A 45,326-nucleotide genomic window follows, 5' to 3' on the forward strand; every position below is an offset into this window, starting at 1 on the left:
CTCCTTCCTGTCGGTTTCTGCTGCGTCGAGATCGACCCGCACGGGCCGCGCGATGATGTCCTCCTTGGGACCGAAGGCGGTCATCCGGCCGTTCTGGACCACCGCGACCAGGTCCACCGCCGCCAGGGCGCTGGGACGATGGGCGATCACCACCACGATGCCGCCCCGCGCCTTGACCGCGTTGATCGCCGCCGTCAGCGCCGCCTCGCCCTCGCCATCCAGGTTCGAGTTCGGCTCGTCCAGCACCACCACGAAGGGATCGCCGTAAAGCGCGCGGGCAAGGCCGATGCGCTGCCGCTGGCCGCCGGACAGCGCGATCCCCATCGGCCCCAGCGCGGTGTGATAGCCGTCGGGCAGGCGCACGATCATCTCGTGCACGCCCGCCGCCTTGGCGGCATCGACGATGCCGCGCGGATCGGGATCGGGTTCCAGGCGCGAGATGTTTTCCTGGATATCGCCCTCCAGCAGCGCGACATCCTGCGGCAGATAGCCGATATGGCGGCCAAGGGTTTCGTCGTCCCATTGCCCCAGCTCGGCATCGTCCAGCCGGATGCTGCCGCGCAGGGCGGGCCAGATGCCGGTCAGGGCACGCGCCAGGGTGGTCTTGCCGCCGCCGCTGGGGCCGATGACGCCAAGCGCCTGGCCCGGCGACAGGGTGAAGCCGACCTCGCTCAGCAGCACCCGGCCGCTGTCGGGGGCGGCGATGGTCAGGTTCTCGACCTTCAGCGACTGGCGGGGGGGCGGCAGGGGCATCGGTGCCTCGGCCTCGGCCAGCGCCACGACGGTTTCCTTCAGCCGCCGGAAGGCCGCGCGGGCGGCAACCACGCCCTTCCAGTTGGCGATGGCCATGTCGATCGGCGCCAGCGCGCGGGCCGAGGCGACCGAGGCGGCAATGATCGCGCCGGGCGACAGCTCGCCGATTATGGTCAGGAAGGCGCCGAGGCCCAGCACCGCGGATTGCAGGATCATCCTGAACACGCGCGAGATCGCCCCGAAGGTGCCGCCGACATCGTTGGCGCGGGTCTGCAGGGCCAGATGCTCGTCATTGGCGCGCGTGAAGCGCATGACGGCGCGGGCGCCGAAGCCCATCGCCTTGACGATCTCGGCGTTGCGGGCGTTGGAATCGGCGATGGCGTTGCGGGCGATCATCGCCTTCTGCGATGCCTCGTTCAGGCGCCGGGTCATCAGCTCGGTGACGATGGTCAGCGCCGCCAGCACGAAGGCGCCGCCCAGCGTCAGCGCCCCCAGCCAGGGATGCAGGACATAGACGAAGGCCACGAACAGCGGAACCCAAGGCAGGTCGAACAGCGCCACCGGCCCCTGGCTGCCCAGGAAGCCGCGCACCGTATCGACGTCGCGGCCCCGCTCCAGCGCCTCCGAGGTGGAAAAGCCAAAGCGCGGCATGTCGATCGCCACCTGATGGGCCAGCGGCGCCAGCCGGCGGTCCAGCCGCGCGCCGATCCGCACCAGGATCTGCGAGCGGATGATGTCGAACAGCCCCTGCGAGAAATACAGCCCGATGGCCAGGATCGAGATCGCCAGCAGCGTCGGCACGCTGCCGCTGGTCAGCGCCCGGTCATAGATCTGCAGCATGTAGAAGGCGCCGGTCAGCGCCAGGACGCTGATGATGCCCGATATGCCGAACAGAAAGACGAGGATGGCGCGATATCCCCGGATCAGGTTTGCAGCGCCCTTGCGTCTCGCCGCCTTCGTCACATCCCTGCCACGCATCGGAACCCACCTCGCTACCTTGTCGGGAAAGGAACCCGCCGGCCGCCCTGGGACCGGCCGGCGGGCCACGGCGTCACAGATTGAAGTCGTTCGCCGTCAGGATATGCGCGCCCTTGAGGCTGATGCGGAAATCGGCCCCGTCATCGCCGGTCGTGTTCCCCATGACGACCGTATAGTCGCCATCCTCCCTTGTCTCGTGAACGACCATCAGCTGGCCGCGTCCGGTGAAGGCCTCTCCGGTCACCAGGGTGAAGGACTGCTTGCCGTCCGCCCCGGCATCGGCATCGATGGCGGAAAGGTCGATGCGATCACCCGGCGCGAAGTCGACGATCGTGTCGCCATCGGCATCCTGCGCCGACAGGAAGCGGAAGACGTCCTTGCCGCCGCCGCCATCCATCACGTTGACCGCGGCGCTGGCGGTGATGACGTCATTGCCCGATCCGGTGACGATGTTCTCGATGCTCCAGATCGTGTCGCTGCCGGTCTGTTCGCTCGACACGCTGCCCCGGCCCATGAAGCCGGTGCCCAGATCGGCGGTGATGTTGGCGGTTATCTGGGACATGTCCAGCGTGTCGGCATCCTCGTCGCCGTAATAGACGTCGTCGCCGTCGCCCTTGGTGGCCACGATCAGATCCCCGCCCTTGCCGCCGAAGACAGTGTCGTTGCCGGTGCCGCCGGTGATCATGTCACCGTCGTCGCCGCCGAAGATCCGGTCGTGCCCCGCATCGCCATAGAGCATGTCCGCCCCGGCACCGCCGAAGACGTCATCGGCGTCGCTGCCGCCGAGGATCACGTCGCGCCCGCCGCCGCCGCTGAGGAAGTCGCCGCCCTCGCCCCCGCGGATGATGTCGGCGCCCTCGCCGCCCTGCAGCACGTCCGCCTTGCCCGTGCCGATCAGGGTTAGGTCAGCTACCAAGCCGGCCCCATCCGGGGGCGCGACGTCGTCCGGGCCGTCGCCCAAAGGGCTGGTATCGTCCGGCTCGGTTTCCGCCGGCGGCGCGGCCGGGCCGGTGAAGGTGACGGAACCCTCCCCGGCCGTCAGCGTGGTGGTGCCGTCGGGATTATGGGTGATCGTATGGCCCGCATCGCTTCCGGGCATCTCGATCACGTCCTGCTCGCGCAGCTGCCCGATGATCGTGTCCTGCCCGCCGTTCGAGCGGAACAGAACCCGGTGGGCCGAGTTCAGCCCCGAGATGTCGAGCACGTCGTCGCCGGCCCCGCCTTCCAGCGTGATGGTGCTGTAGGAAAGGCTGGTGCCGGTAAAGTCGCCATGCGCCGCGAAGGTGTCGCCGCCGCCCATGCCCGAGATTACGACCTCCTCGACATCCTTCATGATCGCGACCACCGCGGCGTAATTGGTGCCGTTGCGGGTGATGATGATCTCGGTATCCTCGGGCACGTTGCCGTTCAGCACCTGGTTGTTGTTGGCCGCGGCGGCGGCCCGCCATTCGGCAAGCGTCCAGATGTGATAGGCTTCGGCGGTCGCGTCGCCGGTGACATGCACGGTATCGGTGCCGGCGCCGCCGTCGATCGTGTCGCGCCCGTCGCCGACGTTCCACTGGACCAGGTCGTCGCCATCGCCGCCGCGGATGACGTCGGCGCCCACCCCGCCGATCAGCGTGTCGTTGCCCAGGCCGCCGTCAAGCGTGTCGTTGCCGATGCCGCCGTCAAGCGCGTCGTTGCCGGCCCCGCCATCCAGCAGATCGACGCCGGCCTCGCCGATCAGCTCGTCGTCGCCATCGCCGCCGGACAGGGCATCGTAGCCGCCGCCGTTCAGCAGGTCGTCGCCCGGGTCGCCCTCCAGCGTATCGGCCCCGGCGGCGCCGTTCAGCGTGTCGTTGCCGCCGCCGCCCAGCAACAGGTCGTTGCCGCCTTCGCCGTTCAGAAGATCGTCGCCGTCCAGGCCGCTGATCGTGTCATTGCCGCCCCTGCCTTCGATGATGTCGGCGCCAACGGTGCCCGACATTGTCTCTGCCGTGCCGTTGCCGACCAGATGGACGCCGACCGGCGAGGTCACGGAAGAGATCACCTCCTCGGCCTTGCCGAAGCCGTCGGTATAGCGCGCCACCACCCGCAGCTGGGTGTTCACATGGGCCAGGCCCGGCGTGAAGGAACTGCCGGTCGCCCCGGCGATATCCGTCCACAGGCCGCCGATGAAGCTTTGCCACTGCACGCTCATCGTCGCCATGTCGATCCCGTCGGCATCGCTGATCCCGCTCAGGTCCACGGCCAGCGCCTGGCCCTGCGTGGGCGTGGTGTCGCTGATCAGCGGCTGGCCCACCGGCTCGGCGTTGAACAGGTCCGAGACATTGACGGTGACGTCGCCGAACTGCAGCACCTCGATGTTGTAGAGCGTGTCGATCCCGTCCGAGACCCGGTTCTGGTTGGTGATCGGGTCGATCACGCCAGCGGTCTCGTCGAGATGCTCGATGCGGATGCTGCCATCGGCGTTGCGCGTCACCGCGTAGTTCTCGAACAGATCCCAATAGACCGCGGTGTCCGTGCCGCTGTCGTCCCACAGGATTTCGCGGGTGATCTGCAACTGGCCGGGGTCATAGACCCGCTCCAGCATCAGCAGGTCCAGCGTCCGGCCGCCATGCAGCACGTTGCCGGCCAGGTCGGTGACGACCGCGGACATGCCTTCGGCCGTGGCGATCTCGGTCCCGCCCGCGTCAAGGATGCTGATGCGAAGGTTCAGCCAGGCGTCGCCGTCGATGACGTCATTGCCGCCCCGGCCCTCGATCAGATCGCCGCCGCCGCCGCCCAGCAGGATGTTGCCGCCGGTGAAGATCATCTTCTCGGCGCCCGAGCCGTCGGCCCAGTATTCGCCCAGCCGCATCATGTCGGGGGTGATGATCCGGTCCAGCCCGGCGATGCGGTCGATCCCGGCCTGGTCCAGCTCGTTATGGATGAAATTGCCCTCGGGCGTCGGATCGAAGGCCAGCTCCTGGTCGCCCTCCTCGTCGCTGCGGTCGTCGCCGCGCAGGATGTCGTCATGGATCCAGCCCGACAGCGCCTCGACCTGGCTGAAGCGGTCGCGCAGCACCTCCAGGGGCAGGCTGTCGAAGACCGGGAAGTTCATGTCGGCCACGCCCGGAACCTGCTGGCCCTTGAAGGCCACCCAGTCATGGCCCCACATGCCGATGAACTTCTGGATCCCCTCGCCGGCGATCATGATGTCGTCGCCGGAATCGGCGTCGTAATCGGTGTCGCCGCTGCCGCCGTTCAGCACGTCATGGCCGATGATCGACGAGTTGAAGAAGATGTCGCCGTTGTCGCCGGCGATATAGTCGAACAGGCCGTGGCCCTCGACCCAGTCGTCGCCCTCGTTGCCGAACAGCATGTCCGGGCCGTTGCCGCCCATGAGGAAGTCGTCGCCAGTGCCGCCCCGGATCTCGGAGCCGTCCGGGCCGGTCATCAGGAAATCCCGGCCCGAGCCGCCGAAGATCAGCGCCATGCCCGAGCCGCCGTGGATGACGTCGTTGCCGGCATCGCCATGCAGCATGTCGGTCTCGCCTATGTCGGTGCCGGCATTGGTGATGATGTCGTTGCCGTCGCCGCCATGGACGATGTCGACCCCATATCCGGCCTCGATCCGGTCGTCGCCGCCGAAGCCCCGGATCGCATCGTCGCCGCCGCCGGCGATGATGGTGTCGTTGCCCTCGGTCCCGGCGATGACGGTGTGGTCGGCGCCATTGTAGCGGATGAAGTTCGCGCCGCGCTCGACCAGGCTGGAGATCGCCTCCAGCGTCGGGTTGTCATGCACCGGATCCGCGTGCCCGAACTGCGCCTGCTTGGCGGCATCGACATAGAGGACGTGATCGGGGATCGAGAAGATGTCGCCCGGCAGCGCGAAGCCCGTCGCCCCCAGGTCGGTGTTGCGCATGACGATCGAGGCCAGCGAGTTGTTTTCCAGCTCGGTCAGCAGGTTCAGGCCCTGCGCGCGCGACAGGTAATAGAAGCGGTCGGCATGCTGCAGGTTCTCCATCTGCAATTCGAAGATGAAGGCGAAGGTCGAGCCCAGCATGCCCCCGAAGGGCATCTTCTTCTCGGCCAGCCCGCCGACCCACAGGTCGACATCGTCAAGCCCGCCCCTGCGCGCCGCGAACTCGCCGCTTGCGCTCAGGAAGGCCAGCCGGTCGGCGGGGGCCGAGATCACGCGGGCGCCGCCGTCCTCGAAGACCGTCTGGTCGGTGCCGAAGACGATGGCCATGGCGGCGGCACGCTTGCCCGCCACGGTTTCCTCGCCCCTGATCAGGTCATGGGTGCCATAGGCGGCGATGAAGTTGACGATGGATTCGGGGTTCTTCAGGTTCACCGCGAAATCGACCCAGCTGTCATAGGGCTTCAGCTGGCTGTCGCCGCCGGCCATGTCCATGAACTGCTGGCGCGCCTCGTTCAGCGTCGGCATGCCGGTGTCGCGGCCGCGCGCGATGTTGATCGCGGCAAGGTCCAGCGGGATGCCGACCAGTTGGTTGCGCAGCACGTTGGTGACGAATTCGTCGATCTCGTTGCCGACCTGCCCGGTCATGCCGCGCACGATGGCGCCCGCCGCCTGGTGATGGTCCACGGTGTCGGAGCCGAAGGCCAGCGGGTTGAGGAAGGCGTCGAAGAGCGTCAGGTGGTCGGTCGAGCCGTCCGCATGGATCTGGTCCACGGTCTCGTTCAGCATCGAATGGCCGAAGCGATAGACCACATGGGCGAATTCGGCAAAGATCGCCGGATTGATCTCGACATCCGGCTGCACCATGAAGATGTCTACGTCGGGCTGCGCCTTGCGGGCGAATTCTTCGAAGACCAGGTGCTGATATTCCATCTCGGTGGTGAAGCGCGCGGTCTGGAACAGCCGCTCGCCGTCCCAGTTGCCGTCGGCGTCGCGCCATTCGGCGATGAAATCCGCGTCGCCGGTGTCCAGGATCACCTGCTTGATGTGATCGACCAGCCGGTTGTGCTCGGCGTGGAACACCGAATGCACCGCCGTCAGGCCGATATTCTCGTTCCCGCGCCCGTCGCCGGTGATGTAATGCGCATCCAGCATCTCGTCGTCATAGGAATCGCGGTTGCCGCGTGCGTCGAAGCCGCCGGAATAGCCCGGCGCGTCGTCGCCATCGGGCTGCAACACGCCGTCCACCGCCACCGGCACCGCGTTATGGGCGATGTCGTCCAGGAAGGCATTGCCCGTTCGCGCGGCCGAGACGGTCTCGCCCGGATCGATCACGTTGCCGCCGAACAGCACGGTGCCGGGGGGCAGCTGGATGGCGGAGGGATCGACCGGATCGGCCAGGTTGCCCTCGACCCAGATCGGCATGCCGTCCACGTCGAAGGCGGCAAGGATCTGCGGCAGCCCATTCGGGCCGCGGATGAATTCGCCGTAGGGGTCGGTCAGCAGGACCGGAACCGCGCCCACGTCCAGGTCGGTCAGGTCGATGCCCAGCAACTCGCGCGCCTGATCCTTGACGTCGCGCCATGTGGCCATGCCCCGCGCCCCTTCCAGCAGCTTGCCGGTCGAGACCGGCCCGTCCGGCCCTTCGGCATATTCGCGCAGAAAGACCTGATGCGAGGGATGCGAGGTATAGGTCTGGTTCTGGTCCACCCACGGCGTGGTCACATTGGCCGCGCCGTCGCCGATGGTGGCGCGGGACATGGCCATGAAATTGGTATGCGGCGAATCCGGGTCATACAGCGGGTCGTCCGGCTGCAGCGGGATATAGACCGTACCGTGCCCGCCCTTCTGCACCAGGTCCAGGCCGTGGTCGAAGAACTGCCCGAACAGCGTGAACCAGGCATTGTAGGATGCCGACAGCCCTTCGTCCGGGGCCTGGTTGGGCAGCCTGATGGTCGGGCCGTCCATCTCGATCCCGTGCTGGTCCAGCAAGTCGGCCAGCTGGGCCTGTGCGATGGCATGGGCCGCGCTGCCCGGCACCGTGCCCTTGACCAGCGAATGGGCCGTCATGACACCTTGCACCGCCGCGGTCATGTCCGCGCCCTCGACCCCGGCATGGCGCAGCGCGGCGGCGATGGCCGCCGGATTGTCCAGCGTCTGGTCCACGATCAGGTTGGAAATCAGCCGCGGGTCGGCATCGACCACGGTTCCGGGCTGAAAGCCGGGGCTGGTCGGACTGCCGGGCGCATAGTCGTTGTTGGTCAGCCATACCGGGTTTTCCGGCGTGCCGAACATCATCTGGTCGTCGCTTTCGTCGCGCCAGGTGGGATCGGTCAGCCGCAGGAATTCCTCGTGCGAGGCGCCCCATCTTTCGCGGCCGGGAACAAGGTTGTTGTCGCTGCCATCGACCGTGCGCAGCCCATAGGGCAACAGCGGGCTGCTTACCAGCTCGGTCAGCGGCGTGCCGGCGGCATGGGCCTCGGCGATCTTGATCTGCTCGAGAATGAATTCGAGATCGTGCCTGATCAGCGTTACCATGATGTAATCCCCCTGTGTCGAACGCTTTCCGCCGCGGTGGCGGAAAAGCCCCGCCCGCGCCGCTATGCGGGACGCCTGCCGATATGCCTGGAATCATGCCCGTCTGGGCGCGGGGCATGAACTTGACAAAGTCCGGTCTTTTCATGCGGCCCAGGTCCGAAGGATAAGGCGTCGAAGGTCCAGGTGCGGATCGGACCAATGTCCGAAGGCTGATTGACCGAAAGTCTGAAAACCGGCCTTGGGACAATTCAACGGCCGTTCATTTCCATTATCGCATTCATATTGAAATCATCGGGAATCCGTATGGGAAAGACCGCGTCAAGATGCAAAAACATGCCCTTAACGACAGTTTCTGGGCCCGGACCGTTCTGCTATCGTCAAAACATATCGGTTCAGTTGAATGTCGACGGAGGTTTCCGCCCATGCCCAGGGTCGAGTTGGCGATTTTCGATGATCACCCCATCTTTCTTGAAGGCCTGGCAGGAATATTCGCCGACTCGGATGAATTCGCCGTGGTGGAAAAGGGCGTCTCGGCCAGCGATGCAATCAACCTGACGCTGAAGAACAGGCCCGATGTCATCCTTCTGGACCTGGACATGCCGGGGAACATCCTGCAGGCGATCCAGAAGATCCGCGAGGAAGCTCCCGATGTGCGGGTGCTGATCTTCACCGCCTCGATGGCGGTCGAACATGCCGTCCAGGTGCTGGAAGCGGGGGCGCATGGCTATGTCATCAAGGGCAGCACGGCGGCCGAACTGGCCGAGGCGATCCGCGCCGTGATGCGAGGCGAGACCTTTGTGACGCATACCTTCGCGGCCAAGGTCATCGCGGCATTGCAGAACGCTTCGCTTCGCAAGCGCACGCTGCAGGCGATCCGGCTGAACATGCGCGAGGAACAGATCGTGCGGCTGCTGTTGCGGGGCAGGACCAACAAGGAAATCGGCCAGCAGCTGCAGATCAGCGAAAAGACCGTCAAGCATTACATGTCGATCCTGATGCAGAAGCTGCATGCACGCAACCGGCTGGAGGTGGTGTTGGCCGCACAAAAGCTGCAGGCAGAGGTGGCGCCGGGATCGAACCTCTACCTCCAGTAGTTTCCTATCCGGCTTCGACCGGCAGGCGAGCGGTGATCGTCGTGCCTCGTCCCGGTTCCGAGGTCGCATCAAGATTGCCGCCCAGGGTCTGCAATCGCCGCGACAGTCCAGGCAGCCCCAGTCCGGGCATTCCGTTTCCGCCCTGCGGCGCTTTCGCCGCCTCGGGTTGCAGCCCCGGACCGGCATCGCGGATGACAAGCTTGATCTCGCCGTTCCGCGTCTCGGCCCAGACCTGCTGGCCCCTGCCGCCGGCATGGCGAAAGGCGTTGTTCAGCGATTCCTGCACGATGCGATACAGGCAGATCTTTGCGGGCTCGGACAGGTGGTCGGGCAATTCCCCCAGCCTTTGCGAGACTGTCGTGCCGGTCTGGCTTTCATGCCGCGCAATCGCCAGCGACAGGGTTTCGGACACCGTCAGCCCGTCCAGTTCGGGGATGCTCAGCCCATAGGCCAGGTTCCGCAATTCCTGCATCGTGCGCGTGGCCAGCTCTGCGGTCTTTTGCCGCTCGCGCGCGGCGGCGGCGTCCTCGGCGCGGCCCGAGGGCAGGCCGCTGAGACGCAGCACGATCAGCCCCAGCAGTTGCAGCGGGCCATCATGCAGATCCGCGCCGATGCGGGTCAGCAGGGTCTCGTTCACCTTGATCGCCTCCAGCTTGGCCGTTTCGGCGGTTTGCCGCAGGTCCGCGTTCTGGCGGGCCAGTTGCTGCGACATGTCCAGCCGATGGCGCAACTCGTCCTGTTGCGCCCGCACGATGCGGCGCGCCCGGCTCGCGGTCAGGATCAGCAGCGTCAGCATCAGCGCGGTCGTCAGCCCGACCACCCCCCAGATCCGCGACGCGACGCGGTTCATCTGGGCCTGAAGCTCGGCGGCATTCTGATAGAACTCGCCGACGGCGGTGACGAGGCCGCTTTCGCGGTCGCGCAGGGGCATATAGATCTCCAGCAAGGGCTGGCCCAGCCGCTCTTGCCGCCGAGTTCCGTGATCGGTCAGGTTCTCCATCAGCTCGGCCACGACCTGACCGCCAAAGGCGGCATCCAGCTGGGCGGATGACATCTGCCGCCCCGTCAGCCGCTTGTCGGTGCTGTAGGCCACGGTGCCGTCCTGCCACCAGATCACCGCCGCCTCGATGGCGGTTTCATGGGTATGGCGCATCAGCAGTTCGTCCAGCTGCAATTCGATCCGGGACGGCAGCATTCCATTTCGTTCGACATCGCGCAGCAGCGGTTCGATGATGATGTTCATGTAGACGGCGCTGGCATCGGCCGCGCTTTCCACTTCGACATTGCGAATATAGGCGTTTACCCAATATCCTAACGTGGCCATCGACATGCAGATCACCAGAGCGATCGCGATCACGACTTGCGAATGCAGCCCCATCTGCCGTCCGAAACTCTGAAGGATATGAGAGAACTCGGATTTGGGCATGGCGGATCCGCGGGGCAAGAAAAGCTTTCGTCATCTTGCAACAACCCGCAAAGCCCGCGCAATCCTTGCTGTGCCATGAAGTCCCGCACAGCGGGCGGTAGGCTCCGCGCATCCTCCGCAGCAACCTGGCCGCGTTTCCTCTTCGGGGAAGGCGTTGCAGTTCTCCCCGCGAGACAAGGGGTAAGCACCGGCCAGACTGACCCAGCGGGAGCTGATCGGGGAGGAACTCAAGCCGGTCTGGATTAGATGATATAACAGGTGCCTGTTAGATAACCGGCGAAGGAGCGCGAGATGACGACCGATCAGAGCGATATGCGAAAGGATCAAGGTGAAACAATCGCCATCCTCAAACAAATCAAGCTTTGGCTACAGATATTGGCTGGGCTGCTCGTCCTGCTGATTTTGCAGGTCACGGTTTCTTGACGGCATCGCCTGATCGGCGGCGCGACGATGACGAGGGGCGACTTGATAAACGATCAGCCCCAGCTCAGGCAGGGGGTGGCAGCCGGCCGACTACGAGGTTTCCGAACCTCGCAGTCGATTGACCGATCCGCAGATGTCCAGGCCTGGAATCGCGGTCCAGATACCGTCCCTCGCGCTATCCAGACGAATGCAGCATTCGGTAAGTCCGTCCGCAACCACGGATCGGTGCCCGGTTTCGACAAGGGCACGCCGGGCTTCATCCATGTGCTGGACGCCAATGACCTGCACCCGATCCGAAAAATCCAGGTGCTGCGCCGCTAATTCGCGCTGGCGCTCGACCGCAGCGCGGGGCGGCTTTACGCCGGCAATCCGCTGGACGGCTCGCTGACCGGGATCGACGCGCGGGGCGGGCGAGTTCTTGCACCGGATCGAGGGCGGGCTCTGGACCGCCGGCGCCGCCTATGGCGCGGCTGCCGGGCGCTTCTACGCCAGCGGCGGCGGCATCGAGGAGATCGCGGCGATCGACGCGGCTGGCGCGCTTCCAACCGGCGACACCGCCGAGGAAGGCGCCGAGACCTCGCAGCATTTTCTCGTCAACCTGACGATCGACGCCGAGGGCCAGCGCCTGTTCGCGGCCGATGCCCTATGCGGTCAAGCAGCGCATTCCCTTGCCGACGCATCCGAACAGGCTGGAGGTCAGCGAGGAAGGCCGGACCCCGTTTTTGACCGTCAAGACCCCGCGTGACAAGGACCATCCCGACTATCGCGAGGGCGCGCTGGATTCGCGGCCGCGCATCGACCTGGAGCGGTTGGGTAATCACGAAAAATAGCCAGCGATCCCGTTTTGAGTCCGAGCTTAGAGGTGTTTTTTGGCTTTCCACCGGAAAGTGCGTCTCTCCGAACTGATCCTATGCCCCAGGATGTTCCAGAATTACAAAAGCTGCATTCAGACGAATATGGGGAAATGGGAGGAATGGTTCTCGGGATCCGTGACGATTGCTTCAACCATGAGCCTGGTTGATACGGAGAAAATGGACGCGGAGCAGTTCTGCTCGGACCTCGCTGCCGGGGCCGGATGCTATTTTGACTGGGCATATGTCTTTATCGGCCCTGAGGCTCATGATATGATCATTCCGTTTTCCTGTATATGATCCTGTCCCGGCGGTATGGAGCCGCCGCTCTCGGGATCCGATGCCCGTCCTATAGGGATGCTGCCATGACGGAGTATCCGCCGTGTCGACTATCTGGCACCAGGGGTTCCGGGGTTTCCGAAGCTCGACTAAAGTGCCGAAACAGCCGAAAGCGACTGTCGTGATCCGCTGTCGCGCGGTTTCATGATGTATCCTTCCTTCACGGTCAATCGGCGCGCAAAGCTGGCTACTCCTGCTCGGCATCGGAAATGCCGCCAGATGACCGGTGTTGAGGGGGCATCATGCGGCCATCGCCTGCTTTGCCGGCCAGGTTCTCAGCCATGGCAATGACGGTTGCAGCCTGCCTCGCACAGGGCGCGCGACAGATGGATGCCGCGGGCCTTTGTATTTCCGTCCGATATGCCGCGCTCGTCCGACTGGTTGCGTGAGGGCGTCAGGCCCCCAAGGCCCAACCCGCTTCGAATATGCCAGGCCGGGTGGAGTTATCGAATGTTGACCGCGTCGTTGAGCTTGTGGAACTGGATCCCCGGACTAATGGGCGGCACGGGATCGTCGCCATCGTCATCGAGGATCTGGGCGGCTCTTGCGCGACCGGCTGCCGTGGCCGGCCTCGTTGGACGCGGCGGCACTTCGGGCGCATGGTCTCCTTCGTATTCGCCTGCGCGTTCAGGGGTGCGGAAAGGCCCAGATTACCAGCCGCATGGAGCGGACCGGCGGCCGGTATGAAGGCCTTGCCCTTGGTGAAGCTTTCCAGCCTCCACATCCAGCATGAAGCAGATTTGAAACGGGACCATCAGATCGCGCAGGCCGGTTTCGCAATCGGCATTGCTCGATCTCATGCCCGCAACATGCCGATAAGCTCCGTGGTCGATGCTGCGGAGTATTTCTTGAGCAGGCTTCCGCGATGGATATCCACCGTCTTGGGGCTGATGCCCAAGGCGATCGCGATCTGCTTGCTGGTGAGCTTGTCGACCAGCAGGGCGGCGACATCCCGCTCGCGCTGGGTCAGCGAGATTGCGGTCTTCTTCGCATCGCGATCCTCGGTGATCTCGGAAAACAGCCAGGCGGTCATTTCATGCGGCACCGCGGGATTGAAGGCATGGCCCCGAACACGCACCCAGAAATGGCTGCCGTCGAGGCGGCGCATGATCCGGTTGTCGTCCTGGGGCACGCCGCCGATCAGAGAGGGTTCCATGCGGCGGCCGGCGGCCTCGAATTCGTCCAGGTCGGGGTAGAGGACCGAGAAGGGTTGCAGGACGACATCCCTGCGCCGCGCCCGGAAAAGGCTCAGTGCGGCGCCGTTGCAATCCATGATGATTCGGTCTTGGGCAATAATGGCAGCAACCGGCAGACCCAGGAAAATTGCTTTGTAATCAAGGCGTTTTCTTGGTTTCATCCGCCATCCCATCACCGATTACCTAGGTAAAATATACCTATAGACCTAGGGGTCTGACTGCAACATCCTTGCAGGCACGAAAAGACGTCCGATGGGGCGCAGGAAAATCACGGGGAGTTCTGGATGAAGACCGCAGCAATCATCGGCGCGGGGCTTATCGGGCAAGGCTGGGCGATCGTCTTTGCCCGTGCCGGTTGGAACGTGAACCTTTACGATCCGAATTCGCAGGCCGCCGAAAAGGGCCTGGCCATGATCGGTTCGCTGTTGGGGATGTTGAAGCAGGAAGGACTGCTGCCGGACGACACCTCTGCTGCAAACCGCATCCGCATTGCCCCGACGCTGCCGGACGCGCTGGCGGGGGCCGAATATATCCAGGAATCGGCGCCCGAGAACCTGGAGGCGAAGCGGGCGCTATTTGCCGAGATGGACGCGCTTGCCGCGCCGGATGCGCTGCTGTGCAGCTCGACCTCGACCATCCCGGCCAGCGCGTTTACCGGGCATCTGGCCGGGCGGGCGCGCTGCATGGTGGCCCATCCGGTCAATCCGACCTATCTGATTCCGCTGGTCGAGCTTTCCGGTGCGCCCTGGACCGCTGCGGACCATATCGAACGCGCAAAGGACATTCTGCTGGACGTCGGCCAGCGTCCGATCGTCGTCAGGAAAGAGATCGAAGGCTTCGTCATGAACCGCCTGCAAGGCGCGGTGCTGCACGAAGCGTTCCGGCTGTTCAGCGAAGGCATCGCCTCGGGCGAGGATATCGACGCCACGATCAAGCACGGGCTGGGCCTGCGTTGGGCCTTCATCGGACCGTTCGAGACCATCGACCTGAACTCGCCCCAGGGGATCGAGGAATATTGCGAACGCTATGCCGGGGTCTACGAATCCATCGGCGCCTCGCTGGGCAAATGCGTGGACTGGAACAAGGCGCTGCGCCAGGGCCTTGCCGATGAGCGCAAGCGCGAACTGCCGCGCGACCAGCTGGAAGCCAAGCGCCTGTGGCGCGACCAGAAGCTGATGCAGATGGTGCGCCAGCTTTACCATGCCGGCTGACCGGCCGGGACGTATCAGGAGAATATCATGGCCAATCCCGTCATCATCACCTGTGCCGTCACAGGTGGCACGGATCACGCGCACAAGAATCCGGCCGTTCCGGTCACGCCCGCACAGATCGCGGCGTCTGCCGTCGAGGCCGCCGATGCCGGCGCGGCCATCGTCCATGTCCATGTCCGCGACCCGGAAACGACGCTCGCCTCGACCGATTTCGCGCTTTACGCCGAGACGGTGGACCTGATCCGGCAGGCCAGGCCCGGCCTGATCATCAATCTCAGTTCCGGCTATGGCGCCATGGTGACGGCGGACCAGATCCGCGACGGCAGATCCGCGGCCGAGGCGCTGCTGACCCCCGAGGCGCGGGTCGAGCATATCGTCCGGCTCAGGCCGGAAATCTGCAGCCTCGACATCGCCGCGATGAATTTCGGCGAGCAGATGTTCCTGAACTCGATCCCCGACCTGCGCGTCATGGCCGGGCTGATCGAGGGGGCAGGGGTCAAGCCCGAGCTGGAAGCCTTCGACATGGGGCATCTCAGCATCATCCGGCATTTCCTGAAGAAGGGGGTGCTGTCCTCGCCGCCCTTGGTGCAGATCGGCCTGGGCGTCATGGGCGGCGCGGATGCGGATGCGCATAGCATGTCCGCTCTGGTGCGGCTGCTGCCCGAGGATGCCGCCTGGGCGATCTTCGGCATCGGGCGCCACCAGTTCCCGGTGGCGACGCAGGCGATGCTGATGGGCGGCCATGTCCGGCTGGGGCTGGAGGACAATCTTTACCTCGAGGACGGCGTGCTGGCCCCGTCGAACGCCGCGCTGGTCGAAAGGATGGTCGCGATCATGGGCCTGCTGGGCCGCAGGCCCGCCACCACCTACGAGGCGCGCGCCACCCTTGGCCTGCGGCGCGCCGGCTGATGGAGGGCGAGGCCGCGCCCCGCCTGCTGGCCCGCATGTCGATTCCGGTCCGCTGGGGCGACATGGATGCGGCGGGTCACGTGAACAACACGGTCTATTTCCGTTTTGCAGAAGAAATCCGCCTGACATGGTTTCAGCGGATGGGCTTCGGCGCCGGGCTGGGCCATGGCGAAGGGCCGGTCATCGTCAACGCCTCGATGACCTTCCTGCGCCAGCTGCATCATCCGGCCAGCGTCATCGTCACCATGACCGCGTCCAATCCGGGACGCAGCAGCTTCGACACCGATTACGAACTGACGGACGCCGGCGATCCCGGCACCGTCTATGCGCGCGGCTCGGCCCGTTGCGTCTGGATCGACTATGCCACGGCGAAATCGGCACCGATGCCCGACCGCCTGCGCAGGGCGATCCTTGATCCCAGCCCGATCACGGCGGGTCTCTGAGCCCGAAACCAGAAGAAGCGTGATCAGGCCCAACCAGCCCACGGGGAGGCTACATGTCTGCAACACCACCACCCTTCGACCGTAAACAGCTGAAGTCCCTTCGCGTCGCGGCCATAGGCAACGTGCTGGAGTGGTTCGACTGGACGCTTTACGGCATGTTCTCGGTCTACCTGTCGGTGAACCTGTTCGACAAGGAGGATCCGACCTCGGCCCTGCTCAGCACCTTGCTGGCCTTTGCCGGCGGGTTCATCGCCCGGCCCATCGGCGGCTGGGTGTTCGGCCGCTTCGGCGACAGCTATGGCCGCAAGAACGCGCTGGTCGCGACGATGTGCCTCGTCGCGCTCGGCAGTCTCGGCATCGCCGTCCTGCCGACCTTCGAGAGCGTCGGTGCATGGGCCTCGGTCATGCTGTTCATGCTGAGGCTGCTCCAGGGCCTGGCCCATGGCGGCGAGACCGGCGTGTCCTTCACCTATGTCGCGGAAATCGCGCCGGCCAAAAGCCGGGCCTTCTGGTCCAGCGCGGTCTATATCAGCGTGCTGGTGGGCGTGATCGCCGCCACCGGGGTCGCTGCGCTTCTGACCTCGATCCTGTCGGCCGAGGCGATGAACGCCTGGGGCTGGCGCGTCGGCTTCGCCCTGGGCGGGGGTCTGGGGATCTATGCGCTGATCCTGCGCCGCGGCGCCTCGGAAAGCCATGCCTTCGAGCAACAAGCGCTGGAGGATGAGAAGTCGGCCACGCGCCCCAGGCTGACGCAACGCCAGATCTGGATCATTGCCCGCAACATCGTGATGATCTCGGCCGTGGTCAACGCGGCCTACTACACCTGGGTCACCTTCGCCGCCTCGAACGCCATCAGCCAGGGCATGGACCCCGCCGGCGCCTATCGCGCCACGCTGTTCGCGCAGATCATCTGCCTGGCATGGCTGCCTGTTTCCGGCTGGTTGGCCGACAAGATGGGGCGGCGCGCGATGGTCATGGCCTTCGGCTTCGGCGTGGTCATCATCTCCTTCCCGGTCTCGTGGATGGTGACGGATGCGCCCTGGACGCTGTTCGTTGCCCAGCTGATCTGCCTGTTCGTCTGGGGCCTGCTGGCCGGCATGTATCCGGCACTGGTCTCGGAGCAGGTTCCGACCCATGCCCGCGCCACTTCGGTCGGCTGGATCACCTCGACCGCGGCGGCGATCTTCGGCGGCACGGCGCCCTATCTCTACGCCTGGCTGAACGCCCATGACAGCGGCTGGATCTATGACGTCTACCTTGTCGCGCTTGGCCTGGTTTCCGCTTTGGGCGGCTATCTCATCAAGGAAACCGCCGGCAAGCCGATCGAGGAAATCAGCGTTGCGGATGAAAGGGACAACCTCCAACCCACAGCGGCGGGCGCGGTTCGATAGCCCCGTGCCATGGAGCGCCGGCACCGATTGGCGCTCCCCTCCCAACAATGCAAGCAAGACCCAAGGATCCGACATGACCGCACTGCACGACGATATCATTGTCTTCGACGGGCTGAACGTCTCGAACTTCGACCGTTCCGTCTACGAGGCGATGCGCGAGGGGGGCGTGACCGCCGCCAATTGCACCTGCTGCGTCTGGGAAAACTTCAGCGACACGATGCGCAATGTCGCCAAGCTGCGCAAGGACATCGCCGATCATTCCGACCTGATCATGCAAGTGACCGCGGTCGATCATATCCATGAGGCAAAGGCCGCCGGAAAGACCGGCATCGTGCTGGGCTGGCAGAACACCTCGGGGATCGAGGACCGGCTGGACCGGCTGGAGCTGTTTCACGGCCTCGGCCTGCGGATCGTGCAGCTGACCTACAACACGCAAAACTACGTCGGCTCGGGCTGCTATGAAGGCCGGGACGGCGGGCTGTCGGATTTCGGCCACGACCTGCTGGCCGAGATGAACCGGCTGGGCGTCCTGTGCGACCTGTCCCATGTGGGGCCCAAGACCTCGGAGGACGCCATCCGGGCATCAAGCCAGCGCGTCGCCTATTCGCATTGCCTTCCCGCCGGGCTGAAGGCGCATCCGCGCAACAAGACGGACGAGCAGCTTCGCTTCATCGCCGAGCATGACGGCTTCGTCGGGGTGACGATGTTCCCGCCCTTCCTGAAGAACGGCCCGGCCTCGGACCTGGCGGATTATCTCGAGGCCATCGAATACATCATCAACCTGGTCGGCGAGGATGCGGTCGGGATCGGCACCGATTTCACCCAAGGCTATGACCAGCGCTTCTTCGAATGGATCTCGCGCGACAAGGGAGTGGGGCGCCTGCTGACCGATCTGGGCGAGATCATCAATCCCGACGGGATGCGCGAGATCAAGGATTTCCCGAACCTGACCGCGGCGATGGAAAGGCGCGGCTGGACGAGGTCGCGGATCGAAAAGGTCATGGGCGGGAACTGGGTGCGGTTGCTGGGCGACGTCTGGGCCGATTGAGGGACAGGGAGGTGTCGAAATGACGGACCGCAAGCCGGGCTCGCCAGCATCGGCGCGGGAACTTCGGGGCGGCAGATCGCAAGGCTGATGGTCGTCCGAGACGAGGATATCGCCATATTCGACACCGATCCGGCCGTCGCGCGGGAGGCGGCCGAAACCGCCACCCGGCGGCGCTGCCGTTGCTCGTCGCGCTGGTCGGTTGCTGCATGGGCGGCGGACAGACCGGGCTGAACGTCTCTGCGCCGACTGGCTATCCGACGGCCATTCGTGCAACGGCGGCAAGCTGGATGCTGGGCATGGGTCGCCTGGGCAGCGTTCCCGGTTCTTCCATCGGCGGCGTGCCGATGAGCTTCACGACGATCTTCCGCGTTCCTGCCATTCCGGCAGATCTGGCCGCCCTTGCCATCACGATCAACGGCCGCGACGCGGATCGAGCCCATGTGCAGGCGATCGGAGGCTGAGGCCGGGACGTTCCTGGCGAAGGATCGGCGGCGCGTATCCTCGGGCGCCAGCATCACGCCCTGGGAAACGATCCCCCAAAAGAACGGCGCAATCCACCGGGCCGGCCGTCCGCCCGCGAACGACGACCGCGGTCGATAGAGCAAGGATCGAGCCATCGGTTCATCGGGCCTGATCACCTCGATGTTCTGCTACGGGAACCGGGATGCAGGACACCGCGGCAAGGGTTTGCAGCGCGACCTGCCGGTCAAGCGAGCCGACCGGGCGGCCGCGCGCGTCCAGCACGCAAAGCGGGCCGCCCTGCGCCACGATTTTCGGGGCGATCTCGGCGATGGTGGCATCGGCGCTGACCTGCTCGCCCGCGGCCGCTTCGTGCGCGGGCGTCATCAGCGACGCCACCCGGATCACGCGCGCGGGCGGCACCTTGGCGACGAAGCGGCGGACGTAATCGGTCGCCGGACGCGTGACCAGCTCCTCGGGCGTGCCGATCTGGACGATGCGGCCGCTTTCCATGATCGCCACCCGGTCGGCCAGCCGGATCGCCTCGTCCAGGTCGTGGGTGACGAAGATCGTGGTGCGGGTGTGTTCGCGCTGCAGCCGCTGCACCTCGGCCTGCAGGTCGGCGCGGATCAGCGGGTCCAGCGCCGAGAAGGGCTCGTCCAGGAACCAGAATTCCGGGTCGGTGGCCAGCGAGCGGGCGATGCCCACGCGCTGCTGCTGGCCGCCCGACAGTTCCGCCGGGAAGCGGTGCTCGCGCCCGGTCAGGCCCACGACCTCGGCCAGTTCGCGGGCGCGCGCCTCGGCCCGGTCGCGGTCCATGCCCTGCATCTCCAGCGGGAAGGCGATATTGCCCAGCACGGTGCGGTTGGGCAGCAGGGCGAAGTGCTGGAACACCATCCCCATGCGCTTGCGGCGCAACGCGGCCAGCGGCTTTTCCCCCAGGGACAGGATGTCCTGGCCGTCGAACAGGATGCGTCCCTCGCTGGGTTCGATCAGTCGGGTCAGGCAGCGCAGCAGCGTGGACTTGCCCGAGCCCGACAGGCCCATGATGACGAAGACCTCGCCCCGGCCGATCTGGAACCCGGCGTCGCGGACGGCGCCGACCAGGCGGTCGCGGGCCATGGCCTCGGGGGTGCGAGCCTCGGGCGGCCGATTGCGGAAGGCGCTTGCATCGGTGCCGAAGACCTTCCAGACGCCCTCGGCCGAGATGGCGACGGGGCGGGAAGCGGGGGTGTCAGGCATGGGCCTCTCCCTGGTGTCGGGCGGCACGGGCCGCGCCGGATTTCAGAAGCGCGTCGGCGATCAGCGCGATGCAGGCGACGCAAAGCCCGGCGGTGATGCCCGGCCCCGGCTGGCCCTGGGACAGGGCGGTGAACACGACCTGCCCCAGCTCGCGCGTGCCGACCAGCGCGGCGATGACCAGCATCGACAGCGCCATCATCACCGTCTGGTTGACGCCCAGCAGCAGCGTGGGCAGGGCCGCGGGCAGGCGCACATGGCGGAAGGTCTGCCATTTGCTGCATCCGCACATGGCGGCGGCCTCGACCCGTTCCGAGGGCACATGCGCCATCGCGTCCATGCCGTAGCGGATGGCGGGCGCGACCGCATAGCTGGTGATGGCGATCAGCGCCGAGAAATCGCCGTTGCGGAACAGCATGACGGCGGGCAGCAGATAGACCAGCGTCGGCAGGGTCTGCAGCGTGTCCAGCGCCAGTTGCACACCCTGGTGCCAGCGCTTGCGGGCGCTGATCCAGATGCCGAAGGGCATCCCCACCGCCAGCGCGACCAGCACCGCCAGCACGGTCAGATAGACCGATCCCGTCGCGGGCAGCCAATAGCCGGTGACGACGACGAACATCGCCATCGCGGCGATGCCGGCGCCGACGCGCCAGCCGCCCAACCGCCATCCGGCCAGGGCCAGCAGGACCACCGCGATGGGCCAGGGCAGGGCCGCAAGCGCATCGCGGAACGGGTTCATCACCTTCAGCAGCATGAAGGTGCGGATTGCCTCCAGCGGGTCGTAGAAATGCTGGTTGATGAAGGAGACCGCCGCGTTCCAGAATGGCGCCGAGGTCAGGCTCAGCGCCTTGGGCCAGACCGCCAGCGCGGGCAGCACAAGGCTCAGCCCTGTCGGCACCGCCAGCAGGGCCAGCAGGATCAGGCCGTCGCGGCGGGACCAGAGCCTGCGGCGCCCGACGGACTGGTTGCGCGCGGCGGCCTGCGTCAGCCGGTCCAGCACCACGGCCAGCGCGACGATGCCCATCCCGGCCTCGAAACCCGCACCGAAGTCGAGGCGGCGCAGCGCGCGCAGCACGTCATAGCCAAGCCCGCCGGCGCCGATCATCGAGGCGATGATGACCATGTTCAGCGTCATCATCACCACCTGGTTCAGCCCGATGGCAAGGCGGGGCAGGGCCACCGGCAGCTCGACCCGCCACAGCGTCTGGCGGCGCGAACAGCCGGTCATGCGCGCCAGCTCCAGCGTCTCGGCCGGGACCGAGCGCAGGGCCAGCACGGTCGCATGGACCATCGGCGGCAGCGCATAGACGACGGTGGCGAACAGCGCGGCGCTGGGGCCATAGCCGAACAGCAGAAGCGTCGGCAGCAGGTAGGAAAAGATCGGCACCGTCTGCATGACGTTCATCACCGCCCGCACCGCCGGCTCCATCCCCGGCGAGCGATGGGCGCGGATGCCGATGGCAAGGCCCAGCACCAGCGCAGCCAGAACGCAAAGCAGCACCGAGGCCAGCGTCGTCATGGCCGAGGTCCACAGCCCGAACAGCGCCAGGTAAAGCCCGGCGAGCAGCGTCATCGCGCCAAGTCCCGGCCCCGAGATGCGCCAGGCCAGCAGCGCGGTGGCCAGCGTGACCCCCAGCCAGCTGAGCGGCGGGGCGATCTGCACCTTGTTGAACCCCGCGCCATGGACCCAGCCCTTGGCCAGCACCACCTGCAACGCCTCGATCGGCCATTGCGCGGCGGTGGCCAGCGCGCGGGTGACGGTGGCGAAATGGACGCCGGCGATCGCGGCGTCCCGCGCCAGCCAGTTCATCCCCGCCGCGATCCAGTCCGACAGGGGCCAGCGCAGCGCATCGGGCACCGCGCGCCATGACGGCGGCATCAGCGGCGCGGCCGCCAGCAGGGCAAGGATCACGGCGGCGACCAGCAGGCCGGTCCACAAGCGACGGGAAGGCCGCCTGCCGCGCAGGATATCGGGGGAAATGTCAGCCATGACGGGCCTTCCGGTCCGGGAAAGGCCGCGTCCCGGCCTCTCCCTGTCCAAGTTGCGTCAATTGGCGGCGCAGGTTGCCCATTCGCGCCACTTGGGCTCGTTCTCGGTCGCCCATTCCATGGCCACCTCCTCGACGCTGCGGCCATCGACATCGACCTTGTAGACCAGCTGGCCGACCTCGTCGCCGTCCATGGTGAACTTGCGCAGGATGTCATAGGCGCAGGGCCAGAGCTGCTCGCCCTCGGCCCAGGCCATCTTCTTGATCCAGCCCTGCGGCTTGCCGCAGTCATAGGCCTTGTCGGGGTTCACGCCCCAGGACGGATCGTTGTAGCAGGCATCTTCGTAGGGCGGGAACTCGACGAAGGAGCCCTCGAAGACCGAGGGCGCCCAATGCGGGGTATAGACCCACAGGATGATCGGCGCCTTGCGTTCATAGGCCGATTGCAGCTCGGCGAACATGGCGGCGTCGGTGCCGGCATGGACCACCTCGAAGGGCAGGTCCAGCGCCTCGATCCGTTCCTCGTCGAAGCCGCCCCAGCTGACCGGCGCGCCCAGGTAGCGGCCCTTGGGCGCGGTCTCCGGCGACGAAAACGCCTCGGCGCAATTCTTCAGCGCCTGCCAGTCGGGCAGGCCGGGGCATTGCTCGGCCATATAGGCGGGATACCACCAGTCCTCGCGCGCATGGGGGCCAAGCTCGCCCATGTCCAAGACCTTGCCGGTCGCGACCGAGGCGTTGAAGGCCTTGTCCTGCGTCGTCTGCCAGGTCTCGACCGCCATGGTCAGGTCGCCGGATTCAAAGCCCGGATAGCGGGCGCTGTCGTCGGCAATGACCTTTTCCACGTCATAGCCATAGGTGGACAGGATGATGTTCAGGATCTCGGTATTGACCAGCATCGAGGTCCAGTCGGCCTGCATCAGCTTGATGGTCCGGTCCGATTCCGGCTCGAAACCCGAGGCCGCGCCTGTCAGCAAAAGACCGGCGGCGGTGGCGGTCAGGATGGTTTTCATGTCGTTTCTCCCTGTTTCCTGTTTTCCGACGCGCAAGGGTCAGCCCTTGGCATACCAGCCGTTATCGACGTAAAGCGCGGTGCCGTTGACGAAGCTTGCCTCGTCCGAGGCCAGCCACAAGGCGGCGGCGGCGACCTCTTCGGGTTCGCAAAGCCGGCCCTGGACGGCGTGCAGGTCGGCCTCGTTCCAGTTCTGGCCCAGGCCGTCCAGTTCCTCGATCTCGCGCAACCCGTGGGCGGTCTTGACGAAGGCGGGGCAGACCGCGTTGGCGCGGATGCCCTGGTCGCGGTATTCGATGGCGATCGAGCGTGCCAGTTGCAGCACCGCGCCCTTGCTCATGCAATAGATGCTTTCCAGCGCGAAGCCCTTCTCGCCGCCGATGGACGAGGTGATGACGATGGAACCGCCGCCGTTTTCCCGCATCTGCTTGACGACCTCGCGGCAGACGATGAAGGACGACCGCACGTTGATCGCCATCAGGCGGTCGTAATCCTCGTCGGTGGATTCGTGCAGCGGCTTGACGATGATGGTGCCGGCATGGCTGAACAGCGTGTCCACCGGCCCCCATTCCGTGTTGATCCGCGCCAGCGCGGCGCGCACCGCCTCCGAGCGGGTGACGTCGGTTTCGATGAACATGACCTCTCGGCCCGCGGCAGCCAGCTCGGCTTCGGCGGCGCGGCCGGCCTCGGCGGCGATGTCGAGGATCGCGACACGCGCGCCGGCCTCGGCGAACATGCGCACGGCGGCAAGGCCCATGCCGTTCGCGCCGCCGGTGATGATCGCGGTGCGCCCCGCCAGGCGGCCCGCCAGCGGCGCCTGGGCCAGGGCTTTCGACTCGATGTTCATGCCATTCCCTATTGGACCATTGGTATGCCCTTCATACCATTAGATCCGCTCCGGGTCTGTCAAGACTTTCTTGCGCCGCCCGCCGATTCAGGCTGCCGAGCGGGTGATTCGGCGAATGGCGCCCCAAAGCCTTGCATTCAGAACGTCCATTGCCCCCTCGACATCGTCCAGATTTTCAGCATCCAGCGCATCGTGGAGCCGCTGATAGACGGCGACGGTTTCGGCAACCGATTGGGCCTCGGGCGCGGTCTCGAAGGGCAGGAACAGCTCGGCCAAGGCATCCTCGACCCCGCGGGACAAAAGCGCGTTCTGGGCGCCGTCGGCCACGGCCAGCAGGAACAGCGTCTCGGCCTGCTTGCGCCGCGGCGCGTCGTCTGCATTGCGCATGAGGGCCAGGGCCTCGCGCATCTTCTTGAGTTCGGCCGGGCCCCGGCGCCTTGCGGCAAAGCGCGCGGCGGCGGTCTGGTTCACGACCAGGTATTCCACCACCCGCATCGAGGCGGCGGGGGCGCGGGAAATGCGCCGCCTGGCCAGCTGGCTCAGCCGGTCCTGGTCCGAGACGAAGGCGCCGCCCTGCGCGCCGCGGCGGACGCTGATATACTGGTTCGTCTCCAGCACCCGCAGCGCCTCGCGCAGGGTCACGCGGCTGATGCCGAACTTGTCGGAAAGCTGGCGTTCGGCGGGCAGGCGTTCCTGCGGCAGCAGCAGGCCGGAATGGATCTGGCGCTGCAGCAGGTCCACCGCCAGGCCATAGGCCGCCTTGGGCTCAAGCGGTCGCAAGCCCCAAAGCACGGGTCAGACCGCCGTGAAGGTGTTGTCGACGAAGACTTCGGCCCCGTTGACAAAGCTGGACGCATCCGAGGCCAGGAACAGCGCCACCTCGGCCACTTCTTCCGGCTCGCAGATGCGGCCCTGCATCGCGTTCACGTCGCCTTCCGAGGCCAGCACGCCATAGCTGCGCAGCTGCTCGATCTCATGCTCGCCATGCTGGGTGCGCACGAAGCTGGGGCAGATCAGGTTGCAGCGGATGCCCTGGTCGCGATATTCCACGGCCAGCGCGCGCGCCAGCTGGTGCATCGCCGCCTTGGAGGCGCAATAGAGCGCCTCGAGATGGGTGGCGGCGCGCACGCCGGTGGTCGAGGTAAAGACCAGGGTGCCCTTGCCGCGTTCCAGCATCTGCGGCAGCACCAGGCGGCTCATCAAAAAGGCCGATTTGGCGTTGTTGTCCATCAGCTCGTCCCATTCCTCGAGCGTGCAGTCGAGAAAGGGCTTCACCAGCATGATGCCCGCGTGGTTGAACAGCACGTCGATCTCGCCCAGCTGCCGGCAGGCGGCGTCATGGGCGGCGCGGGCGTCCTCGACCTGCGAGACGTCGGCGCGGACCCAATGCACCTCGTGCCCGGCCTGGGTCAGTTCCTCGGACAGCAGGCGCGCGGCCTCGCCGTCGCGGTCGGCGATCATGATCCGTGCCCCCTCGCGAACGAACAGCCGGACGCTGGCCGCGCCGGCCCCCTTGGCGCCGCCGGTGATCAGGACGTTCTTGCGATCGAGCCGTTTCATGGATCAGAAACTAAACCATTGCGGCAAGGGATTCCAGTTGGTCGGTGGGTTTTCGGCAATCGCCGCCGGTCAGTTTTCCGCCACGATCAGCCGCGCGACCGCGTTCTCGAGCGCGGGGAACCCGCTGCGCGCGCGCGCCTTGGCATCGACGACCAGGCAGTCGATCTCGGCCGTCGGGCAGACGCATTTCCGGCTGGTCACGCCTATTTTCGCATGATCGGCAAGAATCGCGGTCTTGGTCGATTGGCGCGCCATCGCCTCTGCGATCTCGGCCCCGTAGAGGTGATGATAGGTCGCGCCCAACGCCGCATCCACCCCGAGGGGCGAGAGAAGGGCGATGTCGGCGTGATAGCTGTAGATGTCGGCGACCGTGGCCCCGCCCCAGGTTTCCAGCGGGTCGCGCCTGACCGGCCCCCGCAGAAGCTGCACCCGGACCCCGTTCTCGGGCGTGTTCTGCGCAAGGCGCATGGCCACTTCCAGCGAATTGGTGATCACGGTCAGGTCGGTCAGGCCGGTCGGTCCGGCCAGCACCTCGGCCATGATCGTGGTGGTCGAGCCTGCATCCATGAAGATGGTCTGCTGGCTTTTCAGCAGTTGCAGCGCCGCCACGCAGATCGCGCGCTTTTCCTGCAGGCGCTGGGTGATGCGGACGCTGAACTCCATGTCCTCGGTTTCGACCGGGACGGCGCCGCCGCGGACGCGGCGCAATATTCCAGATTGTTCCATCTCGATCAGATCGCGCCGGACGGTTTGGCGCGACACGCCGAAGCTTTCGACGATCCGGTCGATGGAGACCTGGCCGAACGATGCCAGCATCGCCCGTATTTTCTGATGGCGCTCTTCTTGCCACATGGCTTCTCCAATCGCTGCGCAGGGGCCGTCTGCTTTCACTTAGCCTTCCCCACCCGGTGCATGCAAATTACAGATTGACGCATTTGCTACAAAATGCAACATTTCGGTATCGAAGGGCGAATCTGACGGCGCGTGCGCGACAGGGCGTCCGCAAAATCGGAAAAAAGGGCAGGGGTGCCCCGGTTTCAGCCGGGGCAGGGTGGCACCGGCATCCGGGGTCGCATCGGCCTTGCCCATGCGCGGCGCGTTGCCCGCAAGCGGCGCAGGATATCAGGAGAAGAACCAAGGTGTTGACGAACAGCAGCAAATCGAATGACGCGGTCCTGGATCGCCTGGCCGGCTTTGCCGCAATCCTCGCCGATGAAAGCCGCCGGATGCTTCTGGACGTGGTCGCGCAGGATCGCGCGATCGAGATGAAGGCCGACCGCAGTTTCGTCACCGACATGGACCTGGCCATCGAGATGCGGCTGCGCGAACTGATCTCGGACGCCCATCCCGACCATGGCGTCGTGGGCGAGGAACAGGACGCCTCGGACCCGGATGCGGAATTCGTCTGGGTGCTGGACCCCATCGACGGCACCGCACCCTTCATCGCGGGGATGCCGGTATTCGGCACGCTGATCGCGCTGATGCATCGCGGCAAGCCGGTGATCGGCGTGATCGACCACCCCTCGGGCGGCAATCGCTGGCTGGGGGTCGCGGGCCGGCCGACGCTGCTGAACGGCAGCCCGTGCCGGACGCGGGCCTGCGCCGATATCGGCGCCGCGATCCTGTCGGTCTGCAACCCGGATTTCTTCCACCCCGAGGAATATCCGGCGCTGGACGCGCTGCGCGAGGCGACGGCCTGGCGCATCTATGGCGGCGCCTGCCTCAGCTTCGGGCTGCTGGCCTCGGGGCGGACGGATGTCCATATCGACACGCAGTTCAAGATCCACGACCTCGCCCCCTATGCGCCGATCATCGAAGGCGCGGGCGGGGTCGTCACCGACTGGGATGGCCAGCCGCTGACCCTGTCGAGCGGCCCGCGCATCCTGGCGGCGGGCGATCCGGCGCGGCATCGCGACGCGCTGGAGCTGGTCCAGCGCGCGATGCGCTAGGCGACTTCTGGGGAGGAGACAGAGGGAATGGGGATTGATATCCAGAAACTGGGCGTCGCCTATGGCGATCACCTGGTCATCGACGGGCTTTCGCTGAGGATCGAGCCCGGATCGTTCTTCACGCTGCTGGGCCCGTCGGGCTGCGGCAAGACCACGCTTCTGCGCACCATCGCGGGCTTCATCGACGCGGCGGCGGGGCGGATCCTGTTCGGCGACAAGGACGTGACCGGCCTGCCGGCGCATCGGCGCGACATCGGCATGGTGTTCCAGGATTACGCCTTGTTTCCCGACAAGACCGTGAACGACAACGTGGCCTACGGGCTGCGGGCGCGCGGCCAGGACGGCGCCACGATCCGGCGCAAGGTCGGCGAGGCGCTGGAACGCGTCGGCCTGGGCCACCTGGGCGGGCGGCATCCGGCGGCGCTGTCGGGCGGCCAGCGCCAGCGGGTCGCGCTGGCCCGTGCGCTGGTGATCCAGCCGACGGTGCTGTTGATGGACGAGCCGCTGTCGAACCTCGACGCCAAGCTGCGGGTGCAGGTGCGCGACACCATCACCGAATTGCAGCGCGAGGCCGGGATCACCACCGTCTTCGTGACCCACGACCAGGAAGAGGCGCTGGCCATGTCCGACCGGATCGGGGTGATGAAAAGCGGCCGGCTGGAACAGGTCGGCACGCCCTCCGAGATCTATCGCGACTCGGTCTCGTCCTATGTCGCGGATTTCGTCGGCGCGGCCAATACGGTCGAGATCGACGCGCCCGGCGCGGCGCCGGGCATGGTCACGGTCCGCCTGGGCGGGCATGCGCTTTCGGCGCGCGTGCCGGCGCCCCTGGCCGGGTCCAGGGCGGTGCTGATCGCGCGGCCCGAGGACATCGCGCTGTCCCCGCAGGGCACGGGCGGCGCCAACAGCGTGCAGGGCACCGTCAGCCGCCGGCAATATCTGGGCGGCAAGACGCATTACCTGATCGGAATCGGCCAAGACGTCGCGCTGGCGGTGGAAACCCATGGCGACGGCCATGACCGCTACATGCCCGGCGCCGATGTCGAGCTGTCCTTCGACCCGGCGAAGACCCTGGTGCTGGCGTCATGAGCGGGGGGTCCGGCAATCGCACCGTATGGTGGTGGATCTCGCTGGCCGCGATGGTGGTCATGGTGGTGTTCCTGCTTTATCCGCTGCTGACCATCCTGACCGGCAGCTTCGGCGGCGGCGAACGGAACGGCTGGGCGCAACTGCTGGCCGATCCGCGCTATCTCGAGGCCGTGCGCAACACGCTGGTCCTGGCGACGGCGGTGACGGGGCTTTCGGTCTGCCTGGGCGTGCCGCTGGCCTATCTGGCCTCGCGCTACGAGTTTCCCGGCAAGTCGGCGCTGGCGCTCTTGCCGCTGATCGCGCTGGTGATCCCCGAGGTCATCGCCGCGCAGACCTGGCTGATGCTGGTCGGCAACAACGGCGTCGTCACCCGCGCGCTGCGCAGCGTGGACATCGTCCTGCCCAGCTTCTACGGCTGGCCGGGGCTGATCGTCTCGCTGACCTTTACCTATTACGCCTATGTCTATATCAGCACGCTGGCAGCGATCCGCGGCTTCGACGTGCAGCTGGAAGAGGCCGCCCGCAGCCTCGGCACCTCGCCCGCCCGGTCGCGGCTCAAGGTGCTGGTGCCGGTGATCATGCCCTCGGTCATGGCCGGCGCGCTGCTGGTCTTTACCATGGTCATGGGCAATTTCGGCACTTCGTCGATCCTGGGCGGCAAGGTGCGGTTGCTTTCCGTGATGACCTACCAGGCCGCCGTGGCCGAGGGCGGCGCCGACCCGGTGATGCAAAGCACGCTGGCCAGCGTCGCGGTCGGGCTGATCGTGATCGTGCTGTTCCTGCAGCGCTGGGTGCTGTCGCGCGGGCGCTACCAGGTGGTGCAGGGCCGCAATGCCCGGCCGGTGCCGCTGTCGGGCCGCCAGGGCTGGCTGATCGGCGGGGCGGCGGGTGCGGTGGTGATCGTGTCGCTGATGCCGCTGGCCATGCTGGTTGCGGGGGCCTTCACCGTCTCGCGCGGGCCGGTGATGCGCTGGGGCGAATGGACGCTGGCGAATTTCGAGCGGCTGCTGCTGACCAATCCCACGCCGATCCTCAACACGCTGGCCTATTCCGCCGTCGCCACGCTGATCGGCATCGCCGCCAGCACGCTGGTCAGCTACATGATCGTCAAGAAGAAGAACCTGTTCACCCCGGCGCTGGACTATCTCAGCACCCTGCCGCTGGCGCTTTCGGGCACGGCGATCGGGATCGGCCTCGCCATGTCCTTCAACAGCGGCTGGCTGCATCTGACGGGAACCGGGGCCATCGTCGTCCTGGCCTATGTCATCCGGCGGCTGCCCTTCTCGATGCGCAGCGCCTCGTCCACGCTCTACAACATCCCCGATTCCATCGAGGAGGCGTCGATCAGCCTTGGCGTGGCCCCGGTGCCCAGCTTCTTCAAGGTGGTGCTGCCGCTGATGGTGCCCGCCATCGCCTCGGCCATGGTGCTGACCTGGGCGGTGACGGTGTCCGAACTCAGCGCGTCGATCATCGTCTATTCCGGCGGGCGCGAGACCATGCCGATCCAGATCTACAAGCTGATCGACAGCAACCTGATGGCGCAGGCCTCGGCCATGGGGGTGCTGCTGCTGGCGGTGATCCTGCTGCCGATCTTCGTCGCGACCAAGCTGTTCCGGGTCGAGCTGTTCTCGTCCCGCTAGGCCCCGCGCCGCCGGCCCGGCCGGGAGAGGTCGGCGAGCGTCACACAGAGCCATCACCCCGGAATGCAGAGGAGGAAAGACATGAACCCTGGATTTACCCGCCGCGTCGTGCTGTGCGGCCTGGCCGCCACCTTGCTGCCGACAATCGGCCTGGCGCAGGATGCCGGCGGCACGGTCGTCGTCTATACGCCTGCGCCCGCCCAGGCGGTCGAGGCGGTGACCGACAGCCTGCGCCAGCTTGAGCCGCAGATCTCGCTCAGCACCATCACCGGCGGCAGCGGCCAGCTTCTGCGCCGGCTGGAGGCCGAGGCCTCCGCCCCGCAGGCCGACCTGTTCTGGAGTTCGAGCGAAAACACCCTCGGCGGTTTTCGCGACCTGTTCGAGCCCTATCGCTCGACCCAGCTCGACACGATTCCCGCGGCGCTGCACCAGCCCGAGGATCTGTGGACCGCGACCTTCAGCCATGTCGTGGTCGCGATGGTGAACACCGACCAGCTTGGCGACATTCCCGCCCCGACGAAATGGCAGGATTTCCTGGACCCTGCTTGGAAGGGCAAGCTGGCCATCGCCGATCCGAACAACAGTTCGACCGCCTATACCATCCTGTGGGGGATCGACCAGCTGATGGGCCCCGAGGCGCTGGAAAAGCTGGCGCAGAACGTGACGGTGAACAGCTCGGCCTCGTCGATCCTGCGCGGCGTGGCGCAGGGTGAATTCGTGGCCGGGCTGACCTTCGAGGCCAATGCCTATGCCTATGTCGCCGGCGGCCAGTCCGAGATTTCGCTGGTCTATCCCGAGGAGGGCACCTTCACCTCGACCGAGTTCATGGCGCTGGTGAAGGACGCGCCCAATCCCGAACTGGGGCGGCGGACGATGGACGCGATCCTGTCCAGGGAAACCCAGGTCGCGCTGCTGGAAAGCACCTTCCGCCGTCCGACCCGCAGCGACATCGTGGTGGGCGACCATGCCGACCTGCCCGCGATCGACGAGATCAAGGTCTTTGCCACCGACGAGGCCGAGGCGGCCGCCGGCCGCGACGCCTTCCTCGCGCGCTGGCAGGGCTATCTGCAATCCGCCAACTAAGCCCCTGCCGCGAAAAGCGCCGCCCGGTGCCCGAGCCGGGCGGCGGCCCAGGCAAGCGCCGCCGGTCCGCATGGTGTCACTCACGGGATCTGCCGTTGGGGCGCCGCGCAGCAAAAACCCCGCAGCGGTGCAGGATGAAGAGAAGGCAAGGACATGCGCGGGACGGTGATCTCCAACCTGCAGCGCGAACTGGCCGAGGCGTTCACCGATGCGACGTTCGAGCCGGTGTTCGGCCTGCCCTTTGCCCTGCTGAGCGATGCGGAACGCCATGCGCTGGCCCGTTTCATCCGGCAGGATTGCGAACAGGGACAGGGCATGGACGATGTGGGGCTTGCCGGTGCCCATGTCATCGGACACCAGCGGGCTATCGGGAAATGGGCAAGCGCCTGACCGATATGGCGGAAACCCCGCATCGGGCCGAGGTCGCGCTGGACGAGGCGCGGGTGCCTTCCAGCACGGCCGGTCCCCTTGACCGGATCGAGCAGATGAAGGCCGGGGTCCGGGATCGCGCGGCAGAGCTTTCGACAGCAAATTGCCGGGCCTGACGCGGGGCTGGCGCTTCGCGCGCGCGAGATCCGAACCGATATCCTGCGTGCCGAGATCGACCGCGACCTGCCCGGACTTTCCGCCGGCAGCAAGGAGAACGGTGCGCTCGATCAGCTTTTGCGGCTGGCCGAACGCATCGCCGATGAGGATATCCTGCCTGACGCACGGCAAGGGCAGCAGGATCGCATCGCGCCGCCCGCCCTGAGGACAAGCGATGAATACGTGACCGCGCTGATCGCGGAAGTCGACGCTTTGCCGGTCTCGTTGCAGGGCCTTGCGGATGCCCGGCGCATCGGTGCGTCGCTTGCCCTGATCGTCGATGCAATGCGCGCCCGCTTCGGTGTCGATCTTCTGCCCCGCGGCCAGCCGCTGCATCTTCGCCGCGCCATGATCGTAGGTGATCCGGCAGTGCTGGGGGCATTCCGTCAGCTCCTGGCGGATGTCCCCTCCGGTCGCGGCGCGAAAGGGGCGGTGCGAGCCGCCGCGTCGCAATATCTCGATGAGGCGGCGATGCAGTGCCTGCCGGACTATGCCGCGGTCTACGAAGCGGCTTTGGAAGAGGCGGAGTTGCACGCGATCACCATCACCGACAACAGCCGCGATCCCGGCCCGGACGAACCGACCCGAGGATATCGCCCGCTTCGCGCTGGACCACGTGCGCGCGGTGAACGCGACGATCTCGCAGATCGAGGATGACTGCATGCGGGGCGCCGCGGGCATCGGCAACAATCCGGTGCGCGCGATGGAGTGCCAGACCATGCAGTCTGGGCGGTGCAAAAGGGCTTTGCATCCGAGCTGGTCTCGATCACCAAGCCATCCTGCTCTGCTGAGGCCGGGGGTTTTCCATGCTATTTTCAGCGGGGGGCTGACCGACCGCTACGGCACGCGCAATGCGCGGTGAAGCTGGGGATGAAGAATGCGCAGAGGATGCATCCAGGGCAGGGGCTGGCGCAGAAGCCCGTTCCGCCCGATCTCGCATGGATTGCGCCCAGGCAGGTTCCCGGTCGGCAAGACGGGTAACGAGACCGCAGAGCCCAACGATGCCCGTCCCGGCCGCCAAAGCGCTTCGCAACTGGGGACGCTTTGGACTGCAAAGCCGGTTTGCGCCGCCTCACGCCATGCCGCGCAACAGCATTTCCCCGCCCAGCAGGGCGAGCATGATCAGGAACCAGCGCCGGAAGGTGGCGGGGCTGACGGCGCGGCGCAGGATCTGTCCCGCCCCCATGCCGATCAGCGCCGGAACGACGGCCAGCACGGAAAGCGCAAGCTGATCGACCTGCCAGACCTGGCGCGAGGCCAGGCCAAGTGCCAGGGCGATGGTCGACGTGGTGAAGGACATGCCAAGCGCCTGGACCAACTCGTCCTTCTCCAGCCCAAGCGCCTGCAGCCAGGGCACCGCCGGGATCACGAAGACCCCGGTGCCGCCGGCAATCAGCCCGGTGACAAGCCCGACCAGCGGCGACAGCCAGCGCTCCTGGACAGGCGAGACACGGAACGGCGGCGCGAGAAGGGTATAGAGCGCATAGGCGATCAGGGTCGCGCCGAGGCCTGCGGTCGTTACTCCGGCATTTTCGCCGGCCAGCAGCGGCGCGGCAATCAGTGTGCTCGCCATGCTCGCTGCCATCATCGGCCAAAGCCGCCGCGCCAATGCGCCGATGCGCGGACCGGCCAGAAGCTGCCAGAGATTGGTGACCATCGACGGGACGATCAGCAGGCTCGCGGCGGCCAGGGGGGACAGCAGCGCGCCAAGGACGCCCATGGCGAGGGTGGGCAGCCCCATGCCGGTCACGCCCTTGACGATCCCGGCGGCAAGGAAGGTGAGGGCGATCAGCGGGACAGTGAAATCGGTCATGGTCTGTCCATAATCGAGGGGGAGCGCCGGACAATGCGGAACCTCCGCAGCCAGGCTTCGGCTGTTCCGAAGGCTGATTCTGACCTATGCTGCCGGAATGCGCTTCGACCTGACCGATCTTCGCCTGTTCCTTGCCGTGGCCGATGCCGGCAGCATCACCCATGGCGCCGCCGATGCCGGGCTTTCGCTGCCCGCCGCCAGCGAGCGGCTGCGGGACATGGAACTGGCCGGCGGCGTCAGGCTGCTGGAGCGCGGGCGGCGCGGCGTGACGCTGACCGAGGCGGGCGAGGCGTTGGCCCATCACGCGCGCCTGATCTCCCGCCAGATGGCCATGATGCGCGGGGAGCTTGGCGAATATGCCACGGGCCTGCGCTCGACCGTGCGGCTTCTGTCGAACACGGCCGCCATCGCCGAGCTGCTGCCGCAGCGGCTTGCGGCGTGGATGGCGGCGAACCCGCGCATCGACCTCGACCTGAAGGAACGCCAGAGCATCGAGATCGCTCGCAGCGTCATGGCGGGCTTTGCCGATATCGGCATCCTTTCGGCGGCGGCGGCGCAGGAGGGGCTGGAGCTGCGCCCCTTTGCCGAGGACCTGCTGGTCGTCGTCGCCGCGCAGGACGACGCCCTGGCCCGGATGCGGCAGGTCCGCCTTGCCGACCTTGCCGGGCGTCATTTCATCGGCCTGTCCGGCAGCGCGCTTCAGGATCACATCGCGGCGCAGGCGGCGGCGATGGGGATGCAGTTGCGCTATCGCGTCCGGCTGCGCACATTCGATGGAATTTGCCGGATGGCCGGCGCGGGTGCCGGTATCGGCATCGTGCCCCGGACCGCTGCCCGGCGGATGAAGCGGACCTCGGGCATCGCGATTATCCGGCTGGCCGACGGTTGGGCGCTGCGGCGCCTGTCGGTCTGCATCAGGGCCGGCACCGAGCTCTCGGCCCCGGCGCAGAGCCTGTTTCGCCACCTGACACAGGGCACGCCCGCAGCGTGACGCGATGCGGCCCGCAGCCGGATCGCCGTCTCGCACCAGAAGCCCTGTGCGGGGTTGTCGGGGAAGATGCGTATTCTGAACCCGCCTGGCTGACTGGCTGACTGGCTGACTGGCGGGCTGCTCGATGCCGGCCGTCCCATCAGCCCGCAAAGCGAGTTGCGCCCGCATACCTCTCCAGGGCCAACCCGAGCCATCTCCGCAAGGACGTCCCACCAATTCCGGGCCTGAATACCGCTCCCTTGGGCATCCATCCAATCGAAACGCGCAGGCCCTTGCCCCAGCCGATCAGCGGCCGTCCTGCGCGGTGACGAGAAGCGCAGCCAGAGCCGCCCTCTGCCGCGCGGACAGGCTGTGGCGCAAGAAGAAGCGGACCATCTCGCGCGATGCATCGGGGCCCTTCGGATCGGTGAAGCGGCCGGCCGACGAACCGCCCGACCAGGCATGGCCCGATCCCGCGATGCTCCAATGCTCGACCAGCGGGCGCCCGGATCCGACCCGATGCACGGTTTTGACATAGCGGTGGCCGTTGGGAACCTGGCCCGCAAGCTCGGTCGCGCGCAGGGATGCGTAGGGTTCGCGCGCCCGAATTGCGGCCAGCCGCCCGTTCCGGGGGTGGACCACGTGATCGCGGCTGCCATGGAAGATGATGGTCGGCTTGGGATGTTGCAGCCGCCAGCCGGGATTGCCTCGCTGCATCGCCAGCAAGGCGGAAGCCTGGTCCTGCGCCGCGCCCGCGGGCAGCCCGGAATGCGCACCGACCGCCGCGAAGATCTCGGGATAGGTCGCCGCCAGGATCAGCGCCGCCGAGGCCCCTGCCGAAAGGCCCGCGACATAGACGCGGGCGGGATCGGCGCCATGCCGATGGGTGATGCGGCGGGTCAGGCTGGCCAGCAGGGCCGGCTCGCCGGAACCGCGGGCCTGATCGTCGCGGCTGAACCAGTTCCAGCAGCGGTTCGGATGCGCCTCGCGCGGCTGCGCCGGATAAACCACCATGAAGCCGAACTCCGCCGCCAGCGCGTTCATGCGCGTGCCCTTGGCAAAATCGTCGGGCGTCTGGCCGCAGCCATGCAGCATCACCAGCAAGGGCGGGGGCCTTGCGTCCGCCGCAAGGCCGGGCGTGAACAGCTTGTAGTGCCTGGCGCCATGTTCGCTGTCATGCGTGCCCGCCCGAAAGCTTGCACCCTGCCGGGCCTTGCCCTGGACCTTGGCGGTGCGTTTCGCGCGCTTGGGCGGGGCCTTCGCCGGTTTCGCGGCCTTGGGCGTCAGCGCGTTCAGCGCCGTCGTGGCCATCGAGGCAAGGCGCATGGCAAGCTTCAGCCCGCTGGTCAGCGTCGATGCCGTCTTTCGCGCGCGGCGTCTGCCGGTGCCATGTCTTCGGCGTTTGGAGGGGCTGGGCATATGACCTGGGGCGCTTGATCGGGGAACGTGCTTGCGATGGCCGGCTCACCTCGCCGCATCGTGACGCGCGAGGCATTGCGACACCCCTTGCGCGGAAAGCACGGCCAGGCGCTTTTGCAGGGCCTCGCGCTTGCGCATCTCGGCGGCGGGGTCGATCGGCACCCTTTTGCGCATCGTATCGGGGCCACCGTGGCAGCTGGAATAGCCCAGGCCCAACCGGCCGTAACCGCCGCGGAAGCCGCCCGTGCAGAGGCGGAAGCCGGTGCCGCTCACCGTGGTTTCCCAGGCATAGCCGCGCGCGATATTCGCCTCGACTTCTTGCAAAAGCCGCAAGACGTTCCTTTGCTCGGCTGCGACGCGCGCCTCGCACTGCTCGGCCGGCGTGCCGCAGGAGGCCAGCCCGAACAGGGCGGCGCAGGTGATGGCAAGGGCGACGCGGTTCATCGGCATATCCCCTTATGGCCTCTTCAGCTTACCCCAGTCCAAGGGCGGGCGCGACAGTTTTGCCGTATCGGCCGGCAAGGCCGCGGCCGTCCTGCACGCGACGGCACGCCCGCAATATGCCTCGTCCCCCGCAGTCGGCATGCCGCAATCATGCGGCTTGACGGGCATGATCCGACCGGAATTGCGCGGTCTTGACTTTGTTTAATCCGGCGTCATGCGTGCCAGAAAAATTCCTGTCATGCCAATCGGTTAACGAAGCTCTGCGCAGCCCTGCCGCGGGGCGGGCCGCTTTTTCGCGGCCCGCAGGGGCGGATCGGGCGGGCCATTCCCGGCGCCGCAGCCCCGGCGCTCTGGCAACTCGCCGGGACAGGCCCTAGATTGGCACGGGTATTGATGGGGTCGATACGGCCCGGACCCTCCGGGACGACGGTGCGACCGGAAGGAACAGGCGATGCCTCACCAGCGACCACCGCAAGCCGGCGAAGCGTTTTCCCGTCAGGCCGAGGAAAGACGGCGCATGGCCTCCCAGGCGAATGCCTGGCTTGCGGCCATTGTCGAGAACTCGAACGACGCCATCATCTCCAAGACGCTGGACGGGGTGATCACGACCTGGAACCGGGGGGCGGAACAACTGTTCGGATACCAGGCCGAGGAGGCCGTCGGGCAACCGATCACCATGCTGATCCCCGACGAGCGCCTTTCGGAGGAAGAGGAGATCCTTTCCCGCCTGCGGACAGGCCAGAAGATCGATCATTTCGAAACCGTCCGCCGCCGCAAGGATGGCGCGTTGATCGAGATATCCGTCACGGTTTCGCCCGTCACGGACGAGGCCGGAACGATCCTGGGTGCCTCGAAGATCGCGCGCGACATCGGCGCACAAAAGCGCGCCTTCATCCGGCAGTCGCTGCTGCTGCGCGAGATGCATCACCGGATCAAGAACCTTTTCACCCTGACGGCGGGGCTGGTTTCGCTGAGCGCCCGCGCGACGACGGGGGGCGAGGCATTTGCGTCCGACCTGCATGCCCGGCTGCGCGCCTTGGCGCGGGCGCATGAATTGACGATGCCGGACCTCGGCGATGCTGCGATTGCGGCAAACGCGACGACCGTGCGTGCCCTGCTTGACGCGATCCTCACGCCACACGCTTCCCGGTCGGACATGCGCATCTTGATCACCGGCTGCGACGCACCGCTGGCGGGAAATGCCCTGACCTCGATGGCGCTGCTTCTGCACGAGTTGACGACCAACGCAGCGAAATACGGGGCATTGTCCGTTCCCGAGGGGCATCTCGCCGTCGATTTCACGACCCATGCCGACAGGCTGCTCATGGCCTGGACGGAAACGAACGGTCCCGCGACCCCGGCCGAGGATCGGGTCGCAGGCTTCGGCTCGACCCTGGAAAGCGCGGCGGTCGCCGGGGTCGAAGGCGAACTGCGGCGCGAGTGGAGGGCCGATGGCCTTGCCATCACGCTGGAGGTTCCGCTGCGGCGCCTGGCCGGGTGACTGTTCGCCCGCCCGATTTCCACCACCCCGCAACCGGCCGCCCCACCGCGCTGTCGCGCAGGGCCGGGAGGTCTTTCGCGAAGGTTCCTCGCCAAGACGACATTGTTCCCGGCAAAGCGCGCCCCGCGCCGCAAGGGCTTGCAGGGGGATCTGCGTTTCGGTGACAGCCCTCGGCCGTAGCTGCGCTGTGGCTAGCTTTCGGGCGGAAGCAGGACGCTTCTGCGGGAACCTGACGGCGGGCCTGCGGCAGGCTATGCTGTTGGGAGGGCGTGATGAGCGCTGATCACGTCCGAGCCGGTGGCGAACCCGCGCCAGTTCCCGTGGCGGGCTTTCAAGGGCGGCCGGGTCGAGCGGCAGGGCGGGCTGGCACAGCACCGGCGCCAGCATCGCGGGCTCCAGCATCATCGACAGGGCGAAATTGCCGGTAAAGCACATGCCCACCGCGCCCACGCCAGGCCCGCCGCATTCCGCCTGCGCCAGCCGCGCCAGCGATCGCAGCCATGCCGTGACCGGGCTTGCCCCCTGTCCGGCCAGGGTGCGGAACGCAACCGCGGTGCAGGCGCGCCTGAAGATGCTTGCGCCGGCCTCAGCGGTGCGTTTGGCGCCGTCGACGCCGAACAGCGAGGGCAGCCAGACGGTGAAACCCGCATCGTGCAGCCAGCGGGCAAAGCGGACGACCTGTGGGCTGAGGCCGGGCATTTCCTGCATCACGGTCACCGCGGGCCCTTGCCCGCCGACATGGACCCGGCGGGTTTCGTCGGCGAGCGTGATGTCGCGCGGGGTGAAGTCGCCCATCCTGTCGTCGCGCATCCGCCCATCCTCAGCTTGCCCCGGCCGGCAGGCGGGCGGCGCTTCGGGGCATTGCGCGACGACGCGATAGCGGTCCTGCGACATCGGCGCGACCACCAGCGTGCCGCCGGCCGAGAAGAACAGCGTCACCTCGTCTTTCGGAATCGGCCAGCCCATCCGCACGTCGGCCAGCATGAACGAGCCATGGGTCTTGCCCGGAAAGGCGATGCCGGCCTGGTCGCGAACCGTGCTGTTCTGCCCGTCCGCGCCGACGGCGTAACGGGTCGCGATCCTGCGGCCATCGACCAGGGTCACGACCGCCCCGTCCGCCGCGGTCTCGATCCGCTCTGCCGCGGCGGGGCGCAGCACGCAATGGCCCAGACCGGCCAGCCGTTGGGTCAGGATGGCCTCGGTTTCGTCCTGCGGGATCATCAGCGCAAAGGGCAGCGCGTGGCGCAAGCTGCGGAAATCGGCACGCAGCAGCACCGGGTCGCGGTCGCTCGCAACTGATGGTGAACAATCATGGAGCAGATGGTCGCCCTGCGCGTATTCAGGACGGTGGAGCAGGGCTCCTTCACCGGGGCGGCACGCCCCTGCTGAAACTCTCGCCGGCCGCCGTCAGCAAGAATATCGGCGCGCTGGAGGGCCACCTGAACGTCCGGCTGCTGAGCCTGACCGAGGCGGGAGGGCGCTATTTCGAGCAGATCGCCCGGATCCTGGATGACCTTGACGAGGCCGACCGTTCGCTCGGCCCTTGTAGCGCCAGCCGAGCGGGCTGTTGCGTGTCAGCGCGCCGATGACCTTCACGCTCACCCGGCTTTCTGCGGCGCTATCCCGACCTGTCGCTCGACCTTCAGCTTGACGACAGGCGGGTCGATATCGTCAAGGAGGGCTTCGACCCGGCCATCCGCGGCAGCGACCGGCTAGAGGATTCAAGCCTGGTCGCCCGCCGGCTGATGACGCTGCGCCACGTCGTCTGCGCCTCGCCGGATCATTTCGCCCGTCACGGCGCGCCGCAGGATCTTGGGGCGCATGACTGCATCCAGTTCACCCTGTCGGGCCATGTCAGCGAATGGGAGTTTACCCGCGGGGCCGAGCGGATCAGGGTGCCGATCGACGGCCGCTACAAGGTAACGAGCGGCCTGGCGATCCGCGATGCCCTGCTTGCCGGTTTCGGGCTGAATCTCATTCCGCGCCAATATGTCGCCGATGACATCAGGGCCGGCCGCCTTGCTACTGCGCTCGACGACTGGACGCCGGTGCAGACCGCGATCTATGCGGTCTATCCTTCGCGCCGATACATCCTGCCGAAGGTGCGCGCCTTCGTCGCGTTCCTGGTCGAGGCCACCCGCGACGAGGCATAGCCGGCCGGGCAGGGCGCGGGGCCTATCGCATGGCCGGCCGTGGCCGATGCCGAGCGCATCCTGCGGGATGCCTGGCTGCGCTTGCCGGGCAGGATCTGGGGCGGCCATGCCTCGACCATCTCCGCGCCGCGCCGCGCGGATGCGATGCGAGGCACTTGCCGGCTGCCCGAGCCGCTGGTCCAGGACGCCCTCGCGGGGGTCGAGCAGCAGGACGTCGGCATCGCGCTGACCCTGACGCTCCACGGTCGCCCGATGCAGGTCTGACCGCTTGCATGGCCGTGGCCGTAACAAATCGGTCCCATGGGGCCGGCTTCCAGCCCATGGAAAGGATCGCGCCATCGAACCGTGGGATCAAACCGCTAGGGGGCCGAGACGGCGATGCCCCTTGGCCGCGCCCGCATGGAGACGACATCCAGGGCGAATCGCACCAGGTAGTCGTTCAGCTCCATCGAGGCAGAGGTCGCGGCCCCGGCATCGCCTTCGGCAATCGCCGTCAGGATGCGGCGGTGAAACGCCTTGCCGATGCCGATGTCCGCCGCCTCGTCCTGGATATGCATCACCCAGAAGCGCCGCGACAGCGCCTGGAGCGGGGTCATCAGCGCCTCGAGGTAGGGGTTATGGGCCGCCTGGATCACCAGCGCATGCGTTTGCCGCACCGTTTCGGCATAATCCTCGAGCGAGAACTCGCCCTCGAGCGACGCGGCAAGATCCCGCATCTGCTGCCGTTCGGCCTGGGTCGCGCGCTCGCAGGCCAGGGCGATCGCCAGCACCTCGGTGGCGCGGCGGACCTCCAGGGCGCTCAGCTGGTCCTCGACGGAAATGGCGGGGATCTCGATGCCGCGGCTGGGGTGGATGCGCAGCATCCGGCTTAGCGCAAGCCGCTGGATGGCCTCGCGGATCGGCGTGCGGCCAAATCCCGTCAGCTCCATCAGGCTGCGTTCGGACACCATCGATCCCGGCCTGAGTTCGCCGCGCTCGATCAATTGCTGAAGCACCGCCACGGCGCGATCCGACTGGTTGATCACCTGCTTTTCCCTGCAGCCACCCTGCGCGCCGTCATAGCGCAGGACGCGGGGCAGCGCAAAATATTCCCGGCCGCCTGTTGCCATGCAACCGATATATCGGTTATGTATCGATTCTGCCGAACCTTGAAAAGATGCCGGCCGCGTCTCACCGAACCCCACCGACCGAGAGAGCAAAGATGAAGTATTCGCCCCATTCCGAGCCCTGTCCGCTGCCCTTTTCGCCGTTCAAGAGCTGCACCGTGCCGCGGCCGATCGGCTGGATTTCAAGCGTCAGCCGCGACGGGATCGAGAACATCGCCCCCTACAGCCAGTGGCAGAACCTGACCTTCGATCCGCCCATGGTGATGTTCTCGGCCAACCGCTACCCGGACGGCCGCCGCAAGGACACGGTGGTCAATGCCGAGGAGATCGGCTGGTTCGTCTGGAACATGGCGACCTATGCCCTGCGCGAGGCGGTCAATATCAGCGCGATGGCCTTGCCCCCGCAGGAAAGCGAATGGGACCGGCTGGACGTCACCCGCGACTATGCCGACAACGCCCGCATCCCGATGGTGCGCGAAAGCCCCTGCAAGTTCGAATGCCGCCATATCGGCACGCATGTGCTGAAGGGACGCTCGACGGTGGGGACCATCGACGTGGTGTTCGCCCAGGTCGAGAAGATCCATATCGACGACCGCGTCATCCGCGCCGACGGCCGGCTCGACATCCAGGCGATCCAGCCGATCGCGCGCATGGGCTATTTCGACTATACCGTCGTCCGCGAGACGTTCGAGATGCGCGTGCCCGGCTCCGACGCCGATGCGCGCGCCGGCCTCGAAGGCCGGGCCGAAGCCGTCTGACGGCGCCGGCAGGAATCAGCACCAGACATATGGCAACACATCCGGGGAGGAGACCCATGCCTGCGTCAGAACATTCGACACTCGTCGCCGATTGCGCCAGCGGCGCCGGGCCGCGCAAGCTGCGCGATCTGGTCGCGGTGAACTTCGGCAATGCGCTGGAATGGTTCGACTGGACCATCTACACCATTTTCGCGCCCTATTTCGCGGTGCAGTTCTTTCCGTCCGAGGACCGGGCCGCGGCGCTTCTGGCGACATTGGCGATCTTCGCGGTCGGCTTCGTGACCCGCCCGATCGGCGGGCTGGTCTTCGGGCTTTATGCCGACCGCGTCGGGCGCAAGGCCAGCCTGACGCTGGCCATGCTGGTGACGGCCGGCGGCAGCATCGTCATCGCGCTGGCCCCGACCTTCGATTCCGTCGGCATCCTGGCCTCGATCATCCTGCTGGTGGCGCGGCTGGCGCAGGGCATGGCCCATGGCGGCGAGATGGGCACCTCGATCACCTATCTGGTCGAGCGGGCGCCCAGGCACCGGCGGGCGCTTTACGGCAGCACCTCGTGGGTCAGCGTGGTGATCGGCACCATGATCGCCACGCTTGCCGGGCTGGCGCTGACCAGCAATCTCGACCGGGCGGAAATCGAGGCCTGGGGCTGGCGCATTCCCTTTGCCCTTGGCGGCTTGCTGGGGGTCTATGGGCTTTACCTGCGCCGCAAGCTGACCGAGACGGAATCCTTCGAAAAGGGCCGGCGCGCGAAGACCCGCTCGGGGATCGAGCCGCTTCTGCGCAACTGGCGCGGCATCGCCGTCGTGTTCGGGCTTTCGGCGGGCGGGTCGATCATGTTCTACACCTGGCTGATCTACAGCCCGACCTTTGCGCAGATCGGTCGCGGGCTTGACGCGCGCTCGGCCTTCACCGCCAGCCTGGTCGCGCAATGCATCTTCCTCGTGGCGATTCCCCTGGTCGGCTGGCTGGCCGACAGATACGGGCGGCGGCTGTTCGTGGCGCTGTTCGGCGTCGGCTTCATCCTGCTGACGCTGCACCTGGACGGGCGGATCGACGACAGCTTCGGCGGGCTGCTTTCGGCGATGACCATCGCGCTCGTGCTGCTTGCCTGCCTGTTCGGCGTGAACACGGCCGTCTGGTCCGAGGTGTTCCCGACCGGCGTCCGGGCGACGGGCGTGGCCGGCCCCCTGTCGCTGGCGACCGCGATTTTCGGCGGGACCGCGCCCTATGTGAACACCTATCTTTCGCAGCAGGGCCATCATGGCTGGTTCCTATACTACCTGATGGCGGTGTCGGGGATCACCCTGCTCACGGCGATCCTGATGCCCGAGACCAGGGATCTCGACCTCGATCGCCCGGATACCGGCCGGCTGTCCTGACAGCAGGTCTGCAAGCTGCGCCGTGCGGCGGCGAGGGGGGCCTTTCCGGTCCCCTTTTTCACCTTGCTTGTGGGAGTCTCAGGATTTCCTCGTGCGTTTTGATTGCGTCCTCGATGTTTTCGAAGAGGATGAGGCCTGCGTTGTGCAGGACGGCGCCCATGGAGCACATGGAGCGGATCATCGGCATGGAATGGCTGACGACGATGGCCGAGGAGCGGGCCATGCGCTCGGCGAAGACGCGCTGGGACTTGGCGCGGAAATTGGCGTCGCCGACGCTGGTGACCTCGTCCACCAGGTAGGTGTCGAAATGGATGCCCATCGAGGTGCCCATCGCCAGCCGCGAGCGCATCCCCGAGGAATAGCTGCCGAAGGGCTGGTGGTAATGCTGGCCCAGCTCGGCGAAATCGGCGACGTAATCGACCAGCTCGTCGGTGTCCACGCCGTAGATCCGCGCCACGAAGCGCACGTTCTGCGCCCCGGTCAGCTCGGGGTGGAAACTGCCCGAAAACCCCACCGGCCAGGAAATCGTGCCGTCCGACAGCACCCGGCCCGCGGTGGGCAGCACGGTGCCGGCGATGATCCGCAAGAGCGTCGACTTGCCGGCGCCGTTGCGGCCCAGCAGCGCCACCGAGGCCCCGGTCGGGAACTCGGCGTTCAGGTTGTCCGCCACCAGCGTCTCGCGGCCCTTGAGCCGGTAGATCTTGGTCAGGTTCTCGAGCCGGATCATCGCGCTAGCGGCGGTCGCGGACGCTGTAATAGACCAGCACCAGGATCGACCAGCCGGCCAGCAGCATGCCGGTGATCATCGCCCAGAGCCAGGGCCGGTTCGGCTCGGTCGCGCTTTGCGCCACCTTGGGCTCGATATGGGCGGCCAGGTAGCGGGCCTGGCGCTGCGCCTCGGCCAGCGCCGTCTCATGGGCGATGCGGGCCGAGCGATAGGCGCCCTCGGCGAATTCGCGGTCCACGGCCAGCTTTTCGTATTCCGCCATCAGCTGGGCATAGCTTTCGCCGGCCGGGCCCTGGCCCTCGGCGCCGAACTTGGCCCGCTCGGCCTCGATCAGCCGGCGCAGCGCGTCGATCTTCTGCTGGGACTGGGTGACGCGGTGGTCGGTGGGCTGGGCATTGTCCAGAAGCAGGTCGTGGGCGACCAGCGCCTCGGCCAGCTGCGCCTGCAGCCCGCTCAGCACCCCCATCTGCCCGGCGAGGTCGGCCTCGGGGTCGACGATCTGCGAGCGCATGCGGAAGGCGGTCATCGCCTGGCGGGTCTCGGTCAGCTCGGCGCGGGCCTTGTCCAGCTCGGCCTTGGCCAGGCGGGTGGCGTCGTCCTGGGCGATGGTCGAGAGCGCGTTGATCTTGTCCGAGCTTTCCTGGAACACCGCGGCGGCGATCTCCTGCGCGTCCTGGGCGGTGAAGGCGCTGACCTTGAGCGTGATCAGCTGGGTGCCGCTGTCGTAGAGCACCTTGACCTGGCGCTGCCAGTAGTCGGTCAGCTCCTCGACATGGCCCTCGGGGTCGAAGGCGAAGACGAAGTCATGCGGCCAGGCGCGCGCGTAGCGGGCGCGCAGGTCGAGCCGGGCGTCGATCCTTTCGACCATGTCCTGGCTGCGGATGTATTCGTAGAGGATGTCGGTGTCCGAGGCGCTGCCGCCGGCGCTGGCCAGCGGCGCCAGCCCGCCCAGGAGGTCGATGGCGGGGGTGGATTGTTCCTTGCGCACCGAGAAGCCGACGGTCGAGACATACTGGTCCTCGGCGCGCAGCCAGAGATAGCCGGCCCAGAGGAGGCTCGGCAGCACCACCAGCGCCAGGAACGAGCCCAGGATCAGCCAGTGCCGGCGCCGCGGCTCGGCCATGC

Annotated in this window: 40 protein-coding genes and 1 pseudogene (1 of these 41 cut by a window edge); 23 read left to right on the plus strand and 18 right to left on the minus strand. The window is 66.8% G+C overall.

All coding sequences use genetic code 11. The annotated features are described in order from the left end of the window. Window positions 1-1,731: the 5' portion of a type I secretion system permease/ATPase gene (locus IT40_RS08475; RefSeq protein WP_036753135.1), read on the minus strand. 33 nt of this gene lie to the left of the window's left edge; the window shows 1,731 of its 1,764 coding nt (coding positions 1-1,731); it begins with the start codon at window positions 1,729-1,731; its stop codon lies beyond the left edge, outside the window. Between the two features lie 73 nt (window positions 1,732-1,804). Next, on the minus strand, window positions 1,805-8,152 hold the full coding sequence (locus IT40_RS08480; protein ID WP_052095828.1) for a peroxidase family protein: 6,348 nt from the start codon (window positions 8,150-8,152) through the stop codon (window positions 1,805-1,807). A 422-nt stretch (window positions 8,153-8,574) separates the two neighbouring features. Between IT40_RS08480 and IT40_RS08485 the strand changes: the two genes are divergently transcribed. Beyond that, window positions 8,575-9,246 carry a response regulator gene (locus tag IT40_RS08485; protein WP_036753138.1) on the plus strand — a complete coding sequence of 224 codons (672 nt, stop codon included), beginning with the start codon at window positions 8,575-8,577 and terminating at the stop codon, window positions 9,244-9,246. A gap of 4 nt (window positions 9,247-9,250) precedes the next feature. Here the strand turns inward: IT40_RS08485 and IT40_RS08490 are convergent, their stop codons facing one another. Then, complete coding sequence (locus IT40_RS08490; protein ID WP_084196984.1) at window positions 9,251-10,672, minus strand: sensor histidine kinase; 1,422 nt, start codon at window positions 10,670-10,672, stop codon at window positions 9,251-9,253. 291 nt (window positions 10,673-10,963) lie between these two features. On the opposite strand from IT40_RS08490, the gene IT40_RS30445 reads away from it, so the two are divergent. Next, complete coding sequence (locus IT40_RS30445; protein WP_258551869.1) at window positions 10,964-11,095, plus strand: hypothetical protein; 132 nt, start codon at window positions 10,964-10,966, stop codon at window positions 11,093-11,095. Window positions 11,096-11,513: 418 nt separating this feature from the next. Continuing rightward, window positions 11,514-11,840, plus strand: a complete 327-nt coding sequence (locus IT40_RS29990; protein WP_036753141.1) for a hypothetical protein — start codon at window positions 11,514-11,516, stop codon at window positions 11,838-11,840. 1,241 nt (window positions 11,841-13,081) lie between these two features. Here IT40_RS29990 and IT40_RS08505 read toward each other — a convergent pair. Next, window positions 13,082-13,642, minus strand: coding sequence for a LuxR C-terminal-related transcriptional regulator (locus IT40_RS08505; RefSeq protein ID WP_036753149.1), 561 nt, complete (start codon window positions 13,640-13,642; stop codon window positions 13,082-13,084). Window positions 13,643-13,765: 123 nt separating this feature from the next. On the opposite strand from IT40_RS08505, the gene IT40_RS08510 reads away from it, so the two are divergent. The 6 genes from IT40_RS08510 to IT40_RS28505 all read left to right on the plus strand — a co-directional run bounded on the left by IT40_RS08510 (window position 13,766) and on the right by IT40_RS28505 (window position 18,944). Next, window positions 13,766-14,692, plus strand: coding sequence for a 3-hydroxyacyl-CoA dehydrogenase (locus tag IT40_RS08510; RefSeq protein ID WP_036753154.1), 927 nt, complete (start codon window positions 13,766-13,768; stop codon window positions 14,690-14,692). A gap of 27 nt (window positions 14,693-14,719) precedes the next feature. Beyond that, window positions 14,720-15,601, plus strand: a complete 882-nt coding sequence (locus IT40_RS08515) for a beta-keto acid cleavage family enzyme (RefSeq protein WP_036753159.1) — start codon at window positions 14,720-14,722, stop codon at window positions 15,599-15,601. Beyond that, window positions 15,601-16,044 carry an acyl-CoA thioesterase gene (locus IT40_RS08520; protein WP_208021349.1) on the plus strand — a complete coding sequence of 148 codons (444 nt, stop codon included), beginning with the start codon at window positions 15,601-15,603 and terminating at the stop codon, window positions 16,042-16,044. Before IT40_RS08515 ends, IT40_RS08520 begins: the two co-directional genes overlap by 1 nt. A 53-nt stretch (window positions 16,045-16,097) precedes the next feature. Beyond that, window positions 16,098-17,435: an MFS transporter gene (locus IT40_RS08525; RefSeq protein WP_036753164.1), complete on the plus strand. Its 1,338-nt coding sequence runs from the start codon at window positions 16,098-16,100 to the stop codon at window positions 17,433-17,435. 73 nt (window positions 17,436-17,508) lie between these two features. Next, the gene (locus tag IT40_RS08530; RefSeq protein ID WP_036753167.1) at window positions 17,509-18,483 is read left to right on the plus strand and encodes a dipeptidase; all 975 of its coding nucleotides are present in this window, start codon (window positions 17,509-17,511) and stop codon (window positions 18,481-18,483) included. 179 nt (window positions 18,484-18,662) lie between these two features. Continuing rightward, window positions 18,663-18,944, plus strand: coding sequence for an MFS transporter (locus IT40_RS28505; RefSeq protein WP_147307295.1), 282 nt, complete (start codon window positions 18,663-18,665; stop codon window positions 18,942-18,944). Between the two features lie 160 nt (window positions 18,945-19,104). Here IT40_RS28505 and IT40_RS08535 read toward each other — a convergent pair whose 3' ends face one another. From IT40_RS08535 to IT40_RS08565, 7 genes are all read right to left on the minus strand, one after another. Then, window positions 19,105-20,184, minus strand: coding sequence for a quaternary amine ABC transporter ATP-binding protein (locus tag IT40_RS08535; protein ID WP_052095836.1), 1,080 nt, complete (start codon window positions 20,182-20,184; stop codon window positions 19,105-19,107). Further along, the gene (locus tag IT40_RS08540; protein ID WP_036753171.1) at window positions 20,177-22,171 is read right to left on the minus strand and encodes an ABC transporter permease; all 1,995 of its coding nucleotides are present in this window, start codon (window positions 22,169-22,171) and stop codon (window positions 20,177-20,179) included. The genes IT40_RS08535 and IT40_RS08540 overlap by 8 nt, the downstream gene beginning before the upstream one ends. A 57-nt stretch (window positions 22,172-22,228) precedes the next feature. Continuing rightward, window positions 22,229-23,179 carry an ABC transporter substrate-binding protein gene (locus tag IT40_RS08545; RefSeq protein WP_036753176.1) on the minus strand — a complete coding sequence of 317 codons (951 nt, stop codon included), beginning with the start codon at window positions 23,177-23,179 and terminating at the stop codon, window positions 22,229-22,231. 39 nt (window positions 23,180-23,218) lie between these two features. Continuing rightward, window positions 23,219-24,025, minus strand: coding sequence for an SDR family NAD(P)-dependent oxidoreductase (locus tag IT40_RS08550; protein ID WP_084196986.1), 807 nt, complete (start codon window positions 24,023-24,025; stop codon window positions 23,219-23,221). An 87-nt stretch (window positions 24,026-24,112) separates the two neighbouring features. Continuing rightward, window positions 24,113-24,805, minus strand: coding sequence for a FadR/GntR family transcriptional regulator (locus tag IT40_RS08555; protein ID WP_208021348.1), 693 nt, complete (start codon window positions 24,803-24,805; stop codon window positions 24,113-24,115). A 15-nt stretch (window positions 24,806-24,820) separates the two neighbouring features. Next, entirely contained in the window at window positions 24,821-25,585 is a 765-nt protein-coding gene (locus IT40_RS08560) for an SDR family NAD(P)-dependent oxidoreductase (protein ID WP_036753177.1), read from the minus strand. A gap of 69 nt (window positions 25,586-25,654) precedes the next feature. Next, complete coding sequence (locus IT40_RS08565) at window positions 25,655-26,437, minus strand: DeoR/GlpR family DNA-binding transcription regulator (protein WP_036753178.1); 783 nt, start codon at window positions 26,435-26,437, stop codon at window positions 25,655-25,657. 287 nt (window positions 26,438-26,724) lie between these two features. Here IT40_RS08565 and IT40_RS08570 point away from each other — a divergent pair, with 287 nt between their 5' ends. The 7 genes from IT40_RS08570 (at window position 26,725) to IT40_RS08595 (ending at window position 32,588) form a co-directional block, all read left to right on the plus strand. Further along, window positions 26,725-27,534 carry an inositol monophosphatase family protein gene (locus IT40_RS08570; protein ID WP_036753180.1) on the plus strand — a complete coding sequence of 270 codons (810 nt, stop codon included), beginning with the start codon at window positions 26,725-26,727 and terminating at the stop codon, window positions 27,532-27,534. Window positions 27,535-27,561: 27 nt separating this feature from the next. Further along, window positions 27,562-28,623 (plus strand): ABC transporter ATP-binding protein, encoded by a 1,062-nt coding sequence (locus IT40_RS08575; protein WP_036753182.1) that lies wholly within the window; start codon window positions 27,562-27,564, stop codon window positions 28,621-28,623. Continuing rightward, the gene (locus IT40_RS08580; RefSeq protein ID WP_036753185.1) at window positions 28,620-30,263 is read left to right on the plus strand and encodes an ABC transporter permease; all 1,644 of its coding nucleotides are present in this window, start codon (window positions 28,620-28,622) and stop codon (window positions 30,261-30,263) included. Before IT40_RS08575 ends, IT40_RS08580 begins: the two co-directional genes overlap by 4 nt. An 81-nt stretch (window positions 30,264-30,344) precedes the next feature. Then, a complete protein-coding gene (locus tag IT40_RS08585; protein WP_036753187.1) occupies window positions 30,345-31,346 on the plus strand; it encodes an ABC transporter substrate-binding protein in 1,002 nt (333 codons plus the stop codon). A gap of 153 nt (window positions 31,347-31,499) precedes the next feature. Continuing rightward, window positions 31,500-31,736 (plus strand): hypothetical protein, encoded by a 237-nt coding sequence (locus tag IT40_RS08590; protein WP_036753190.1) that lies wholly within the window; start codon window positions 31,500-31,502, stop codon window positions 31,734-31,736. Then, window positions 31,721-31,891: a hypothetical protein gene (locus IT40_RS28510; protein WP_157034070.1), complete on the plus strand. Its 171-nt coding sequence runs from the start codon at window positions 31,721-31,723 to the stop codon at window positions 31,889-31,891. The genes IT40_RS08590 and IT40_RS28510 overlap by 16 nt, the downstream gene beginning before the upstream one ends. Before the next feature lie 118 nt (window positions 31,892-32,009). Continuing rightward, a complete protein-coding gene (locus IT40_RS08595) occupies window positions 32,010-32,588 on the plus strand; it encodes a hypothetical protein (protein WP_036753193.1) in 579 nt (192 codons plus the stop codon). A 415-nt stretch (window positions 32,589-33,003) separates the two neighbouring features. Here the strand turns inward: IT40_RS08595 and IT40_RS08600 are convergent, their stop codons facing one another. Beyond that, a complete protein-coding gene (locus tag IT40_RS08600) occupies window positions 33,004-33,744 on the minus strand; it encodes a sulfite exporter TauE/SafE family protein (RefSeq protein ID WP_036753196.1) in 741 nt (246 codons plus the stop codon). Between the two features lie 97 nt (window positions 33,745-33,841). Here IT40_RS08600 and IT40_RS08605 point away from each other — a divergent pair, with 97 nt between their 5' ends. After that, entirely contained in the window at window positions 33,842-34,735 is an 894-nt protein-coding gene (locus IT40_RS08605) for a LysR family transcriptional regulator (protein ID WP_036753199.1), read from the plus strand. 285 nt (window positions 34,736-35,020) lie between these two features. On the opposite strand, the gene IT40_RS08610 is transcribed toward IT40_RS08605, so the two are convergent. Next, entirely contained in the window at window positions 35,021-36,040 is a 1,020-nt protein-coding gene (locus IT40_RS08610) for an extracellular catalytic domain type 1 short-chain-length polyhydroxyalkanoate depolymerase (protein ID WP_052095832.1), read from the minus strand. Between the two features lie 138 nt (window positions 36,041-36,178). Then, complete coding sequence (locus IT40_RS26730; protein ID WP_052095833.1) at window positions 36,179-36,577, minus strand: hypothetical protein; 399 nt, start codon at window positions 36,575-36,577, stop codon at window positions 36,179-36,181. Between the two features lie 517 nt (window positions 36,578-37,094). On the opposite strand from IT40_RS26730, the gene IT40_RS30765 reads away from it, so the two are divergent. Next, window positions 37,095-38,078 (plus strand): PAS domain S-box protein, encoded by a 984-nt coding sequence (locus IT40_RS30765; protein WP_052095834.1) that lies wholly within the window; start codon window positions 37,095-37,097, stop codon window positions 38,076-38,078. A gap of 396 nt (window positions 38,079-38,474) precedes the next feature. Here the strand turns inward: IT40_RS30765 and IT40_RS30770 are convergent. Continuing rightward, a pseudogene (locus tag IT40_RS30770) lies at window positions 38,475-39,353 on the minus strand (FAD-dependent monooxygenase); the annotation flags it as partial. Between the two features lie 23 nt (window positions 39,354-39,376). Here IT40_RS30770 and IT40_RS29530 point away from each other — a divergent pair. The 3 genes from IT40_RS29530 to IT40_RS08635 are packed head-to-tail and all read left to right on the plus strand — an operon-like array spanning window position 39,377 to window position 40,495. Continuing rightward, window positions 39,377-39,667 carry a LysR family transcriptional regulator gene (locus tag IT40_RS29530; RefSeq protein ID WP_208021346.1) on the plus strand — a complete coding sequence of 97 codons (291 nt, stop codon included), beginning with the start codon at window positions 39,377-39,379 and terminating at the stop codon, window positions 39,665-39,667. A 21-nt stretch (window positions 39,668-39,688) separates the two neighbouring features. After that, the gene (locus IT40_RS29535; protein ID WP_208021351.1) at window positions 39,689-40,231 is read left to right on the plus strand and encodes a substrate binding domain-containing protein; all 543 of its coding nucleotides are present in this window, start codon (window positions 39,689-39,691) and stop codon (window positions 40,229-40,231) included. A gap of 39 nt (window positions 40,232-40,270) precedes the next feature. After that, a complete protein-coding gene (locus tag IT40_RS08635) occupies window positions 40,271-40,495 on the plus strand; it encodes a hypothetical protein (RefSeq protein ID WP_036753205.1) in 225 nt (74 codons plus the stop codon). Window positions 40,496-40,590: 95 nt separating this feature from the next. Here IT40_RS08635 and IT40_RS08640 read toward each other — a convergent pair whose 3' ends face one another. After that, on the minus strand, window positions 40,591-41,256 hold the full coding sequence (locus IT40_RS08640) for a GntR family transcriptional regulator (RefSeq protein WP_036753263.1): 666 nt from the start codon (window positions 41,254-41,256) through the stop codon (window positions 40,591-40,593). A 176-nt stretch (window positions 41,257-41,432) separates the two neighbouring features. On the opposite strand from IT40_RS08640, the gene IT40_RS08645 reads away from it, so the two are divergent. Then, window positions 41,433-42,095: a flavin reductase family protein gene (locus IT40_RS08645; RefSeq protein ID WP_036753208.1), complete on the plus strand. Its 663-nt coding sequence runs from the start codon at window positions 41,433-41,435 to the stop codon at window positions 42,093-42,095. Between the two features lie 56 nt (window positions 42,096-42,151). After that, window positions 42,152-43,474 (plus strand): MFS transporter, encoded by a 1,323-nt coding sequence (locus IT40_RS08650; RefSeq protein WP_052095835.1) that lies wholly within the window; start codon window positions 42,152-42,154, stop codon window positions 43,472-43,474. A gap of 58 nt (window positions 43,475-43,532) precedes the next feature. Here IT40_RS08650 and IT40_RS08655 read toward each other — a convergent pair whose 3' ends face one another. Together IT40_RS08655 and IT40_RS29230 are read right to left on the minus strand one after the other, a co-directional pair. Further along, a complete protein-coding gene (locus IT40_RS08655; protein ID WP_036753211.1) occupies window positions 43,533-44,201 on the minus strand; it encodes an ABC transporter ATP-binding protein in 669 nt (222 codons plus the stop codon). Window positions 44,202-44,205: 4 nt separating this feature from the next. Then, window positions 44,206-45,324, minus strand: a complete 1,119-nt coding sequence (locus IT40_RS29230; protein ID WP_036753214.1) for a KpsE/RkpR family capsule polysaccharide export protein — start codon at window positions 45,322-45,324, stop codon at window positions 44,206-44,208. Window positions 45,325-45,326: the final 2 nt, after the last annotated feature.

Origin of the sequence: Paracoccus versutus (assembly GCF_000763885.1) — a bacterium.
Lineage (GTDB): Bacteria > Pseudomonadota > Alphaproteobacteria > Rhodobacterales > Rhodobacteraceae > Paracoccus > Paracoccus versutus.

Coding starts and splice junctions, on each gene's coding strand:
- IT40_RS08480 (WP_052095828.1), bottom strand. CDS start 8,152: ATGGTAACGCTGATCAGGCACGATCTCGAATTCATTCTCGAGCAGATC.
- IT40_RS08485 (WP_036753138.1), top strand. CDS start 8,575: ATGCCCAGGGTCGAGTTGGCGATTTTCGATGATCACCCCATCTTTCTT.
- IT40_RS08490 (WP_084196984.1), bottom strand. CDS start 10,672: ATGCCCAAATCCGAGTTCTCTCATATCCTTCAGAGTTTCGGACGGCAG.
- IT40_RS30445 (WP_258551869.1), top strand. CDS start 10,964: ATGACGACCGATCAGAGCGATATGCGAAAGGATCAAGGTGAAACAATC.
- IT40_RS08505 (WP_036753149.1), bottom strand. CDS start 13,642: ATGAAACCAAGAAAACGCCTTGATTACAAAGCAATTTTCCTGGGTCTG.
- IT40_RS08510 (WP_036753154.1), top strand. CDS start 13,766: ATGAAGACCGCAGCAATCATCGGCGCGGGGCTTATCGGGCAAGGCTGG.
- IT40_RS08515 (WP_036753159.1), top strand. CDS start 14,720: ATGGCCAATCCCGTCATCATCACCTGTGCCGTCACAGGTGGCACGGAT.
- IT40_RS08520 (WP_208021349.1), top strand. CDS start 15,601: ATGGAGGGCGAGGCCGCGCCCCGCCTGCTGGCCCGCATGTCGATTCCG.
- IT40_RS08525 (WP_036753164.1), top strand. CDS start 16,098: ATGTCTGCAACACCACCACCCTTCGACCGTAAACAGCTGAAGTCCCTT.
- IT40_RS08530 (WP_036753167.1), top strand. CDS start 17,509: ATGACCGCACTGCACGACGATATCATTGTCTTCGACGGGCTGAACGTC.
- IT40_RS08535 (WP_052095836.1), bottom strand. CDS start 20,184: ATGCCTGACACCCCCGCTTCCCGCCCCGTCGCCATCTCGGCCGAGGGC.
- IT40_RS08540 (WP_036753171.1), bottom strand. CDS start 22,171: ATGGCTGACATTTCCCCCGATATCCTGCGCGGCAGGCGGCCTTCCCGT.
- IT40_RS08545 (WP_036753176.1), bottom strand. CDS start 23,179: ATGAAAACCATCCTGACCGCCACCGCCGCCGGTCTTTTGCTGACAGGC.
- IT40_RS08550 (WP_084196986.1), bottom strand. CDS start 24,025: ATGAACATCGAGTCGAAAGCCCTGGCCCAGGCGCCGCTGGCGGGCCGC.
- IT40_RS08560 (WP_036753177.1), bottom strand. CDS start 25,585: ATGAAACGGCTCGATCGCAAGAACGTCCTGATCACCGGCGGCGCCAAG.
- IT40_RS08565 (WP_036753178.1), bottom strand. CDS start 26,437: ATGTGGCAAGAAGAGCGCCATCAGAAAATACGGGCGATGCTGGCATCG.
- IT40_RS08575 (WP_036753182.1), top strand. CDS start 27,562: ATGGGGATTGATATCCAGAAACTGGGCGTCGCCTATGGCGATCACCTG.
- IT40_RS08580 (WP_036753185.1), top strand. CDS start 28,620: ATGAGCGGGGGGTCCGGCAATCGCACCGTATGGTGGTGGATCTCGCTG.
- IT40_RS08585 (WP_036753187.1), top strand. CDS start 30,345: ATGAACCCTGGATTTACCCGCCGCGTCGTGCTGTGCGGCCTGGCCGCC.
- IT40_RS08590 (WP_036753190.1), top strand. CDS start 31,500: ATGCGCGGGACGGTGATCTCCAACCTGCAGCGCGAACTGGCCGAGGCG.
- IT40_RS28510 (WP_157034070.1), top strand. CDS start 31,721: ATGGGCAAGCGCCTGACCGATATGGCGGAAACCCCGCATCGGGCCGAG.
- IT40_RS08600 (WP_036753196.1), bottom strand. CDS start 33,744: ATGACCGATTTCACTGTCCCGCTGATCGCCCTCACCTTCCTTGCCGCC.
- IT40_RS08605 (WP_036753199.1), top strand. CDS start 33,842: ATGCGCTTCGACCTGACCGATCTTCGCCTGTTCCTTGCCGTGGCCGAT.
- IT40_RS08610 (WP_052095832.1), bottom strand. CDS start 36,040: ATGCGCCTTGCCTCGATGGCCACGACGGCGCTGAACGCGCTGACGCCC.
- IT40_RS26730 (WP_052095833.1), bottom strand. CDS start 36,577: ATGAACCGCGTCGCCCTTGCCATCACCTGCGCCGCCCTGTTCGGGCTG.
- IT40_RS30765 (WP_052095834.1), top strand. CDS start 37,095: ATGGCCTCCCAGGCGAATGCCTGGCTTGCGGCCATTGTCGAGAACTCG.
- IT40_RS29530 (WP_208021346.1), top strand. CDS start 39,377: ATGGTGAACAATCATGGAGCAGATGGTCGCCCTGCGCGTATTCAGGAC.
- IT40_RS08645 (WP_036753208.1), top strand. CDS start 41,433: ATGAAGTATTCGCCCCATTCCGAGCCCTGTCCGCTGCCCTTTTCGCCG.
- IT40_RS08650 (WP_052095835.1), top strand. CDS start 42,152: ATGCCTGCGTCAGAACATTCGACACTCGTCGCCGATTGCGCCAGCGGC.
- IT40_RS08655 (WP_036753211.1), bottom strand. CDS start 44,201: ATGATCCGGCTCGAGAACCTGACCAAGATCTACCGGCTCAAGGGCCGC.
- IT40_RS29230 (WP_036753214.1), bottom strand. CDS start 45,324: ATGGCCGAGCCGCGGCGCCGGCACTGGCTGATCCTGGGCTCGTTCCTG.